The sequence below is a fragment of the Mesorhizobium newzealandense genome (assembly GCF_042682145.1).
Lineage (GTDB): Bacteria > Pseudomonadota > Alphaproteobacteria > Rhizobiales > Rhizobiaceae > Mesorhizobium > Mesorhizobium newzealandense.
The window spans coordinates 109,320-164,636 of the sequence record NZ_JBHUGZ010000006.1 but is presented as its reverse complement, the minus strand read 5'-3'; the positions used below and the strand labels follow the sequence as shown (position 1 = coordinate 164,636).

The 55,317-nt window shown below is 62.2% G+C and carries 43 protein-coding genes, 1 tRNA gene and 3 pseudogenes (1 of these 47 cut by a window edge); 25 read left to right on the top strand and 22 right to left on the bottom strand.

The window, feature by feature from the left end; translation table 11 throughout:
• Positions 1-890: 890 nt before the first annotated feature.
• Both ACFSOZ_RS08760 and ACFSOZ_RS08755 read right to left on the bottom strand, forming a co-directional pair.
• Positions 891-1,534 (bottom strand): annotated as a pseudogene (locus ACFSOZ_RS08760) (TCP-1/cpn60 chaperonin family protein); the annotation flags it as partial.
• A 113-nt stretch (positions 1,535-1,647) separates the two neighbouring features.
• Positions 1,648-1,967: pseudogene (locus tag ACFSOZ_RS08755) on the bottom strand (co-chaperone GroES).
• A 759-nt stretch (positions 1,968-2,726) separates the two neighbouring features.
• Here ACFSOZ_RS08755 and ACFSOZ_RS08750 point away from each other — a divergent pair.
• Positions 2,727-2,942, top strand: a pseudogene (locus ACFSOZ_RS08750) (N-methylproline demethylase); the annotation flags it as partial.
• An 11-nt stretch (positions 2,943-2,953) separates the two neighbouring features.
• Here the strand turns inward: ACFSOZ_RS08750 and ACFSOZ_RS08745 are convergent.
• A complete protein-coding gene (locus ACFSOZ_RS08745; RefSeq protein ID WP_379096066.1) occupies positions 2,954-3,973 on the bottom strand; it encodes a LacI family DNA-binding transcriptional regulator in 1,020 nt (339 codons plus the stop codon).
• A 112-nt stretch (positions 3,974-4,085) separates the two neighbouring features.
• On the opposite strand from ACFSOZ_RS08745, the gene ACFSOZ_RS08740 reads away from it, so the two are divergent.
• On the top strand, positions 4,086-5,279 hold the full coding sequence (locus ACFSOZ_RS08740) for a phytanoyl-CoA dioxygenase family protein (RefSeq protein ID WP_379096063.1): 1,194 nt from the start codon (positions 4,086-4,088) through the stop codon (positions 5,277-5,279).
• A gap of 145 nt (positions 5,280-5,424) precedes the next feature.
• Here ACFSOZ_RS08740 and ACFSOZ_RS08735 read toward each other — a convergent pair whose 3' ends face one another.
• Entirely contained in the window at positions 5,425-5,832 is a 408-nt protein-coding gene (locus tag ACFSOZ_RS08735) for a hypothetical protein (RefSeq protein WP_379096060.1), read from the bottom strand.
• A gap of 116 nt (positions 5,833-5,948) precedes the next feature.
• Between ACFSOZ_RS08735 and ACFSOZ_RS08730 the strand changes: the two genes are divergently transcribed.
• Complete coding sequence (locus ACFSOZ_RS08730; protein WP_379096057.1) at positions 5,949-6,377, top strand: MarR family winged helix-turn-helix transcriptional regulator; 429 nt, start codon at positions 5,949-5,951, stop codon at positions 6,375-6,377.
• Positions 6,378-6,444: 67 nt separating this feature from the next.
• On the opposite strand, the gene ACFSOZ_RS08725 is transcribed toward ACFSOZ_RS08730, so the two are convergent.
• Both ACFSOZ_RS08725 and ACFSOZ_RS08720 read right to left on the bottom strand, forming a co-directional pair.
• Complete coding sequence (locus ACFSOZ_RS08725) at positions 6,445-7,182, bottom strand: polysaccharide deacetylase family protein (RefSeq protein WP_379096054.1); 738 nt, start codon at positions 7,180-7,182, stop codon at positions 6,445-6,447.
• Between the two features lie 74 nt (positions 7,183-7,256).
• A complete protein-coding gene (locus ACFSOZ_RS08720; protein WP_379096051.1) occupies positions 7,257-9,326 on the bottom strand; it encodes a putative bifunctional diguanylate cyclase/phosphodiesterase in 2,070 nt (689 codons plus the stop codon).
• Positions 9,327-9,634: 308 nt separating this feature from the next.
• Here ACFSOZ_RS08720 and ACFSOZ_RS08715 point away from each other — a divergent pair, with 308 nt between their 5' ends.
• On the top strand, positions 9,635-10,822 hold the full coding sequence (locus ACFSOZ_RS08715; RefSeq protein ID WP_379096048.1) for a glycine C-acetyltransferase: 1,188 nt from the start codon (positions 9,635-9,637) through the stop codon (positions 10,820-10,822).
• Between the two features lie 52 nt (positions 10,823-10,874).
• Positions 10,875-11,909: an L-threonine 3-dehydrogenase gene (gene tdh / locus ACFSOZ_RS08710; protein WP_379096045.1), complete on the top strand. Its 1,035-nt coding sequence runs from the start codon at positions 10,875-10,877 to the stop codon at positions 11,907-11,909.
• 62 nt (positions 11,910-11,971) lie between these two features.
• Here the strand turns inward: tdh and ACFSOZ_RS08705 are convergent, their stop codons facing one another.
• Complete coding sequence (locus ACFSOZ_RS08705; RefSeq protein ID WP_379096042.1) at positions 11,972-12,415, bottom strand: MarR family winged helix-turn-helix transcriptional regulator; 444 nt, start codon at positions 12,413-12,415, stop codon at positions 11,972-11,974.
• A 101-nt stretch (positions 12,416-12,516) separates the two neighbouring features.
• Between ACFSOZ_RS08705 and hmgA the strand changes: the two genes are divergently transcribed.
• The 5 genes from hmgA to ACFSOZ_RS08680 are packed head-to-tail and all read left to right on the top strand — an operon-like array spanning position 12,517 to position 16,584.
• Positions 12,517-13,830 carry a homogentisate 1,2-dioxygenase gene (gene hmgA / locus ACFSOZ_RS08700; protein ID WP_379096039.1) on the top strand — a complete coding sequence of 438 codons (1,314 nt, stop codon included), beginning with the start codon at positions 12,517-12,519 and terminating at the stop codon, positions 13,828-13,830.
• An 11-nt stretch (positions 13,831-13,841) separates the two neighbouring features.
• The gene (locus ACFSOZ_RS08695) at positions 13,842-14,729 is read left to right on the top strand and encodes an MBL fold metallo-hydrolase (protein ID WP_379096084.1); all 888 of its coding nucleotides are present in this window, start codon (positions 13,842-13,844) and stop codon (positions 14,727-14,729) included.
• Positions 14,726-15,739 carry a fumarylacetoacetate hydrolase family protein gene (locus tag ACFSOZ_RS08690; RefSeq protein WP_379096036.1) on the top strand — a complete coding sequence of 338 codons (1,014 nt, stop codon included), beginning with the start codon at positions 14,726-14,728 and terminating at the stop codon, positions 15,737-15,739. Before ACFSOZ_RS08695 ends, ACFSOZ_RS08690 begins: the two co-directional genes overlap by 4 nt.
• Before the next feature lie 4 nt (positions 15,740-15,743).
• Entirely contained in the window at positions 15,744-16,037 is a 294-nt protein-coding gene (locus tag ACFSOZ_RS08685; protein WP_379096033.1) for a hypothetical protein, read from the top strand.
• 4 nt (positions 16,038-16,041) lie between these two features.
• Positions 16,042-16,584: a DinB family protein gene (locus ACFSOZ_RS08680; RefSeq protein ID WP_379096030.1), complete on the top strand. Its 543-nt coding sequence runs from the start codon at positions 16,042-16,044 to the stop codon at positions 16,582-16,584.
• A gap of 51 nt (positions 16,585-16,635) precedes the next feature.
• Here ACFSOZ_RS08680 and hppD read toward each other — a convergent pair whose 3' ends face one another.
• Entirely contained in the window at positions 16,636-17,748 is a 1,113-nt protein-coding gene (hppD, locus tag ACFSOZ_RS08675) for a 4-hydroxyphenylpyruvate dioxygenase (RefSeq protein WP_379096027.1), read from the bottom strand.
• Between the two features lie 137 nt (positions 17,749-17,885).
• On the opposite strand from hppD, the gene ACFSOZ_RS08670 reads away from it, so the two are divergent.
• Positions 17,886-18,353: an Lrp/AsnC family transcriptional regulator gene (locus ACFSOZ_RS08670; protein WP_379096024.1), complete on the top strand. Its 468-nt coding sequence runs from the start codon at positions 17,886-17,888 to the stop codon at positions 18,351-18,353.
• Positions 18,354-18,366: 13 nt separating this feature from the next.
• Here the strand turns inward: ACFSOZ_RS08670 and ACFSOZ_RS08665 are convergent, their stop codons facing one another.
• From ACFSOZ_RS08665 to aztA, 4 genes are all read right to left on the bottom strand, one after another.
• On the bottom strand, positions 18,367-18,705 hold the full coding sequence (locus ACFSOZ_RS08665; protein ID WP_379096021.1) for a protein tyrosine phosphatase family protein: 339 nt from the start codon (positions 18,703-18,705) through the stop codon (positions 18,367-18,369).
• Positions 18,706-18,829: 124 nt separating this feature from the next.
• The gene (aztC, locus tag ACFSOZ_RS08660) at positions 18,830-19,771 is read right to left on the bottom strand and encodes a zinc ABC transporter substrate-binding protein AztC (protein ID WP_379096018.1); all 942 of its coding nucleotides are present in this window, start codon (positions 19,769-19,771) and stop codon (positions 18,830-18,832) included.
• Positions 19,772-19,800: 29 nt separating this feature from the next.
• Positions 19,801-20,676, bottom strand: coding sequence for a zinc ABC transporter permease AztB (gene aztB / locus ACFSOZ_RS08655; protein WP_379096015.1), 876 nt, complete (start codon positions 20,674-20,676; stop codon positions 19,801-19,803).
• Positions 20,676-21,500 (bottom strand): zinc ABC transporter ATP-binding protein AztA, encoded by an 825-nt coding sequence (gene aztA, locus ACFSOZ_RS08650; protein ID WP_379096012.1) that lies wholly within the window; start codon positions 21,498-21,500, stop codon positions 20,676-20,678. The genes aztB and aztA overlap by 1 nt, the downstream gene beginning before the upstream one ends.
• Positions 21,501-21,715: 215 nt before the next feature.
• Here aztA and ACFSOZ_RS08645 point away from each other — a divergent pair, with 215 nt between their 5' ends.
• Positions 21,716-22,060, top strand: a complete 345-nt coding sequence (locus ACFSOZ_RS08645; protein WP_379096009.1) for a RidA family protein — start codon at positions 21,716-21,718, stop codon at positions 22,058-22,060.
• Positions 22,061-22,286: 226 nt separating this feature from the next.
• Here ACFSOZ_RS08645 and hutC read toward each other — a convergent pair whose 3' ends face one another.
• Both hutC and ACFSOZ_RS08635 read right to left on the bottom strand, forming a co-directional pair.
• Positions 22,287-23,027 (bottom strand): histidine utilization repressor, encoded by a 741-nt coding sequence (gene hutC / locus ACFSOZ_RS08640; RefSeq protein ID WP_379096006.1) that lies wholly within the window; start codon positions 23,025-23,027, stop codon positions 22,287-22,289.
• The gene (locus tag ACFSOZ_RS08635; RefSeq protein ID WP_379096003.1) at positions 23,024-24,376 is read right to left on the bottom strand and encodes a formimidoylglutamate deiminase; all 1,353 of its coding nucleotides are present in this window, start codon (positions 24,374-24,376) and stop codon (positions 23,024-23,026) included. The genes hutC and ACFSOZ_RS08635 overlap by 4 nt, the downstream gene beginning before the upstream one ends.
• Before the next feature lie 98 nt (positions 24,377-24,474).
• Between ACFSOZ_RS08635 and hutI the strand changes: the two genes are divergently transcribed.
• The 8 genes from hutI to ACFSOZ_RS08595 all read left to right on the top strand — a co-directional run bounded on the left by hutI (position 24,475) and on the right by ACFSOZ_RS08595 (position 42,369).
• Positions 24,475-25,710 (top strand): imidazolonepropionase, encoded by a 1,236-nt coding sequence (hutI, locus tag ACFSOZ_RS08630; protein WP_379096000.1) that lies wholly within the window; start codon positions 24,475-24,477, stop codon positions 25,708-25,710.
• Entirely contained in the window at positions 25,707-27,245 is a 1,539-nt protein-coding gene (gene hutH / locus ACFSOZ_RS08625; protein WP_379095997.1) for a histidine ammonia-lyase, read from the top strand. The genes hutI and hutH overlap by 4 nt, the downstream gene beginning before the upstream one ends.
• A 2-nt stretch (positions 27,246-27,247) precedes the next feature.
• Positions 27,248-28,060 (top strand): N-formylglutamate deformylase, encoded by an 813-nt coding sequence (hutG, locus tag ACFSOZ_RS08620; RefSeq protein WP_379095994.1) that lies wholly within the window; start codon positions 27,248-27,250, stop codon positions 28,058-28,060.
• Positions 28,061-28,087: 27 nt separating this feature from the next.
• The gene (gene hutU / locus ACFSOZ_RS08615; protein ID WP_379095992.1) at positions 28,088-29,758 is read left to right on the top strand and encodes a urocanate hydratase; all 1,671 of its coding nucleotides are present in this window, start codon (positions 28,088-28,090) and stop codon (positions 29,756-29,758) included.
• A gap of 12 nt (positions 29,759-29,770) precedes the next feature.
• On the top strand, positions 29,771-30,358 hold the full coding sequence (locus ACFSOZ_RS08610) for a HutD/Ves family protein (protein ID WP_379095989.1): 588 nt from the start codon (positions 29,771-29,773) through the stop codon (positions 30,356-30,358).
• A gap of 266 nt (positions 30,359-30,624) precedes the next feature.
• Positions 30,625-39,204, top strand: coding sequence for a glycoside hydrolase family 94 protein (locus ACFSOZ_RS08605; RefSeq protein ID WP_379095986.1), 8,580 nt, complete (start codon positions 30,625-30,627; stop codon positions 39,202-39,204).
• Between the two features lie 517 nt (positions 39,205-39,721).
• On the top strand, positions 39,722-41,503 hold the full coding sequence (locus ACFSOZ_RS08600; protein WP_379095983.1) for a glucan ABC transporter ATP-binding protein/ permease: 1,782 nt from the start codon (positions 39,722-39,724) through the stop codon (positions 41,501-41,503).
• Between the two features lie 107 nt (positions 41,504-41,610).
• Positions 41,611-42,369 (top strand): heme ABC transporter permease, encoded by a 759-nt coding sequence (locus tag ACFSOZ_RS08595; protein WP_379095980.1) that lies wholly within the window; start codon positions 41,611-41,613, stop codon positions 42,367-42,369.
• 54 nt (positions 42,370-42,423) lie between these two features.
• On the opposite strand, the gene ACFSOZ_RS08590 is transcribed toward ACFSOZ_RS08595, so the two are convergent.
• Together ACFSOZ_RS08590 and ACFSOZ_RS08585 are read right to left on the bottom strand one after the other, a co-directional pair.
• On the bottom strand, positions 42,424-42,669 hold the full coding sequence (locus ACFSOZ_RS08590) for a hypothetical protein (protein ID WP_379095977.1): 246 nt from the start codon (positions 42,667-42,669) through the stop codon (positions 42,424-42,426).
• A 44-nt stretch (positions 42,670-42,713) separates the two neighbouring features.
• Complete coding sequence (locus tag ACFSOZ_RS08585) at positions 42,714-43,772, bottom strand: D-TA family PLP-dependent enzyme (RefSeq protein ID WP_379095974.1); 1,059 nt, start codon at positions 43,770-43,772, stop codon at positions 42,714-42,716.
• 190 nt (positions 43,773-43,962) lie between these two features.
• Here ACFSOZ_RS08585 and ACFSOZ_RS08580 point away from each other — a divergent pair, with 190 nt between their 5' ends.
• Positions 43,963-44,649 (top strand): D-lyxose/D-mannose family sugar isomerase, encoded by a 687-nt coding sequence (locus tag ACFSOZ_RS08580; protein WP_379095971.1) that lies wholly within the window; start codon positions 43,963-43,965, stop codon positions 44,647-44,649.
• Positions 44,650-44,653: 4 nt separating this feature from the next.
• Here the strand turns inward: ACFSOZ_RS08580 and ACFSOZ_RS08575 are convergent, their stop codons facing one another.
• On the bottom strand, positions 44,654-46,339 hold the full coding sequence (locus ACFSOZ_RS08575) for a tetratricopeptide repeat protein (RefSeq protein WP_379095969.1): 1,686 nt from the start codon (positions 46,337-46,339) through the stop codon (positions 44,654-44,656).
• A 367-nt stretch (positions 46,340-46,706) separates the two neighbouring features.
• Here ACFSOZ_RS08575 and ACFSOZ_RS08570 point away from each other — a divergent pair, with 367 nt between their 5' ends.
• From ACFSOZ_RS08570 to ACFSOZ_RS08560, 3 genes are all read left to right on the top strand, one after another.
• Complete coding sequence (locus ACFSOZ_RS08570) at positions 46,707-47,693, top strand: methyltransferase (RefSeq protein ID WP_379095966.1); 987 nt, start codon at positions 46,707-46,709, stop codon at positions 47,691-47,693.
• 620 nt (positions 47,694-48,313) lie between these two features.
• Positions 48,314-49,141, top strand: coding sequence for a hypothetical protein (locus tag ACFSOZ_RS08565; protein ID WP_379095963.1), 828 nt, complete (start codon positions 48,314-48,316; stop codon positions 49,139-49,141).
• A 40-nt stretch (positions 49,142-49,181) separates the two neighbouring features.
• Positions 49,182-50,639 carry an ATP-binding protein gene (locus ACFSOZ_RS08560; protein ID WP_379095960.1) on the top strand — a complete coding sequence of 486 codons (1,458 nt, stop codon included), beginning with the start codon at positions 49,182-49,184 and terminating at the stop codon, positions 50,637-50,639.
• 240 nt (positions 50,640-50,879) lie between these two features.
• Here ACFSOZ_RS08560 and ACFSOZ_RS08555 read toward each other — a convergent pair whose 3' ends face one another.
• Positions 50,880-51,839 (bottom strand): IS1595 family transposase, encoded by a 960-nt coding sequence (locus tag ACFSOZ_RS08555; RefSeq protein ID WP_379095958.1) that lies wholly within the window; start codon positions 51,837-51,839, stop codon positions 50,880-50,882.
• 175 nt (positions 51,840-52,014) lie between these two features.
• Here ACFSOZ_RS08555 and ACFSOZ_RS08550 point away from each other — a divergent pair, with 175 nt between their 5' ends.
• Complete coding sequence (locus ACFSOZ_RS08550; RefSeq protein ID WP_379095955.1) at positions 52,015-52,233, top strand: hypothetical protein; 219 nt, start codon at positions 52,015-52,017, stop codon at positions 52,231-52,233.
• 1,006 nt (positions 52,234-53,239) lie between these two features.
• Here the strand turns inward: ACFSOZ_RS08550 and ACFSOZ_RS08545 are convergent.
• From ACFSOZ_RS08545 to ACFSOZ_RS08530, 4 genes are all read right to left on the bottom strand, one after another.
• Entirely contained in the window at positions 53,240-53,662 is a 423-nt protein-coding gene (locus ACFSOZ_RS08545; RefSeq protein ID WP_379095952.1) for a CBS domain-containing protein, read from the bottom strand.
• Positions 53,663-54,287: 625 nt separating this feature from the next.
• Entirely contained in the window at positions 54,288-54,479 is a 192-nt protein-coding gene (locus ACFSOZ_RS08540; RefSeq protein ID WP_379095949.1) for a hypothetical protein, read from the bottom strand.
• A 279-nt stretch (positions 54,480-54,758) separates the two neighbouring features.
• Positions 54,759-54,832 (bottom strand) — tRNA-Gln (locus ACFSOZ_RS08535).
• 188 nt (positions 54,833-55,020) lie between these two features.
• Positions 55,021-55,317 carry the end of a lysylphosphatidylglycerol synthase domain-containing protein gene (locus ACFSOZ_RS08530; protein ID WP_379095947.1) on the bottom strand. 636 nt of this gene lie beyond the right edge of the window, so 297 of the gene's 933 nt are visible here — the last part of the coding sequence; its start codon lies beyond the right edge, outside the window; the stop codon is at positions 55,021-55,023.

The window sequence follows — 55,317 nt, the reverse complement described above, 5'->3', positions numbered from 1 at the left end:
GATGCCCGCGGTGACATCCATCTTGGCGGGCACACAGGGGGGGGGGTCAGGCGGCAAGCGCCCGACCTTGCGCGCAGCAGAGCACGCCGCCGCCGGGGCAACGATGCCTTTTCTTCAACCGGGCCGCGCGCGTCGCGTTCAGCGCGTCGTCGATGCGGTCCTTCTTTGTTCCTTGACTTCCCGACTCTGTGACAGCCGCCGACCGCGGATGACGGCACGCCGCCGAGAGCTTGGCCAGCCGCTCCTGCCGCTTTTTCCTTTTCGTTAGTCGCCGCGTCTCCTCGATCTGGCCCCTTGATCTGCGCGACACGCTCCTGGATGGTCGCCTTGGGGGCCGGCGCCGTCGATGAATCGTTGTGGTTGTCCTTCTCGATCCGTCACGCGCCTTGGGCGCGGCCGAGCATCTCGATGTGACGTTTTCGAGCTTGATGCCGAGATCCTCGAGATCATGCTGGCCGGCGTGAGCACGGCGATGTCTTTCCAGCATCGTCTTTGCGGCGATCGCCGAAGCTCGGGCGCCTTGACGGCCGCGACCTTGAGGCCGCCCGCAGCTTGTTTTGACGGCGAGGTGGCGAGCGCTATGTCTGTGCCTTCGACTGAGTGATGCTACCTAGCGTAGATGATATCATACTGGAGCTGAGCACGGCAGGGGGCGCACTGGCTCGCGTGGGCGACTGTGAGCTGTTGGGGGGCACCATAGGTGTGCTGTTTCCGCTATAGGGGGTTTGTACATCGCCTTGCTTGAGGATTAGTCGGGACGGCTGAGTCTCTCAGAGGTGTGTGAGAGGGTCTAGAGGGAGCATATAGTGTAGTGGTGAAGATTCTATGAGAGGTCTCGACTCGTTGTGATAGCTAGAGAGAGAAGGTGGTCAGGCTCACGTCGGCTGAGCGTGGATGAGCACGTAGGGCTCTTCCAGCTCGACGCGCCATCTTGTCCGGCATTGTGACGAAATAGGGTGATAGATACCGCGGTCGAACTGCATGCCCTCGACGACGTCTAGTTCGTCTCGGCGGTCTTGGCTTCCTCGAACGGTGTTGACGCGCGTCATTGCCGACCTTGTCCATCGCCGTGCGATCATGTCGCACGACGCTGGCATCGCCATTGGCGGCGATGTTGCCGACCTGTGCGATCGTCCGGCGAACGACTTGACCTTCTTGGCCCCGCGCCTTGATTTCCCAGAACGACGGCGGTGACCGCCTGGTTCTATGCCGCGCTTCAAGTCCAATCGGGTTCTGCCGCTGCGACCAGCTGGCGCCTTCGCGCAGGTCAGGCGGCCCAGCACGGTTTGGGTGGTGGTGCCGTCACCGGGGGCCCCGGAAAGGGGGGGGGGGTCGTTGGTCTTCGAGGCCACTTCGCCACCATCTGCGCGCCCATGTTCTCGACTGTCCGGCAAGCTCGATTTCTTGGCGACGTGACACCGGTCCTTGGTGATGCGCGGCGCGCCATAAGGGCCTTTCGATGAATGACGTTGCGGCCTTGGGGCCGAGCGTGACCTTCACCGCATTGTTGAGGATCTCGACGCCGCGCAGGCATGCGGTCGCGCGCGTCGGTGGAGAATTGTTTTCCTGTTCAGACATTTTTTTAATCCCGTTCGGGTGGTGGAGTGACCCTCGCCGGAGCCTGGCAAAGGCCGGCTCCTCCTATGGTCAGGCGGCCTTCTTGGCCTCGACGGCCTGTCGATTGACGCCCATGATGTCGGCTTCCTTCATGATCAGCCTGTCCTCGCCGTCGATCTTGACCTGGTGCCCGACCATTTGCCGAACAGGATGAAGTCACCGGCCTTGACGTCGAGTGCGATTCAGCGCACCGCTTTCCGGTGGTCGCGTGCACCCGGCCGACGGCGATGACTTCGCCTTCCTGCGGCTTTTCTTGGGCAATTGTCGGGATGATGATGCCGCCCTTGGATTTGGTATCGCCTTCAGCGCGACGAAGACGACGCGGTCGGGTGGAGTGGCCGAAATTTCATGGAACTTCTTTTCTGGGCGCACAGGCGGCACGCGTCTATATAGACGCGTTGGCACTCGATAGATAGGTGCCAAAAATTATTCGCCGCCGGAATTAAATATTCAAAAGTATTATTTCGGTCCTTTGTTCGTGATATCGCGGGTTGGTCAAATAATTCAAAAAATTGAATTTTGCCGATTGAGTGCCTATTTATCGGACGAAGTTCGTTTTCACGATTTCAGGGACACGGAGATTTTCTTCGATGGCCGAAAGCAATCAGACATCATGGAGAAAAAGCTGAAGCCCGCTTTGTCCGACAAGCAGAAGAAAACGGCGGAAGCGCACAAGGCAACCGCCGAGTACATGTCCGAGGCAAGGGGCCAGGGAGATCAAGACGGCAAAGAAATGCGGGAACTGGCGGCTGGCCCAAGGAAGAGGCCGACCGCGTCGGCCAGAAGCCCTGAATCCGACGCCCAAGATAAGCGCGTGGTCAAGGAAGGCCGCCGCCACGGAGGTGAAGCATTGAGCCTGACATTCCCAACCCGCAGCCGCAGCTATGACGAAGCCCGGCAAACGCATTCCGCTTTTCGTCGGCCGCATGACGGCTGTTCCAGATTTCGTTCTCCCGTCGCCTGCCGTGCAGGGCCAAGATGCAGCCGGGCGCCGGCGGCCCAATGAATCCGGCTACCTCGCCAAGACGTTCGACACCGAGAGCAGCGCCATCCGCGACGTGGCGTCGAGGGCCTACGACCGCACCCGCCGAGCATGTATTTGCTTTGACGGCACGCTGCCGCTCGACGATCTCTATTTGTCCTTGAAGCCGCTGTCGAAGAATGGCGGCGCGGTGGATTACGAGCGGCTGGTGAGTGGTGGTGACATCTTTCCGGCGCGCAATCCAGAAGCGCGCTTCGTGCTGTTCCGCATCGGCGACGCCGTCGCCTCGCGCAACATCCATGCCGCCATCTATGACGGCATCAGGTTCGGTCTGCGGATCTGATGCCCGGGTCGTTAGGTTGGCATGTTGAACGGCGTGATGATCTGGATGTTGGACGCAACCGGCGCGACCGACTTCGGCAATGCGCCCTGTGCCCTCATGATGTGAACGCATGCCGTGCGCATGTCCTGCCTGAGATCGTGATGCAGGACGGCTGAGATCCGTCGGCTTCGCAACAATTCGAGATTGTCGACGTCGAGATCGTGGCCAATGAACACCCGGCAGGGCCGTTTCAGTTCGGCGAATGCCTGCACGATGGACGCGTTTCCACCGCCGATGGAATACACGGCCGCAATGTCGGGATGATGTGTCAGTGCGGTGCGGACCAAATGGCCCGTCGGGCGATCGATGCCGTGCCCTTCGCTGACGTCGACGACCCCAAGGTCAGGAAAGTGCTCGCGCTGGGCTCGGCGGAAGCCAATTTCGCGCTCTTCCTCGCCCCGGAACCGGCTGCTGCTCAGGGTGACAAGGACATCGGCGCGCCGTTCACCAAGCCATGCGCCGATCAGGTAGGCCGCCGTTTCGCCAGCGGCGCGGTTGTCGACGCCGACATAGGCCAGCCGGCGGCTGTTCGGCAGATCGGTGACAAGTGTGACGACAGGTATCCCCGACTGGACAACCCGGTCCACAGCGGCCGCTATCTCGGGCACGTCAGGCGCCTTGAGAAAAATGCCGTTGCTGCCGCGGCGGGCAATCGCGTCAAGCAGCGAGACGGTGTTTGCCGCCGCCCGTACCTCTGCGAGATGATAGCGCGCTCGAAACACAGCCGGGTGCAGGCCAGGCATCTCGGCTTCCAGCGCCGCTCGCACCGCTTCGGTAAAGCGCACCGGAGCCTCCATGACGAGATCGAGAATGAACTTGCGCCCGGACAAGCCGACCTGGGAGCGTTGCGTTTCCAGTTCGCGGATCGCCTGCTCGATCCGGCGAATGGTGTGCTGACGCACGCCGCTGCGTCCATGCAAAACACGGTCGACAGTGGCGATGCTGACGCCGGCCTGCAGTGCAATGTCCTTCACCAGAAATGGATGCGACATCAGTGGACCTGATCAGCCGTGAGGTGTTTTTGAGGTGTTTCAGCCGTGTTCCTCATGTCAGGAAAGCTATACTTCCACCATCCAGTCGAGACAAGACCAGAGGGAGGATGCCATGAAAACCGACAATTCCGCCAAGCTCAGATCCGATCGCGTTTGGCTCACCGCCGAAATGTGCAGCATCGACGACTTCGCCGCGTTGACGCAGCGGGCGACACATCTGGCGGATTATCCTTTCGCGTCCGAGGTCCAAAAAAATGTGCTGATCTACGACGGAGCCTCGGTACGGGCCGCTGCTGCCGATCCGGACAAGCGCAAGGTTCTTCTCGCCGAGTGGGTCGAGGCGATGACAGATGGCCCGGGTGTGGTCGTCTTCCGTGGCGCCTTCGAGAATGTGGCTCCCATCGAAGCCGCAACGGAAGCGTTCAACGCCACTATCGCTGAAGAGCGTGCGGCCGGGGCAGGTGGTGGCGACCATTTTGCCAAGCCCGGCGCCAACGACCGGATATGGAATGCCCTGGAGAAGCTTTGCCTGCGCGACCCGGTAACCTTTGCCGCCTACTACGGCAACGACATTGTCGCGTTGATATCGGAAGCATGGCTTGGTCCGGCCTACCAGGTGACGTCTCAGGTGAACAATGTCAGGCCGGGCGGCGCGTCGCAGTCCGCGCACCGGGATTATCATCTTGGCTTCCAGACCGCGTCGGTCATCGAACGCTATCCGGTGCATGTCCATCGGATTTCGCCCGTCTTGACGCTGCAGGGTGCCGTCGCCCATTGCGACATGCCGGTGGAAAGCGGGCCCACGCTCTATCTGCCTTACTCGCAGACCTATCTTCCCGGATACCTTGCGATGAACCGCCCCGAATTCCAGGCCTATTTCGCCGAGCATCACGTTCAGCTGCCCCTGGAGAAGGGTGATGCGGCGTTCTTCAATCCGGCCCTGTTCCATGCCGCCGGCACCAACCGGTCCGCTGATATCCAGCGCATGGCGAACCTGCTGCAGGTGTCATCAGCCTATGGCCGCGCCATGGAGAGCGTGGATCGCACCCGGATGAGCGCGGTCCTCTATCCGGCGCTGAAACGGATGTTGGAAGAGGGCAGCCTGACCAGGGACGCGGCGGACAATGTCATAGCGAGTTCGGCGGAGGGGTATTCCTTCCCGACCAATCTGGATCGCGACCCGCCGCTCGGCGGCCTTGCACCGGAAACCCAACAGGCACTTTTCCGCCGAGCGCTAGATGCGAAATGGGAGCCTGCCGCCTTCTTGGACGCACTCGAAAACCAGGCCCGTAAGAAGCTGACCTGAGAAGGTCTGCTACTGCAATTGGCAGCGATGGTGGCGCGCGGCCGGACATGCGTACGAGAGCCCGTGTACGCTGGCCTGACCGCGCGCCCGCACGTCGCTGGCTCGTCGCCAGACAACGTACGATTCTGTGAGATTGTGCTGCGTCTCAAACCATCCTGGCGACAGCCATGCACAGCACCGTGATGGCCAGCAGCCGCGCGGCAATGCGTTCGCCCGTTGCCATTCTGGCGCGCAATTGCGTCTCGGATTCCTCATTCGCGCCGGCAAGTCGCCTGCTGGGCGCCCTGACCATGGCGCCGAGTACGCCGGCGGCGGCGAAAGCGGTCAGGATGCCAAGCGCCAGCACTATTTCCGTCGAGCCAAAATAGGCGCCGTGGAAGAAATACCAGAGCAGCGCTCCAGTCAGGAATACTATGCCGGCCGCGCCCATCTGCGGCTGGATGAAGCGCTCGGCCCGGATATCGGGATCTCGCGCCAGGGTGATCGTGGTGCCTGCCCAGAAAACACCGGCCATGACGTGAAGGCCGATAACGACGATATAGACATACTGCATGACCGGATCTCCTCTTTCGTCCGCCATTACCATACAGTTAGATATCTAACGGTTAGGTGTCAATGTATAAACCGGTGCCAGTTCCATCGGCCGTTCCCTTGTTCTAGTGTCTGACGATGACGCCTTTCGACCGCCCGCCAGTCGGCATGAATCTCGGCCGCACCGCCAAGCTTGTCGCCCAGGCTTTTGACGCTGCCTTGGTCGAAGCCGGCGGTACGCTGCCGGTCTGGCTCACTCTGCTGTCGGTCAAGTCGAGCAAGCTTGCCAATCAGCGCGAGCTCGCCGGCATGATCGGCATCCAGGGCGCGACGTTGACCCATCATCTCAACGCGATGGAGACACAGGGCCTGCTGACGCGCCGCCGCGATCCCGTCAACCGCCGGGTTCATCTCGTCGAACTGACCGAGGCGGGAGAAGCGATGTTCGAGACATTGCGCAAGGCAGCACTTGTCTTCGACAAGCGGCTGCGGGTGGGGTTGCCCGACGAGCGGCTGGCGGAGTTCGCACAGGTGCTGGCTGTGTTGCGGGCCAATGTGGAAAGCTAATGCATGTCGCCCAAAAGTGGTCCCGGTTTTGGGGCAACGACATGCATAGAAACAAAAAGGACGAGGCTCAGTCGTCGTAGCCCTTGATGGCCCCAAAGGTAGGGCGCAGCTTCAGCGCGGCGATCAGATTGGTCAGCTTCGTCTTGCCATCAAAACTGTCCTGGAACATCTCGTCATGCATCAACAGGATCAGCTTGCCGGGTTTGACGAAGCGGCCGTAGCCGAACAGGTGGTCGATCTCGCTGACCAGATGGTCGACGCTTTGCACCGGCTCGCCGCTGTCCTTGTGCACCCATTCGTGGTCCCAGCCGTAGAGATAGAAGCCTGAGGCGGCGACAAACTCGTAGTCGGGCTCCTCGCGGCCCTCCTGGGCGAGGCCAAGCGAGGTGTCGTTCTTCAACATCGAGGGCAGCCTGAACACGTCGCGCCCCGGTAGCCGTGCATGCACCACGGGCTTCAGGCCGAGCACCGCATTTGCCCGCACCATGTCGGCGACGACGCCTTCGGTGTCGGCATAATAATGCTGGTAGCGGTTGTTGGCGTGGCTGTAGCTGTGGTTGCCGAGCGTCACCAGCGCAAGCTGCTTGGCGCGTTGGACGAGCGCCCTGTTGGCGGCACTCGCCTGCGCATGCATGCCGACCATGAACAGGGTCGCTGGAACCTGCTCGGCTTCCAGCACGTCGAGGATATTGCTGGTGCCGTTCAGCGGGCCATCGTCGAAGGTGAGGTAGATGGTGCGATTCGCCCCATGGGCGGGGAACGCAAGGATCGACAGTGCCGCCAGGACAAACCGAAACGGTGTCATCACCCGCAATATCCGGTTGCGATCACGACAGGCCGCCATGTCCACAACGGCCTGTCAAGGTGGCCGGGCAGGACTTACGCCAGGCTTCCTTGCAGCACCGTCAGCTTGGCCTTCTTCGGCATGCGGGCCGTCAGCCATTCCAGCGCCTTGTCCTGCGGCATCGGGAAGGCGATGGAATAGCCCTGGACCTGGTCGCAGCCGATCGCCATCAGCGAATCGAGCTCGGCCTCGGTTTCAGCACCTTCGGCAACGATCGAGATGCCGAGGCCACGCGCCAGCTCGGTGATGGCGCGCACGATCTTCGAGTTGTCGCCATTCTCATGGATGTTCTGGACGAAGCGGCGGTCGATCTTCAGCCGGTCGATCTCGTTCGGGTTGACATGGCTGAGCGAGGCATAGCCGGTGCCGAAATCATCGAGTTCAAGATGGACGCCGGCTGCCCTGATGTGGCGAAGCTTGGCGGCGATGCCGGTCTTCTCGTCGTCGAGAATGACGGATTCGACGATTTCCAGCGACAGTTTCTGAGGCGGCAATCCGGCCTTTTCCAGCGTCGAGAACAGAAACGCATCGAAATCATGCTCGCGCAGTTCGGTGCCGGAGACATTGACGGCAAGCCGCCCGAAGGCAATGCCGGCCCGGTTCCATTCGGCGGCTTCGTTGATCGCCTTGGTGATGACGATGCGGCCGATCTCGGGCATGAAGCCGCATTTCTCGGCGACCGGAATGAATTCGCCAGGTGGGATCATGCCGCGCTCGGCATGGTTCCAGCGCACCAGCGCCTCGATGCCGCTGATCGTGCCGTTGGTCAGCGAAACCTGCGGCTGGAAATAGACCTGGAACGCCCGGTCCGCGATGGCGACCTTGATGTCGTGCTCGAGCTGCTTGCGATAGTCGAGCTCGCGGCGCAACTCCTCGGAGAAGAAGGAGAAGTTGCCGCCTCCCAGCTTCTTGGCGGAGTAGAGCGCCAGATCGGCGTGGACCAGCAGATCCTGCGCATTGTCGGCGTCGATCGGGTAGACGGCGATGCCGGCGCTGGCGCCCGGAAGAATGGTCGTGCCCTGGAAAATGATCGGCTCGTTGATGTGGGCCAGGATGCGCCGCGCCAGCATGTTGATGTCTTCGGTGCCGCCCGCACCGCCAAGGATCATGACGAACTCGTCGCCGCCCAGGCGTACGCACAGGTCAGATGCCCGGCAGGAATCGCGCATGCGCTGCGCCGTGATGACCAGCACATAGTCGCCGGCGGCGTGGCCGAGCGTATCGTTGATCTGCTTGAACCGGTCGAGGTCGAGCTGGACGACGGCAAGGCGCTCGCGACGCCGGTGCGTGCCCTTGATCAGCGTATCGAAATGATCGGTGAGGAACGTGCGGTTGTGCAGGCCGGTGAGGCCGTCATGCACCGCGATGAAGGCCATCGAATTGCGCGCGTCGACCAGCTCATGGGTCTTGCGCAGGATGGCGTTCGACATCGGCCTAAAGATGAAGAGTGCCACCAGCACGATGACGCCGAGGGTGGCGTAGAACAGAGTGCGGTGGAGCGCCAGCAGCTTCTCTGAACGCTCGTCGGCATCGGCGGTAATGCGCTGACCAAGTGCTGCGTAGCCCGACAAAGTCGCGTTGGCGACAGACGCGTCGAGATTGACGCGCTCGCCGCTGCCCTTGTAGCCGTCAATGGCGCCCGTCAGCTGGGATTCGAAGGATGAAATCAGCCGCTTGCCATTGGCGACAAGGCCCACCGAGAAATAATCGAGATGGAACGGCTTGGCGAACAGCACGCTCTCGATCGATTTCGCGTCCAAGCGGGCCGGTGACATCGGGTCTGCATTCGTCTGTTCGAGCAGCAGATCGTAGTTCGTCTCGAACTCCGCCGTCGCCTGCTTGAGCGCACTGACCAGTGCCGGCTGCTTGTCGCGCGACGAAGCACCCGTTGCACCGGCAAGGAAGACGATGCGCTGCGACAGCGTCTTTTGCGTTCCGACGATGTCGAGCAAGGTGTGGTTGTGCTGTTGCGTGGCCATCATCTGCTGCAGCAGGATGAAGGAGGCTATCACCATGGCGGCAATGATCAGCAGGGCCAGCCAGTAGCCAGCCTTGATCAGCAAAGTGAGCTTGCCTGAAATGGTTTGCACCGGCTGCTGCGACATTTTCGGGGGCGGCCCTCTCGCCAACGGGTTCCTGCTGCGAGGACCATTGGCTTGCAAACGTTAACAGGTGTGGAAATCGACAGCCGGCCGGCAAGGAGGAAACGCTGAAAGATCGCGAAATGGTTATCGCCTCGTTTAGCGCCGTGTCGGCATTTGAGCGGTCGTCGGTCACCGCCATTGTCGTGGCGTCGCTCCTGCGCCGCATGACGACCCACATCAGGACTGCTTGCCACCGATCCGGTCGTTTTTGCGATGGATTTTTCGCTCGGGCCGGACGACAGTCGACCCACATCAAACGAGGCCCGATCATGACCGCAGCATTTCTCTCTCACATCGACAGCGAGCTCGCGGGGCTTAAATCGGCCGGCCTCTACAAAACCGAGCGGGTGATCACTTCCACCCAGTCGGCCGAGATCGAGGTCGGCGGGCAGAAGGTGCTCAATTTCTGCGCCAACAACTATCTCGGCCTCGCCGACAGCGCCGAGCTGCGCGCGGCGGCCAGCCAGGCGCTCGACCGCTATGGCTACGGCATGGCGTCGGTGCGCTTCATCTGCGGCACGCAAGAGGAGCACAAGCAGCTCGAGGCGACGATTTCATCCTTCCTCGGCTTGGAAGACACCATCCTCTATGGCTCCTGCTTCGACGCCAATGGCGGCCTGTTCGAGACGTTGCTGGGGGAGGACGATGCGATCATTTCCGATGCGCTGAACCACGCCTCGATCATCGACGGGGTGCGGCTGTCGAAGGCAAAACGCTTCCGCTATGCCAACAACGACATGGCCGACCTCGAAGCGCGGCTGAAGGAGGCGAAGGACTGCCGCTTCCGGCTGATCGCCACCGACGGCGTGTTTTCCATGGATGGCATCATCGCCAATCTGAGGGGTGTCTGCGACCTCGCCGAGAAGTACGATGCCATGGTGATGGTCGACGACAGCCATGCCGTCGGCTTCGTCGGCCGGAACGGCCGTGGCTCGGCCGAGCATTGCGGCGTCGAAGGCAGGGTCGACATCATCACCGGCACGCTCGGCAAGGCGCTCGGCGGTGCATCCGGCGGCTACACATCAGGCAGGAAGCAGGTGGTCGACTGGCTGCGCCAGCGCTCGCGGCCTTATCTGTTTTCCAACACGCTGATGCCGGCGATTGCCGGCGCCTCGATCAAGGTGTTCGACCTGATCCGCAATGGCGACGCCTTGCGCGAGCGCCTCTATGCCAATGCGGCGCGGTTCAGGTCACAGATGGGCAAGCTTGGCTTCACGCTGGCCGGGGCCGACCATCCGATCATTCCGGTGATGCTGGGCGATGCGACGCTGGCGCAGGAGATGGCCGCGCGCATGCTGAAGCGCGGCATCTATGTCATCGGTTTTTCCTTCCCGGTGGTGCCGAAGGGCCAGGCGCGCATCCGCACGCAGATGTCGGCAGCGCATTCCAGCGCCGAAATCGACCGCGCGGTGGAAGCGTTCGGCGCCGTCGGGCGCGAACTCGGGGTGATTTCCTGAAAGGCCGAAATCGCAAAGCGATTCCGGAACAAGAGCTTCAAGGGACAAAAGCATGTCGAACATGATGAAGGCGCTGGTGAAGGCCAAGGCCGAACCTGGCATCTGGATGGAAGAGGTGCCGGTGCCGGAAATCGGCCCCAACGACGTGCTGATCAAGATCAAGAAAACCGCGATCTGCGGCACCGACGTCCACATCTACAATTGGGACCAGTGGGCGCAGAAGACGGTGCCGGTGCCGATGGTGACCGGCCATGAATTCGTCGGCACCGTCGCCGACTTCGGCGCGGCAGTGACCGAATACAAGGTCGGCCAGCGAGTGTCGGGCGAAGGCCACATCGTCTGCGGCCATTGCCGCAACTGCCGCGCGGGCAGGGGGCACCTGTGCCGCAACACGCTCGGTGTCGGTGTCAACCGGCCGGGTGCCTTCGGCGAGTATCTGGCGATCCCGCAGCACAATGTCGTGCCGATCCCCGATGACGTGCCGGACGAGATCGCCGCGATCTTCGATCCCCTTGGCAATGCGGTCCACACGGCTCTGTCCTTCGACCTGGTCGGCGAGGACGTGCTGGTCACCGGCGCCGGGCCGATCGGCATCATGGGTGCGCTGGTGGCGCAATGCGTCGGCGCGCGAAAGGTGGTCATCACCGACATCAATCCGGTGCGGCTGGCGCTGGCGAAAAAGCTCGGCGTCCAGCATGTCGTCGACGCCTCGAAGGAAAAGCTGCGTGACGTCATGCCGGCGCTCGGCATGACCGAGGGTTTCGACGTCGGCCTCGAAATGTCGGGGGCGGCCCCCGCCTTCCGCGACATGATCGACACCATGAACAATGGCGGCAAGATCGCCATTCTCGGCATAGCGTCCACCGGCTTCGAGATCGACTGGAACAAGGTCATCTTCAAGATGCTGCATCTCAAGGGCATCTACGGCCGCGAGATGTTCGAGACCTGGTACAAGATGATCGCGCTGGTGCAGGGTCCACTCGATGTTTCGGGTCTGATCACGCACCGCATCGGCATCGACGATTTCCAGACCGGCTTCGACGCGATGCGCAGCGGCAGCTCCGGCAAGGTGGTGATGGACTGGTAGCGCCGAAATAAGAGGCGTCGCGATCCTTCGCGCCTCCCTCTTTCCTGCCGACCGCTGACGATCTAGTTCCTGTCCAGCGCTTCCTCCAGCGCGGCCACTCCACTGACGACGGCCACCCGCTCGGCGAGATTCAGTCTTGCCAGCAACTCCCGCTCGAACGCTATCGCCAGCGGCACCATCTCGCGATAGGCAGCAAGGCCCGCTTTGGTCAGCGTCAGATGCTCGACGCGGCGGTCGTTTTCGTCAGGGGTTCGGGTGAGCCAGCGCCGCCGTTCGAGTTCGGCGACGGCGCGCGACACCTTGGTCTTGTGCATCGCCGATTGCTCGCCGAGTGCTGTCGCGGTCATCGTGCCGTGCTGGCCGAGCCCGGAAAGGGTGCGCCATTCCGGCCGGGTCAGGCCGTGACTGTCCTTGTAAATCCCTGCGAATTCCCGGCTGACCGCGTCGGCCAGGCGATAGAGGCGGTAGGGCAGGAAGTTTTCCAGGTCGAGGATTTCCGGTTCCATGGTTGCATATCCCGGCGGCGGCATTGGCATTGATAGTTACATTTTCGATGGTTACAAATGAAACCAGTTTGGTCAATTGAGATCCATTCCGGGAGGAAGCAATGGCCTTTTCCTACATGCCGGGCTTCGGCAACGACTTCGAAACCGAAACCTTGCCCGGCTCGCTGCCGCAGGGGCGGAACTCGCCGCAGCGGCCGGCCTATGGCCTCTATGCCGAGCAGCTTTCGGGCTCGCCCTTCACCGCCCCGCGCGGCACCAACGAGCGCTCCTGGCTCTATCGGATCAGGCCGAGCGTGAAGCACACCGGCCGCTTCAAGCCGGCGCACTATCCCTTGTGGAAGAGCGCGCCCAATGTCGGCGACCACGAGCTGGCGCTCGGTCAGTACCGCTGGAACCCGGTGCCGATGCCGAAAGAACCGACTGATTTCATCGCCGGCATGCGCAGCATAACCACCGCCGGCGACGTGCTCGGACAGACCGGCATGGCGGCCCATGTCTATGTCGCCAACCGCTCGATGGTTGACGATCATTTCTTCAACGCTGACGGCGAGTTGCTCATCGTGCCGCAGGTCGGCGCCCTGCGCTTTGTCACCGAAATGGGCGTCATCGAGCTTCGGCCCGGCGAGATCGCCGTGCTGCCGCGCGGTCTTGTCTTCAAGGTCGAACTGGTCGATGCCGAAGTGCGCGGCTATGTCTGTGAGAACTACGGTGCCAAGCTGACGCTGCCGGACCGTGGCCCGATCGGCGCCAATTGCCTCGCCAACCCGCGCGATTTCAAGACGCCTTGCGCCTGGTTCGAGGAGAAGGAAACGCCGTGCCGGCTGACGGTGAAATGGTGCGGAAATTTCCACGTTACCGAGATCGGCCATTCGCCGCTCGACGTCGTTGCCTGGCACGGCAACTACGCGCCCTACAAATATGATCTGGCGACCTTTTCACCGGTTGGAGCGCTGCTGTTCGACCATCCCGATCCGTCGATCTTCACCGTGCTCACAGCCCCGAGCGGCGAGGAAGGCACCGCCAACATCGACTTCGTCATCTTCCCGCCGCGCTGGCTGGTGGCCGAAGATACATTCCGGCCGCCCTGGTACCACCGCAACATCATGAGCGAGTTCATGGGGTTGATCCACGGCCAGTACGACGCCAAGGAGGAGGGTTTCGTGCCCGGCGGCATCAGCCTGCACAATCTGATGCTGGCCCATGGGCCGGATGCGCCTGGCTTCGAAAAGGCCTCGCGCGCGGACTTGAAACCGGTCAAGCTCGACAACACCATGGCTTTCATGTTCGAGACCCGTTTTCCGCAGATGCTGACCCGCTACGGTGCCGAACTGGAAACCCGGCAGGACAATTACATCGACTGCTGGGCCGATCTGAAGAAGCGCTTCAACGGCACGCCCGAGGGCGACTGGTCTTGAGCAGCGAGCCAATGCCGGACCTGCTGGTGCTTTTGGGCTCGAAGGGCGGTCCGGCACTTCGGACGGGTGGACCGTGGCCGAGCTCGTCGCTGCTGCAGATCGGCGGCCGCAGCATTGTCGTCGACTGCGGACTTGGCGTGACGCGCGGTCTGGTCGATGCCGGCATCGGCTTGAAGGCACTCGACCTGATCTTCGTCACGCATCTGCATTCCGACCATGTGCTGGAACTCGGGCCGCTGATCCACACCGCCTGGACGGCCGGTCTGGCCGCGCCGGTCAGCGTGTTCGGCCCGCCCGGCACCGGCCATTACTGGCGGCGCTTTTGTCAGGCGATGGAATTCGACATCGAGATCCGCGTCGTAGACGAGGGCCGGCCGGATATTCGCGAGCTGGTTTCGATCAGCGAATTCGCCGAAGGCTTGGTTGTCGAGCAACGCGGCTTCAAGGTTTCGGCGCTACGCGTCGACCATCCGCCGGTGACCGATTGCTTTGCCCTGCGCTTCGAACATGGCGGGAAAAGCGTGGTGTTTTCCGCCGATACGGCTTTCTATCCACCACTCGCCGATTTCGCCCAGGGCGCCGACATCCTCGTCCACGAAGCCATGCTGGAGCAAGGCATCGAGCGGCTGGTGGCGAAGACCGGCAATGGTGCGCGGCTACGAGCGCATCTGCTTGCCAGCCACAGTTTTGCCGAGGAGGCCGGGCGCATCGCCAGCGATGCCGGCGTGAAGAGGCTGGTGCTCAACCACCTCATTCCGGCCGACGACCCCGGGATCGTCGAAGCCGACTGGATCGCCGCTGTCAGGAAAACATGGGCCGGCGACTTGACGATCGCCCGCGACGGCCTTGTTGTGGGGTTAAGCAGCGAGAAAGCTGCACAAGGAGAGGAAACCGCATGAAGCTTGCCACATTGAAGGACGGGACGCGTGACGGAAAACTCGTCGTCGTCTCGCGCGACCTGACACGCTTCACCGACGCCTCGTTCCTGGTGCGCACGCTGCAGGCAGCGCTCGACGATTGGCGACGCATCGCCCCGCATCTCGCGACAATAGCGGAATCGCTGGAGAACAATGCGGTGCCGTCGGAGCGCTTCCACGAGCATGACGCCCATTCGCCGCTGCCGCGCGCCTATCAATGGGCCGATGGCTCGGCCTATGTGAACCATGTCGAACTGGTGCGGAAAGCGCGCGGCGTCGACATGCCGGCGAGCTTCTGGACCGACCCGCTGATCTACCAGGGCGGCTCGGATTCCTTCATCGCACCACGCGATCCGATCCGCATGGCTGACGAAGCCCTCGGCATCGACATGGAGGCGGAAGTCGCCGTTGTCGTCGACGATGTGCCGATGGGTGTCGGCCTCGATGAGGCGCGCGCCGCGATCCGGTTGGTCATGCTGGTCAATGACGTGACGCTGCGTGCGCTGACCGGACCGGAGCTGGCCAAGGGTTTTGGTTTTTTCCAATCGAAGCCGTCCTCGGCGTTTTCGCCTGTGGCGGTCACGCCGGACGAACTGGGCGACGCCTGGGATGGCGGCAAGGTGAACCTGCCGCTGCTCGCCGATCTCAACGGCAAGCCGTTCGGGCGGGCCAATGCGGGCGTCGACATGACTTTCGATTTTCCGGCACTGATCGTCCACGCCGCCACAACAAGGCCGCTGGCTGCCGGCACGATCATCGGCTCCGGCACTGTGTCCAACAAGCTCGACGGCGGGCCGGGCAAGCCTGTGTCGGCCGGCGGCGCCGGCTACTCCTGCATCGCCGAACTGCGCATGATCGAGACCATTGTATCAGGCGCACCCAAAACGCCTTTCCTGCGCTTCGGCGACACGGTACGCATCGAGATGAAGCACAGGACCGGACATTCGATCTTCGGCGCCATCGAGCAGAAGGTCGAGAAATACGAGAGGTGAGGGAATGACGGGGGAGGCATTCTATCTGCTGGCGGGCGTCTGGGCGCTAGCCATACTGGCGGTCTTCGTCGTGGCGATCCGGCTGAGCTACCGCATCGAGGCGCGCTCGCCCGACCTGACCAACCGCAGCGGCTTTCCGCGCAATGCGATGATGTTCCACACCATCACCAACATGAGCGTCGCTCGGGACGAGGAAACGCAGGGCATGCGGCGGCGCATGAACCGGCTTCTGCTGCTCGTTCTCGCCGGATTTGTGGTTATGTGGGCGGGTCTGTATCTGGTCCGGTCCGCGGGATGACGTCATGAACCTGCTGGACCATCTGCGCCGCATGGCGCGCAACAATCTCTGGTCGAACGACCGGCTTTATCGCGCTGTATTGTCGCTTGCGCCTGGCGAATTCGAGGCCGAACGCACCAGCTTCTTTCCGTCGATCAAGGCGACGCTCAACCACATTCTTGCGGTCGATCTTCTCTATCTCGATTTTCTCGAAGAGGGCGGAGTCGGCGCTGCCGCCCATGACGATTTCGTGCCGATCGAGGAGCCGCAGGCGTTGTTTGTAGCCCAGGTCGCAGCCGACCGACGCCTGACCGCGTTTTGCGATCGGCTGTCGGCAGCCGATCTCGATCGGCAGGTTGTCACCGACCGGCGCGAGGACGGCATGATCCCGGAGCGTATCGGCGACATCCTCGCCCATGTCTTCCTGCACGACATCCATCATCGTGGCCAGGTGCACGCAATGCTCTCCGGCACCTCGGTCAAGCCGCCGCAACTCGACGAATTCCTGCTCGATTACGATGTGAAGCTGAGGAGGGAAGAGGTCGAGCGGTTGGGGCTCGAGATTTGATTTCGAGCATGACCCGAAGATCGGTCATGCGCTATCCGCTCAACATGAAACCTACTCCGCCGCCTGCACCTTGATCACGCCGCGCTTGATCTGGTCCTGCTCGATCGATTCGAACAGCGCGCGGAAATTGCCCTCGCCAAAACCTTCGTCGCCCTTGCGCTGGATGAACTCGAAGAAGATCGGCCCGATCACGGTTTTCGAAAAAATCTGCAGCAGGATCTTGGTCATGCCGCCATCGACGACGCCTTCGCCGTCGATCAGGATGCCGTGCTTCTTCATCCGCTCGATCGGCTCGTCATGGCCGTTCACGCGGTCATAGGACATGTCGTAATAGGTTTCCGGCGGGCCGGGCATGAACTTCAGTCCGTTTTCGGCCAGCCTGTCGGTGGCGGCGTAGATCTCGTCGGTGCCCACCGCAATGTGCTGGATGCCTTCGCCATTGTACTTCTTCAGATATTCGGCAATCTGGCTGGTCTCGTCCTTGGACTCGTTCAGCGGAATGCGGATCTTGCCGCAAGGCGAGGTAATGGCGCGGCTGACCAGCCCGGTGATCTTGCCATCAATGTCGAAGAAATGGATCTGCTTGAAGCCGAACAGGTTGCGGTAGAAATCCCACCATTTGTCCATCTGGCCGCGATAGACATTGTGGGTGAGGTGATCGAGGAAATAGAAGCCGACGCCTTGCGGCCGCGGGTCGCGCGCGCCCAGCCACTCGAACTCGGCATCATAGGCCGAGCCCTTCTTGCCATAGGTTTCGATGAAATAAAGCAGCGAGCCGCCGATGCCGAGGATGGCTGGCACGTCGAGCGCCTTGTCGGTGCCTTCGTAAGGGGTAGCGCCGTTGGCAACAGCGTGGTCGAAGGCGTGTTTGGCATCGACCACCCGCCATGCCATCGAGGCAGCGCAGGGACCGTGCTTGTCGACGAATTTCATCGCATGCGAGCCGGGCTCGGCATTGACGACATAATTGATGTCGCCCTGGCGCCAGACGGTGATGTTCTTCGTGCGGTGCCAGGCCACCGCGACATAGCCCATGCGGGTGAACAGTTCGGCGAGCTTTTCCGGCTCCGCATGCGCGAACTCGACAAACTCGAATCCATCCGTGCCGGCGGGGTTGTCCTTGCTGATCTTGGCGGGTGGGGCGTCGTGCGGGAAGGGGCCCATGATATTCCTCCGGATATGGCTTGGCCTGAAAGGCTCATCTGGCGCCATCATAGCGCGGAGCCGGCGCATGGTGCTTGCATTCAAACGCTTGAAATGATCAGTTCATGCGTGAAGCGTGCACTATGAGGGGTAAATCCATGGATGAGACGCGTATTGATCAGTTTGACCGCAAGATAATGGCGCTGTTACAGGTCGATGCGCGGCTGACCAACAACGATTTGTCGGAGCGGGTGAACCTGTCCGCGTCACAGTGCTCGCGCCGCCGCCAGCGGCTCGAGGAAGACGGCTTTATCAAGGGCTACCGCGCAGTGCTCGACCGCGACAAGCTCGGCTTCTCGCTGGTCAACGTCATCTCGGTCACGCTCGCCACCCACAACCGCGACAATGCCAGGCGCTTCGGCGAACTGGTTGCGCGGCTGCCGGAAGTGCAGGAAGCGCACGCGCTGACCGGCGAGATGGACTACATCCTGAAGGTGGTGACGCCCGACCTGAAGTCGCTGTCGGAATTCGTCAACGGCGTGCTCCTGCCGCACGAATCCGTTCAGCATGTGAAGACGGCGATCGTGCTTGAGACGCTGAAGGAAACCGGCGCCCTGCCGATTTGAACTTGGGGCCGATTTAACCCTTCGACTGCTGGATCAATCCATAGAGGTTGGTGCAGCGCGCGCCGGAACGGCAATAGGCGAAGACCGGGCCGTCGAGTTCGTCGAGCGCCTCGGCCTGATCCTCGACATTCTCGGCCGTGATCTGGCCGCTGATGACGGGGATGTAGCGGAAGGCTAGGCCTGCGGCTTCGACCGCCGCCTTGACGGTATCGGCTGAAGGCTGGCCGGGCTGCTCATCATCCGGCCGGTTGCAGATGACGCTCTTGAAGCCGGCCTCCTTGATGGCGGTGACGTCTTCGGGCTGGATCTGGCCCGAGACTGAATAGTCGTCGCTGATTTCGCGGTATTCCATGGCAGCATCCTCGCAATCTGATTTGGCGAGAAGTCTTGCCACTCTCCGGCGGAACCGGCAACACCCGTCAGGTAGAATCCGGCCGGGCTTGTCTCTGCCCGACCGGATGGAATGACGAGCCGCGTCAGCTGCCGAGAATGGCGCCTTTGATCTGGCTGATGTTGTTATGCATCATGTCGATATAGGTCGAGGCCGGACCGTCGGGCTGCGACAGTGCGTCCGAATAGAGCGTGCCACCCACCTTGATGCCGGTTTCGCTGGCGATCTGCTCGATCAGGCGCGGGTTGGTGATGTTCTCGACGAAGATCGCCGCCGCCTTGTCCTGCTTCACCTGGGTGACCAGCTTGGCGACATCGGCGGCCGACGGTTCGGAGTCCGTCGAGATGCCTTGCGGGGCGAGGAAGGTCAGGCCGTATTCGTGCTCGAAATAGCCGAAGGCGTCATGCGAGGTGATGACGACGCGCTTCGCTTCAGGGATCGAGGCGATCGCCGCTTTCACTTCGCCTTCGACCGCGTCGAGCTTCTTGGTGTAGGCGGCGGCATTGGTCTGGTAGCTGACGCAGCCGTCCGAGTCGGCCGCGCAGAAGGCTTCGGCGATGTTCTTCACATAGATCTTGGCATTGGCGATCGACTGGAAGGCGTGCGGATCGGTGACCGTCTTGCCGCCGCCTGTGCCGGCACCCTCAGCTGCGTCGGCGTCGGCGAATTCAGGTTTGAAGTCGATCGGCGTCACGCCCTTGGTCAAGGTGACGATCGAGGCCTTGGTGGCGCTGGCATCGACCAGCCGCTGCAGAAAGCCTTCGAAATGCAGGCCGTTGACCAGCACGATGTCGGCCTTGGCCATTGCCACCGCATCGGCCGGGCTCGGCTCGTAGACATGGGCGTCTCCGTCCGGACCGACAATGGTGGTGACATCGATGCGGTCGCCACCGACATTTTTCGCAAAATCGGCAATGACGGTGAAGCTGGCGACCACTTTCAGCGGTGCCGCGAAGGCCGACGATGCGCCAAAGGCGGTTAATGTTATAACGCTCATCACAAGGGCGGCGCGGATCGATTTCAGCATTTGCGGGTCTCCTTTTAGGGGGGTGGGGATCAGGCCGTTCTGTGACGGTGATGGATGATGCGGGCGCGCAGAATGCCGCGCGTGCCGAACAGGATCGAGGCGAAATAGACGACGCCGGCGGACAGGATGATGGCCGGGCCGGATGGCAGCGACGCGTGATAGGACAGAAGCAGCCCGGCGATGCAGGAAGCAAAGCCGATCAGCACGGCCAGCACGCACATCGGCTCGACGCGCACGGTCCAGAAACGGGCGGCTGCGGCCGGCAGCATCATCAGTCCGACCGAAAGCAACGTGCCGAGTGCCTGGAAGCCGCCGACGAGGTTGAGCACGACGAGGCCGAGAAAGATGAAATGCACCGGACTGCCGAGCCGGCTGACCGAGCGCAGGAACAGCGGATCGAGGCATTCGGCGACCAGCGCCCGCCAGAAGACGGCGAGGCTGACCAAGGTCACTGCGACAATGCCGCCGATCAGCGTCAGCGCTTCGTTGTTGAGCGCCAGCACCGTGCCGAACAGCACATGCATGAGATCGACGCTGGAGCCGCGGATCGACACCATCAAGACGCCGATGGCGAGCGAAATCAGATAGAAGGCCGCCATCGAGGCGTCTTCGCGCTGGATAGTGAAGCGCGAGACGGCGCCGGCGCCGAGTGCCACGATGATGCCGGCGATCAGCCCGCCGATGGTCATCGGCAAAATCTCCAGCCCATAGAACAGGAAACCGGCGGCGGCACCCGGCAGGATAGCATGCGCCATCGCGTCGCCGGACAGGCTCATGCGCCGCAGCATCAGGAAGACGCCAACCGGGCAGGCGCCGAGCGATAGCATCAGCGAACCGATCAGCGCCCGCTGCATGAAGCCGAAATCGGCGAAAGGCGCGATGAAAAGACCGTAAAGCGTGTCCATCAGGCAGCCCTCGGTCCGACACCATGGTCATGGTCATGGTCATGCCCGTGAGCATGGCCATGATGGTCGTGATCGTGGCCATGGGCGTGCTCTTCTGGCTCGCACCAGGGCGCATTCTCTTCCCAGGCTTCGTGGAAGCGGCGGGCGCGCAACAGGTTCTCCGGCTTCAGCGTCTCCCTGGTCTCGCCCCAGGCAATCGGCTGGCGGGCAAGCAGCAGCGTTTCGGGGAAATTCTCGCGCACCAGATCCAGGTCGTGGACGACCACCATGATCGTGCGCTCCTCGCCATGCCAGCGCTTGATCAATGCGATGAGGTCGCCGACCGTCTTGGCGTCGACAGCGTTGAACGGTTCGTCGAGCAGGATGAGGTCGGCGTCCTGCAGCAAGACACGCGCAAACAGCGTGCGCTGCAACTGGCCGCCTGACAGCGTGTCGATCGGCCGCTTCTCGAAGCCGCCGAGGCCGACGGCCATCAGCGCCTGGCTGACGGAATCGCGATCTTCCCTGGTATGGCGGCCGAGCAGGCCGCGCCGTGGCCACAGGCCGAGCGAGACCAGGTCAACCACCCGCGCCGGAAAGGAGCGATCGAGCTCCGATTGCTGCGGCAGATAGGCGGCACGCACGCCGGGCGCGCGGACGACCTCACCGGCCATCGGTTTCAGGACGCCGACAATGCCTTTCATCAGCGTCGATTTGCCGGAGCCGTTGGCGCCGACCACGGCGGTCAGGGAGCCTTTGCGAATGGTGCCGTCGAGGTGATGGATCGCCGGGTGGCTGCCGTAGCCAAGCGTCAGGTCGCGGAAGGTCAGGCAGGTATTTGTCATTCTGCGATCCGTGGGGCAGCGAAATCCGGCTGCTGGCAGCGTCCGATTGGATATGTGATGTTATTACATTAGTCAACAAGCCAATCGGGCGGAATTGCGGCTGCCGGGTCAACTTGCCGTGTGGTGGTTGGCCCAAGGGGATTCGACCGGGCGACCTTGCCCGAAGCCGGCGGCAACTCTAAAGAGGCGCAACCGACACAGGAAGGAACCATCCAATGAGCATTCGTCGCATCGATGTTGGCCCGCGCATGAGCCAGATCGTCATTCACGGAAATACTGTCTATCTGGCCGGTCAGGTCGGCGAGCCCGGCGGGAACGTCGCTGCGCAGACCAGGGACATCCTGGCGGCTATCGACGAACTGCTGGCCAAGGCCGGTTCGGACAAGACCAAGATCCTGCAGGCGATCATCTGGCTGGCCGACATGGGCACCTTTGCCGAGATGAACGCGGAATGGGACAAGTGGGTGCCGCAAGGCAACACGCCCGCCCGCGCTACCGGCGAAGCAAAACTCGCCGGACCGGAATATCTGGTCGAGATCATTATTACGGCGGCGATTTGAGCCGACGGGGATGCTGCCAATCTCCCCCACGAGTGGGGGGTGAGCAGCCGGTTCGCGTCAGCGAATTCAGCGCGCCAGTGGCGCGCTGAAAGGCTGGCGAACGCCGGGACGCTGCCGTAGGCCGCGGGGACCCGGCAAGCGCGGCTGCCCTTCGCTATGGCTCCGGGCGTTCGGCGTTCGAAAAGCCAAATCGTTGGCTTTTCGCCAGCCTTCGGCTGGAGACGCCTCACCCCTGCGACGGCCTGAAACGCGCCACCAGCGTGTGGCTCTCCGCCGCGTAGGTGAAGCGTACATGGGTGACCGGATGTTCGGCGCTCCATGTCCGTCGCTCGACCACCAGACAAGGCGCGCCGGCCGCGATGTCGAGTGCCGCCGCGATCTGCCTGTCGGCGGCGACCGCGCGAATACGGTGTTCGGCTTCGCTCCACGGCACGCGGCCGATCAGCCACGGGCTGGGCGCGATGGCCAGGAATTCCTCGTCGGCTGCTTCAGGCACCGCGGTCAGATTGATCAGCCGCTGCTCATGCGCGAACGGCCGCTGGCCGGCGAAATGCCGGCATTCCAGCGCCAGCACCGGCCCGGCGGTACCGACCTCCAGCAAAGAGCGGTCCTCTGCGTCGCTGCGCCTTTTGTGCCGCGTCACGCGCTCGTAGCGATAAAGCAGGCCGAGTGCTTCGACCTCGACCCTTATATCGTGGATCTCCAGCACCGCCGCTTGTGACTGCGGCCGGCGGACAAAGCTGCCTGAGCGGCGGCGGCGCTCGATCAGCCCCGCCTTGGCCAACTGCGACAGCGCCTTGTTCACCGTCATGCGCGAACAATTGTATTGCGCGCTCAACTCGTGCTCGAACGGGATGCGATGGCCGGGCGCCCAGGCGCCGGACAGGATCTTTTCGCTGATGTCGGACAGGATGCGCTGGTGCAGCGAGACGCCACCTTCCACATCCGCTGTCTCGATCATGCTCATGCCGAAAGCGCCGTCATCACGCTGCGAAACCGCTCGGCGATGGCCTCGCGCCTTGCATGCCGGCCGCCGCTAACCTGTTTGTTGCCATGAACCCAGACGCAGTCGACCTTGCTGCCATTGGCGAAGATCCAGGCGTCGAGGATCGCATCGCCGGTCTTGCCGGCCAGCGAGGGATTGCTCGAGTCGAGCGAGACGAGATCAGCCGATGCGCCGGCGGCAATCGCGGAGGCGCCTGCACCAAGGGCGACTCTGCCGCCGTCGAGCGCGGCATCGAACAGCGCGCGCCCGGTGGAGCCGCCGGCCACCGCCAGCACATTGCGGGCGCGATGGGCGAGGCGCTGCGAATATTCGAGCTGGCGCAACTCGTCGGGCAGGCCGATCAGCACGTTGGAATCGGAGCCGACGCCGAAGCGGCCTCCATGTTCCCTGAACAGCGGCGCTGAAAAAGTGCCGTCACCGAGATTGGCCTCGGTGATCGGACAAAGGCCGGCGATCGCCCCACTCTTCGCCATCCCGACGGTTTCCGCATCGGTCATGTGCGTGGCGTGGATCAGGCACCAGCGTTGGTCTACTTTCGCGTTGGCCAGCAGGAATTCGACCGGCCGCGCGCCCGACCAGGCAAGGCAGTCCTCGACTTCCTTCACCTGCTCGGCCACATGGATGTGGATCGGCCCATCCGGCGCCATGGCCGCCACCTCAGTCAATTCCTCCGGTGTCGCCGCGCGCAAACTGTGTGGAGCAACGCCGACAACAGCCTGATTCAAGGCCCGAACCGATTCGCGGCTTTTCTCAACCAGCCTGGAGAACCGGTTCACATCGTTGATGAAACGCCGCTGGCCTTCGTTCGGCGCAGCGCCTGCGAAAGAGGAGTGTGCGTAGAACACTGGCAGCAGCGTCAGGCCGATGCCCGTCTCGCCGGCCGCGGCCGCGATGCGTTCGGCCATCTCGGCAAGGTTGGCGTAGGGTTTTCCGTCGCGGTCGTGATGCAGGTAATGAAATTCGCCGACGCGGGAAAAGCCGGCCTCCAGCATCTCGACATAGAGCTGCGCCGCAACTGCCTCGACCTGGTCGGGCGTCATCGACAGGGCGAAGCGGTACATCACCTCGCGCCAGCTCCAGAAACTGTCGGCGGAAGGGCCGCGAAGCTCGGCCAATCCGGCCATACCGCGCTGGAAGGCATGGCTGTGCAGATTGGGCATGCCGGGCAGCAGGATCGCGTGGCGTTCGTCGCCAGCCACGGCGGTGGCTCCCGGCTCGACAGTTGTTATGCGTCCATTGGCCAAGGTGATCCGCACATTGCTGTGCCAGCCATTGGGAAGGAGCGCCTGTTCCGCGAAGATATCAGTCACTTTTCTCTCCGGTTCCCTGTCTCATATGCGATGATGGCACTTGCAGTGCGTTTCAATATGTATATACATAATCGCCACCGATTGAAACGGAAAAGATGATGGCTGCAGAGAGCAAAAGCCGGGTAGGGGGTCTTCGTCTGTGGCGCAATGCGCGCCTGGCGACCATGGCCGAGGGTGCTGCCGGACTTGGTGTCGTCGAACACGGCGCGATCGCCGCGCGTGACGGCCGCATTGTCTATGCCGGCCCTGAATCGGGGATGCCCGCAGCGCTTGCCCAAGGCGCCGATACGATCGATTGCGAGGGGCGCTGGATCACGCCCGGCCTGATCGACTGCCACACCCATCTGGTCCATGCCGGCAACCGCGCCAACGAGTTCGAGATGCGATTGGCCGGCGCCACCTATGAAGAGGTCGCCAGGGCCGGCGGCGGCATTGTCTCCTCGGTCAAATCCTTGCGGGCCGCCAGCGAAGGCGATCTGGTCGCGCAGTCGCTGCCGCGCCTCGATGCGCTGATCGCCGAGGGCGTCACCACCGTGGAAGTAAAGTCGGGCTATGGGCTCGATCTCGAAAACGAAAAGAAGTCGCTGCGTGCTGCCCGTCAGCTGGGTGAACAGCGGCCAGTGACGATCCGCACGACCTTTCTCGGCGCCCATGCGTTGCCGCCGGAAGCCATGGGCGACAAGGACGCCTTCATCGATCTGGTCGCAAAGGAAATTCTTCCGGCGGTTGCCGCCGAGAGGCTGGCCGATGCCGTCGACGGGTTTTGCGAGGGCATCGCCTTTTCGCCGGAGCAGATGGCGCGCGTCTTCGATGCCGCCAAGGTGGCAGGCTTGCCGGTCAAGCTTCATGCCGACCAACTGTCCAATTTGCATGGCGCCGAGCTTGCCGCGCACTATGGTGCGCTGTCGGCCGATCATCTCGAATACACCGATGAGGCGGGCGCCGTGGCGATGGCGAAGGTCGGAACCGTGGCGACAATCCTGCCTGGCGCCTACTACTATATTCGTGAAACCAAGAAGCCGCCGATTGGCCTGTTCCGTCAGCACGGCGTCAGAATGGCTGTCGCCACCGACAACAATCCCGGCACCTCGCCGCTGACGTCGCTGCTTCTAACCATGAACATGGCGGCGACCTTGTTCGGCCTGACCGTCGACGAATGCCTTGCCGGTGTCACCCGCGAGGCCGCCCGCGCGCTCGGCCTGCTGGGACAAACGGGTACGCTGGAAGCCGGCAAATCCGCCGATCTGGCGATCTGGAACATCGAGCGCCCCGCCGAACTCGTCTACCGCATGGGCTTCAACCCGCTGCATGCCCGCATCTGGAGAGGACAATGACCGAACTGACCCTGAAGCCCGGCAATGCGACGCTGGCCGACTGGCGCGCCATCTACCGTGGCGCCGTGCCGAAGCTTGACGACGCCTGCCGGCCAAAGATCAAGGCGAGCGCCGAGGCCGTTGCAAGGATCGTCGCCAAGGGCGAGCCGGTCTACGGTATCAACACCGGCTTCGGCAAACTGGCCAGCGTCCGCATCCCCGCCGGCGACCTTGAGACCTTGCAGCGCAACATCGTGCTGTCGCATGCCGCCGGCGTCGGCGAGCCGATGCCGGTCGCTGTTTGCAGGCTGATGATGGCGCTGAAGCTGGCCAGCCTGGCGCAGGGCGCGTCCGGCGTGCGGCCGCAGACCATCGAATTGCTGGAGGCGATGCTGGCCAATGACGTCATCCCGGTGGTGCCGGCGCAAGGCTCAGTCGGCGCCTCCGGCGACCTTGCCCCGCTGTCGCACATGACGGCGGTGATGATCGGCGTCGGCGAATGCTTCACCCCGCATGGCCGCTTCCCGGCCAAGGTCGCCTTCGTTTCGCACGGGCTGGAGCCGGTGACATTGGGCGCCAAGGAAGGCCTGGCACTGCTCAACGGCACGCAGTTTTCCACCGCCTATGCGCTCGCCGCTCTGTTCGAGTCCGAAGTGCTCTACCAGTCGGCGCTGGTTGCCGGTGCATTGTCGACCGACGCTGCAAAAGGCTCCGACGCCCCCTTCGATCCCCGCATTCATGCGCTGAGAAAGCATCGCGGCCAGATCGAGACGGCGGACGCGCTGCGCAATTTGATGGCCGGCAGCGCCATCCGTGAATCGCACCGGGTTGGCGACGAGCGCGTGCAGGATCCGTATTGCCTGCGTTGCCAGCCGCAGGTCATGGGTGCAGCACTCACCGTTCTGCGTCAGGCAGCCGACACGCTTGGCACCGAGGCCAATGGCGTCACCGACAATCCGCTGATCTTTGCCGAGGATGATACCGCACTTTCCGGCGGCAATTTCCACGCCGAGCCGGTGGCCTTCGCCGCCGACATGATTGCGCTCGCCGTCTGCGAGATCGGCTCGCTGTCGGAGCGGCGCATCGCCATGCTGGTCGATCCGGCGCTGTCGGGCATGCCGGCCTTCCTGACGCCGAAGCCCGGCCTGAACTCCGGTTTCATGATCCCGCAGGTGACGGCGGCGGCCCTCGTTTCCGAGAACAAGCAGAAAGCCTATCCGGCCAGCGTCGATTCCATACCGACCTCGGCCAACCAGGAAGACCATGTTTCGATGGCAGCGCATGGCGCGCGCCGGCTGATCGGCATGGTCGAGAACGCAACCGCGGTTATCGGCATCGAATTGTTGGCCGCTACCCAAGGCTGCGATTTCCATGCACCGCTCACTTCGAGCGCGGCACTTGAAGCCGTGCGCAAGTTGGTCAGGGCGGAAGTGCCGCATCTCGACAATGACCGGCATTTCCATCCTGATATGGAGAAAGCCATCGCCATGGTGCGCAGTGGTGCGACCATCAAGGCAGCCGGTGCGGTAACACTGCCGTCGATCTCGGGAGCCTGAACATGACCGACTGGCTTACAGTGACGGAAGGCACGGCACCTCTAGTGGTGTCGATCCCGCATACCGGTATCGATCTCGCCGGCATCGACAACCGGCTGGTCTCGCCCTGGCTTGGCCGTCGCGACTGCGACTGGTGGATCGACCAGCTCTACGATTTCGCCGCCGGCCTTGGTGCGACGATTGTGCATACGTCGATCTCGCGCACGGTCATCGACGTCAACCGCGATCCCTCCGGCGCCTCGCTCTATCCGGGGCAGACGACGACGACGCTTTGCCCGACTGAGACTTTCGACGGTGATCCGCTTTACCTGCTCGGCGAGGAACCGATGCCGGCGGAAATCAGCCAGCGCTATCAGTCATATTTCCTGCCCTACCATGAAATGTTGGGGTACCAAGCCACCAGGCTGCGCGGCCTGCATCAGAAGGTCGTCATCTATGACTGCCACTCGATCCGTTCGGTTCTGCCCCGCCTGTTCGAGGGCACGCTGCCTGTGTTCAATCTCGGCACCAATGACGGCCAGACCGCCGACCCGGCACTGCAGAACCTGGTCGGCCAGATCATGGCTGAAACCGGCGACAGCTACGTCATCAACGGCCGTTTCAAGGGTGGCTGGATCACGCGCTACTTCGGCAACCCGCAAGGCGGCTTCCATGCGCTGCAGATGGAACTTGCCGATCGCGGCTACATGCATGAGCCCGAGGGCAAGGGGGAGCCGGACAATTGGCCGGTGCCCTATGATGCCGCGTTCGCGGCACCCATGGCCGCGAAGCTGAAGAAGATTCTCGAGGCCGCGATCACCTGGGCGCAGAGCTGACATTCGATCCTTTTCTGGAGTGACGACATGAACAATCCTCGCCACAACATCCGCGAAGTCCGCAGCCCGCGCGGCACGGAAATCAGCGCCCGCTCCTGGCTGACAGAAGCGCCGCTACGCATGCTGATGAACAATCTCGATCCGGACGTCGCAGAAAACCCCAACGAACTGGTCGTCTATGGCGGCATCGGCCGGGCCGCGCGGACCTGGAACGACTTTGACCGCATCGTCGCCTCGTTGAGGACGCTGGCCGATGACGAGACCTTGCTGGTGCAGTCGGGCAAGCCGGTCGGCGTCTTCCGCACCCATCCGGACGCGCCGCGCGTGCTGATCGCCAATTCCAACCTGGTGCCGCACTGGGCGACATGGGAAAAATTCAACGAGCTCGATAAGAAGGGCCTGATGATGTACGGCCAGATGACGGCCGGTTCATGGATCTACATCGGCACGCAAGGCATCGTGCAGGGTACCTACGAGACCTTCGTCGAGGCCGGGCGCCAGCACTATGGCGGTAATCTCAGGGGTAAATGGATCCTGACCGGCGGTCTCGGCGGCATGGGTGGCGCCCAGCCGCTCGCCGCCGTCATGGCCGGTGCCTGCTGCCTGGCCATCGAATGCAACCCGGATTCGATCGATTTCCGCCTGCGCACCCGCTATGTCGACGAGAAGGCCGAGACACTCGACGAGGCGATGGCGATGATCGAGCGCTGGACCAAGGCAGGCGAGGCGAAGTCGGTAGGCCTGCTCGGCAATACGGCCGAGATCGTTCCGGAAATGTTCAGGCGCGGCATTCGCCCCGATATGGTCACCGACCAGACCTCGGCCCACGACCCCATCAACGGCTATCTGCCCAAGGGCTGGACGATGGCTGAGTGGCGTGAGAAGCGCGTCAGCGATCCAAAGGCAGTTGAAAAAGCGGCCCGCGCTTCGATGCGCGAACATGTCGAGGCGATGGTGGCGTTCTGGAACGCCGGCGTGCCGACGCTCGACTATGGCAACAACATCCGCCAGGTAGCCAAGGAGGAGGGTTTCGAGAACGCTTTCGCCTTCCCCGGCTTCGTGCCGGCCTATATCCGTCCGCTGTTTTGCCGCGGCATCGGCCCGTTCCGCTGGGCAGCCCTGTCGGGCGATCCCGAGGACATCTACAAGACCGACGCCAAGGTGCGTGAGCTGACGCCCGGCAACACCCACTTACACAACTGGCTCGACATGGCGCGCGAGCGCATCGCCTTCCAGGGCCTGCCGGCGCGCATCTGCTGGGTGGGCCTCGGCGACCGGCATAGGCTCGGCCTCGCCTTCAACGAGATGGTGGCCAGGGGCGAACTCAAGGCGCCCGTCGTTATCGGCCGCGATCACCTCGATTCCGGCTCGGTCGCTTCGCCGAACCGCGAGACGGAATCCATGAAAGACGGCTCTGACGCGGTGTCCGACTGGCCGCTGCTCAACGCGCTGCTCAACACCGCATCGGGCGCTACCTGGGTGTCGTTGCACCATGGCGGCGGTGTCGGCATGGGCTTCTCGCAGCATGCCGGCATGGTCATTGTCGCCGACGGCACGCGCGAGGCGGCCAGGCGTCTGGAGCGGGTGTTGTGGAACGATCCAGCGACCGGTGTCATGCGCCACGCCGATGCCGGCTACGAGATCGCCATCGAGTGCGCCAAGGAACATCAGCTCAACCTGCCCGGCATTCTCGGCTGATTGGCTGAGATAATGCGCGTCCTGCGGGCAGCCGAATACAAGTCCATGCCGTGGAAGAACGGCGGCGGGGTGACGACGCAAATCGTCGTCTCGCCTGCCGGAGCCGAGCTCGACGACTTCGACTGGCGCGTCTCGATGGCGCGTGTCGAAGGCAGCGGTCCGTTCTCGCAATTTGCCGGTATCGATCGCACGCTTGCGGTGCTTGAAGGCGAGGGCGTCGTCCTCGATATTGCCGGCTGGCCGCAGGCCACCATAACCCCTGCGACCATCCCGTTTTCCTTCCCGGCCGATGTGGCGACTGCAGCCACCCTGATTGGCGGAACGATCACCGACCTCAATGTCATGACCCGCCGCGGCATGATAGCGCATTCGGTCGAGCGGCTCGTGACTTCCGCTCCGGTAGTGATTCAGGCCGAGATGGGGACCACTCTCGTCCTGTGCCTGAGCGGTGAGATTCTTGTGTCGGCTGCCGAACCGGTCCGCCTTGGGCCGCTGGACGCGCTGCTGGACAGTCCGAACATCGCTGACATTCGTGTCCAGCCTACCCAGCAGACGACGCTGTTCGTCATCCGGATCCGGAACGCCTCCGGCAACGATTAACGCTTGTTTCCAAACATGATCGCGATGCCGGCGAAATATAGCGTAAGCTGCTGGCGGCACCACGAAAAAGCCTGAATCCTCTCCGTCGATCGGACCTGACGGGAAGAGGGGCGCTCGTCTTTGAATTTTGCTGAGAGATGACGCCCTGTCGTGGTGCGGAAACAAACTTTCGGCAAGTGGGATTATGCAACCAATTGCATTTGAATCGGTTTTAGGGCCATTGCCGTGGCGGTGACGCCGCTCAGTGTCCGCATACGGAATTTTCAATGAATATTCAGACGACCCCTGCCCAAATCGAGAAGACAAGCGCGAGCTTCCCGGCCATCACGGAAGAGCCGATTCGATCCAATTTCCTGCCCGAAGAGCGTCTTCGCCTGCTTGGCGAAAGCCTGGCAAAGGGCGATCTCACCGATTTGTTCGGCCTCACGCCGTTCGACTTTCAGGCCCGCATCCGCGACAGCGCCAAGAAGATTTTGGAAGTCTACCGCTCGACCAATGCCGCGCAGGCGAGGGGCGAGACGATCACGCCGGCGGCGCAGTGGCTGCTCGACAACAATTATCTGGTCGAAGAAACCATTTTCCAGGTCAAGCGCGATCTGCCGCGCCGCTTCTACCGCCAGTTGCCCATCCTGAAACTGCCCGATGGCGGCACCGTGCCACGCGCGCTGGCACTGGCCTGGACATATGTGGCGCATTCGGACAGTTCCGTCTCGGCGACGATGTTCAAGTCCATCGTCCAGGGCTTTCAGTCGCTCGAGCCGCTGAAGATCGGCGAACTCTGGGCGCTGCCGTCACTTCTGCGCTTCGTCCTGATCGAAAATCTCCGCCGGTTGGCGGTCAGGGTCAACCGCACCCGCCAGATGCGCCAGATCGCCAACGATGTTGCCGACAAGGTTCTGGCGACCGACGACAGCCCGGACCGGCAGGCTATCCTGTCCAACTTCAGCGCTCACGCGCAGGACACCACCTTTGCCACCCAGCTGCTCTACCGCTTGCGCGATGGATCGCAGAATGCCGGCAAGGCCTTGGAATGGCTCGAAGGCGAGCTCGAAAAAACCGGCTCCGACGCCGAGGAAATCATCATTTCCGAACATCACACGCTGTCCAGCGGCAATGTGACGACCGGCAACATCATCCGCGGCCTGCGCCTCATCAACGACGTCGACTGGACGGTGTGGTTCGAAGGCGTCAGCCGCATCGACACCGTGCTGCGCGAACGCACCGATTTCGCCGCGCTCGACTTCTTCTCGCGTGACCAGTACCGGACTGCGATCGAGGAACTGGCGCGTCGCTCCGACCTTTCGGAATATCGCGTCGCCGAGAGAGCCATCGAACTGGCCGGCCCCGCCGCCAGCGAGACCACCTCTGGCGACAATGAAGGCGATGCCGCTCCGGCTGCATCCGCGCACACCGATGTCGGTTTCTTTCTCGTCGGCCCACGCCGGCTGGAACTGGAGAAATCGATCGGCTATCGGCCGACCATCAGCCAGACGGTCAAGCGTGCCTTCCGCAAGACCGGATGGCTTGGCATCGTCGTACCGGTGTTTGCGCTGACGGCGCTGCTTCTCGTCCTCTCCGGCAACGCGCTCGCCAATCTTGGCCTGTCGGTGCCGTCGATCGTCTTGATGCTGGCGCTGTTCGCCGTGCCGGCCAGCGAGGGCGCGCTCGCCTTCTTCAACACTGTCGTATCGCTGTTCCTGAAACCGACGCGCCTCGTCGGCTATGATTACAGGCACGGCGTGCCGCCGGAGGCGCGCACGCTGGTGGTGGTGCCGTCGCTGATCGGCTCACGCGACGACGTCGAGGAAAACATCCGCAATATCGAGGTGCATCATCTCGCCAACACGGCGGATGAAATCCATTTTGCGCTGCTGTCGGACTGGCCCGACAGCAAGACCGAGATCGATGCAGCGGATACCGAAATCCTCGAATTCGCCCGCGCCGAGATCGCTCGCCTCAACGCCCGCTATCCCTCCGAAGGCGCGCCGCGTTTCTACATCCTGCACCGGCGCCGGCTGTTCAATGCGGCGCAAGGGTCCTGGATGGGCTGGGAGCGCAAGCGCGGCAAGCTGCACGAACTCGACCTTCTGCTGCGCGGCGACAGCGACACCACGTTCCTGCCGCTCGACGTGCCGCTGCCGGAAAACGTCGTCCATGTGATGACGCTCGATGCCGACACGCGCACCACCCGCGACGCGGTCGCGACCCTGGTCGGCAAGCTGTGCCATCCGCTCAACCGTCCGCATTTCGATGCCACCAGGCGTGTCGTCACGGCCGGCTACGCGATCCTGCAGCCGCGCATCACCGCGTCGCTGACCAGCGGCGACGATGCGTCGTTCTTCCAGCGGGTCTTCTCGGCCAATCGCGGCCTCGACCCATACGTCTTTGCCGTGTCCGATCTCTATCAGGACGTCTTCGGCGACGGGTCCTTCACCGGCAAGGGCCTCTATCATGTCGACGCTTTCGAGGCCGCGCTGCAGGGCCGCATCGAGGAAAACACCATCCTCAGCCACGATTTGCTGGAAGGCTCGCTGGCGCGCTCGGCGCTGGTCACCGACGTCGAACTGGTCGAGGACTATCCGACCCGCTACTCGGTCGACGCCTCGCGCCACCATCGTTGGGCACGCGGCGACTGGCAGCTTCTCGGCTTCATGCTCGATCCGCGCTCCGGCGTGCCGGCTCTGTCGCGCTGGAAGATGATCGACAATCTGCGTCGCTCGCTGACGCCGATCTTCTGGGTCATGGCCGCGATCGCCGGCTGGACGCTGCTGCCCTTCACCCAGGCCGCGCAGTGGCAGGCCCTGTTGATCCTCAGCCTGTTCATGGCGCCGACATTCGACATCGTCAACGCCATCCTGCCCAAGAGCGGCGACCAGACGCCGCGCGGCCATTTCTCGGCCCTGGCGCGCGACGTTGCCTTCGGCACCGCCATGGTGGCGCTCAAGATCGTGCTGATGGCGCACAACGCCTGGATGATGGGCGATGCCATCATCCGCACGCTCTACCGGCTGTTCGTCAGCCGCCAGAACCTGCTGGAATGGCGCACCGCCTCGCAGGCGCACAAGAGCGGCGACAACGATCTCGGCTCCTATTACGGCATGATGTATGGCGCCGTGATCATCGGCTTCGTCGGCCTTGCCATTCCGGTGCTGGCCGATTCCACCGGCGCCTTCGTCGCCTTCTTCTTCGCCCTGTTTTGGATCGCTTCGCCGGCTATCGCCGCCTGGATCAGCCGCTCGGCCGAAACCGAAGACCGGCTGCGCATCTCGGCTGCCGACATCCATGCACTGCGCACGGTGGCGCGGCGCACATGGCATTATTTCGAAAGCTTCGTGACGGCCGAACACCACAATCTGCCGCCGGACAATTTCCAGGAAAGCCCGGCGCCCGTCGTGGCGCCGCGCACCTCGCCGACCAACATCGGCGTCTACCTGCTGTCCGTCGTGTCGGCACGCGACTTCGGCTGGATCAGCCTGTCCGACGCCATCACCCGCATCGACGCCACCATGACGACCATCGAGGGCATGCCGCGTGATCGCGGCCACCTCTTCAACTGGTATGATACGACGACGCTGAAGCCGCTCTATCCGCTCTACATCTCGGCTGTCGACAGCGGCAATCTTGCCGGCCATCTGGTGGCAGTGGCGGCAGCTTGCGCCGAATGGGCGGAAGCGCCCTCCGTCCATCTCCAGGGCGATTTCGAAGGCATTCTCGACACGGTGACCATCCTTAGCGAGAGCCTCGACGAGTTGCCCGACGACCGCCGCCAACTGCGGCCATTGCGCCAGCGCCTCGTCGATCGTCTCGACGGCATGCGGCGCGCGGTCGACACCATCAAGGCGCAGCCGGAAATGGCGTCGATCCGCACCATCAATCTGGCCGTGCTGGCCGGCGAGATCCGCAAGCTCGCCACCGCCATCCACACCGAGGCCGCGTCGCCGCAGAGCGACGTCATCGTCGACTGGGCGGCCAGGCTCGAGGCCACCTGCGAGGCACATGTCCATGACGCGCACAGCGATGACAACGCCGTCGAGGCGCTGCGCGCCAAGCTCCTGACCTTGCGCGAGCGCACGCGCCGCTTCGCCTTCGAGATGGATTTCTCCTTCCTGATGCGGCCCGAACGCAAGCTGCTGTCGATTGGTTACCGGGTCGAGGAGCACCAGCTCGATGAAAGCTGCTACGACCTGCTGGCGTCCGAGGCGCGGCTGACCAGCCTGTTCGCCATTGCCAAGGGGGATCTGCCGACCGAGCACTGGTTCCGGCTTGGCCGGCCGATCGTCGAGATCGGTTTCCAGGGTGCGCTGATGTCCTGGTCCGGCTCGATGTTCGAATATCTGATGCCGCCATTGGTGATGAAGGAAGCGCAAGGCAGCATTCTCAACCAGACCAGCAAGCTGATCATCAAGCGCCAGATCCAGTACGGCCGACAGAAGAACGTGCCGTGGGGCATTTCGGAAGCGGCCTACAACGCCCGCGACCGGGAACTGACCTACCAGTACACCAATTTCGGCGTGCCCGGGCTCGGCCTGAAGCGCGGCCTTGGCCAGAACACAGTGATCGCGCCCTACGCCACTGTGCTCGCGGCACAGTTCAACCCGCGCGAAGCCGTGCAGAATCTCGTCCGGCTGCGGGAGATCGGCGCGCTTGGCCGCCACGGTTACTACGATGCCGTCGACTTCACGCCGCAGCGCGTGCCGGAAGGCACCGATCATGTCGTCGTGCAGAACTACATGGCCCACCATTCGGGCATGTCGATCGTGGCGGTCGCCGACGCCATCTTCGAAGGCCGCATGCGCGACCGCTTCCACAGCGATCCGGTCATCGAATCGGCCGAACTGCTGCTGCAGGAGAGGGCGCCGCGCGACATCCCGACCGCGACCGTCAGGACCGAGGCCGACGAACGCGCCAAGGACGAGACCGAAGCCGAGAGCCCCGACACCCGCATCGTGCTCAACCCCGTACAGGCACTGCGCTCGACCAACGTGATGTCCAACGGCCGCTATTCGGTGATGGTTACGGCGACCGGCTCGGGTTACAGCCGCTGGGGCGATCTCTCCGTCACCCGCTGGCAGCCGGATCCGACCGAAGATCGGCTCGGCTCCTACATCTTCCTGCGCGACGCCGGCACCGGCGACTGGTGGTCGGCGACATCTGAGCCGAAGCGCGCGGCCGAGGAAAGGGCGCAGACCTTGTTCTCCGACGACAAGGCGAGCTTCGTCAAATCGGTGGGCACGTTGCGCTCCGAGGTCGAATGTATCGTCATCTCGGAAGGCAACGGCGAGGGTCGCCGGGTCACGCTCTACAATGACGGGCCGTCCGACCGTCACATCGAAGTGACTTCCTTTGCCGAACTTGTGCTCGGCCTGGAGGCATCCGACAACGCGCATCCGGCCTTCTCGAAGATGTTCGTGGAAACCGAAATCGCGTCCAACAACGCGCAGATCTTCGCCACGCGGCGCAAGCGGGAGACCAGCGAGCCCGATATCGCCATGGTGCATTTCGTCACCGACCCGTCCGGATCCGCGCGCGATGCCGAAGCCGAGACCGACCGGCGCGCCTTCATCGGCCGTGGCCGCACCATCGTCGACGCGGCCGCTTTCGATCCTGGCGCCAGGCTAGGCGGCCATTCGGGCTTCACACTCGATCCCGTCGCCGCGCTGCGCCGCCAGGTGCGCGTGCCCGCCAACAAGAAGATATCGCTGACCTTCTGGACGGTCGTCGGCGCCAGCCGCACGGAACTGGACGAAGCCGTCGCCCGGCTCGACCATCCGGAGAGTTTTGCCCGCCAGGCCATGCTCGCCTGGACGCGCAGCCAGGTGCAGACCCGCCATATGGGCCTCAGCCTGACCGACGCCGCCAATGTGCAGAAACTGGCCCGCTACCTGATCTATCCCGATCCGTTCCTGCGTCTTCCCGCCGAATCCATCGCCTCGGGGCTGGGCAAGCAGTCAAGCCTGTGGCCGACCAGCATTTCGGGCGATTTCCCGATCTTCCTGGTCAGGATCGGCGACGTTGCCGATCTCGAAATCGTCGCCCAGGCGCTGCGTTTCCAGGAGTACATGCGCACCCGCGGCATGATGATCGACTTCGTCGTCGTCAACGAGCAGGCGTCCTCCTATGTCCAGGACCTGCAGCGGGCGGTCGAGACGCTATGCGAAAACAGCCGCTTGCGCGGCAAGGAACTCGGGCCCCGCCAGCACATTTTCGCGGTGCGCCGCGACCTGATGGACGAGACCACCTACAAGACGCTGCTCGCTGTCGCCAGGGTGGTCCTGCACACGCGCAACGGCACCATCTTCGACCAGATCGAACGAGCCGAGGCGGCGGCCCTGCAGGCGCGCGACGCGCTGCAGCCGGCAGCATTGGTTCCGCGCGAATTGCCCTCGCTGGCGCCCATGGCGCATGCCTCGCAAGCGGTGGCGAATGTCAGCGCCGATGGCGCCGGGCTTGGCCAGTGGAACGGCTTTGGCGGTTTCGACGGCGACGGGCGGCACTATGTCGTGCGCCTGGCTGGCCGGCGCACCACGCCACAGCCGTGGATCAACGTCGTCTCCAATGCTTCGTTCGGCTTCCACACCTCTGCCGAGGGTGCTGCCTTCACCTGGAGCCGCAACAGCCGCGACTACCAGCTGACGCCGTGGTCGAACGACCCGGTCTCGAACCGGCCGGGCGAGGGCCTCTACATCTACGATCAGGCCAGCGGCAAGGCGTTCTCTCCGCTCGCCGCCGTGGTACGCGATCCCTCGATGACCTACGAGGCCTGGCACGGTCAGGGCTTCTCGACCTTCCGCTCGAAGCGCGGGCCGTTGTCGATGGACCTCACCCATGTCGTCGACCCGGTCGACCCGGTGAAGATCTCGCGGCTGCGCATCCAGAATTCCGGCTCGGTGCCGGCGCGGCTGCGGGTCTATGCCTATGCCGAATGGGTGCTCGGCGGGCATCGGTCGCGCACGGCGGCAAGCATCGTCCCGTCGCGGGACGCCGCCACCGGTGCGTTGCTGGCGCAAAACCCCTACGGGCTCGATTTCAGCGAGCGGGTGGCATTCCTTGCCACCGATGGCGGCGTACATTCGGTGACGACCGACCGCTCGGAGTTCCTCGGCCGGCATGGCTCCAGCGAGCTTCCACAGGCGGTGCTGAGCGGCGCGGCGTTGTCGGGCCGTGTCGAGGCCGGCGACGATCCTTGCGCGGCGCTCGCCCGCGACATCGAGATCCCGGCCGGTGGCGACGTGACGCTGCTCTGGCTGCTTGGTGATGCCGAGTCCGTCGAGGAGGCCAGCGCCCTGGTGCAGGAACACCGGGCTAGGGATTTCGACCAGCGGCTGGCCGACAACGAGCGCGAATGGCGTGGTTTCCTCGACACCATCCAGATCGAGACGCCGGACAAGGCGCTCGACGCCATGGTCAATCACTGGCTGCCCTATCAGAGCCTGGCCTGCCGTATCCGCGCCCGCTCGGCCTTCTACCAGGCAAGCGGTGCGTTCGGCTTCCGCGACCAGTTGCAGGACACGCTGGCATTGCTGGCGCATGACCCGCAACTGGCACGCGACCAGATCCTCAACGCGGCGCGGCGGCAGTTCCCCGAAGGCGATGTGCAGCATTGGTGGCTGCCGCGAACCGGGGCCGGCGTGCGCACCATGATCTCCGACGACGTGGTCTGGCTGGCCCATGCCACGGCGCGCTACCTGCTGGTCACCGGCGATGCCACCATCCTGAAGGAGCACCTGCCCTTCATCGATGGGCAGGCGCTGGGCGAGGGTGAGCACGATGCATTCTTCACCCCGGAAATTTCGAAGAAGACGGCGTCGCTCTACGACCATTGCGCGCGGGCGCTCGACCTTGCCATCAAGCGCAGCAGTCCCGCCGGGCTGCCACTGATCCTCGGCGGCGACTGGAACGACGGCATGAACCGCGTCGGCGAGCACGGCAAGGGCGAGAGCGTCTGGCTCGGCTGGTTCCTGCTGAAGACGCTGGGCGACTTTGGCGCCGTTGCCAAGACCGAAGGCGATGCCAAGCGCGCGCAAGCCTGGGCAAAGCATGCCGATGCGCTGAAGCGGGCGCTTGAAAGCACGGCATGGGACGGCGAATGGTACCGGCGCGGCAGCTTCGACGACGGCACGCCACTGGGGTCGCACAACTCGGAAGAGTGCAAGATCGACTCGATCGCCCAGTCATGGAGCGTGCTTTCGGGCGAGGGCGATCCGGCACGGTCGACGACGGCGATGGAGCAGGCGACCAAACTGCTGGTCGACGACAAGCTCAAGATCGTCAAGCTGTTCACGCCGCCTTTCTCGAAGACTGACAAGGACCCCGGCTATATTAAGAGCTATCCGCCCGGTGTTCGCGAAAATGGCGGCCAGTACACCCATGCCGCCACATGGTTCGTCATCGCGCTTGCCGAGATGGGGCGGACCGACGAGGCCTATCGCTGTTTTTCGATGCTGAACCCGGTCAACCACGCGACCGACGAGGCCTCGGCCGAGCACTATCGCGTCGAGCCCTATGTGGTGGCGGCCGATATCTATGCCGGGGACGACAAGGGCGGCCGTGGCGGCTGGACCTGGTACACCGGCTCGGCCGGCTGGCTCTACAGGGCGGCGGTCGAAGGTATCCTGGGCATCGAGCGGCGCGGCAAGCGCGTTCAGTTCAATCCGAGGCTCCCCAGCCATTGGGACGGGTACTCGGCAATCCTCAAGATGCTGGGGGCGGAACTCAGGGTTCGTGTCACCCGCGACAATAAGGCCAAGGCGGTTTCGCTGGAGCTGAATGGGGCAAAGACCAAGGGCTCGACCGTCGAACTGAAGAGCGGCGAGGTTGCCGAAATCGTCATCAGGATCCCTGCCTGAGGCAAGTCGCCCGGCAGCATTCCCTCGGGCTCGAGCCCGGGGGAGGGCGCGGTTTTCGGAACCACGGCTGGATGAAAGGCGCCATGCCGTCCAGCGTTGCCATCGGCCTGGCCGAAGGGCGTGTCGCTGAGATGCCTATAAAATCAAAGGCTTGATCCGTACCGTATGAACCGCCCCAAGCGGCGAGGCTTGGCATCCCGTTGCCTTGGCGCGCGCCCAAGGCCGCTTAGTTTCGCTCTATACTACGCAGAAGGCGATTTGAGCCTCGGTCATCCGCCCGACATTGTTGCTGATTAAAATTGTGGCAGCGCGTTCCAGCTGCCATGATTTCGCCGCATGCCTGACATTTTACCTGTCTTCTCAAACCGTTAGATGATCACGGCAGATTTCGGAACGTCGCCATCTTTTGTTCGCTCTGAGGGAACTGAAGAGGTACACGGCCATTGTTTTGCGACGTATCAACCGGTACGAGTCAAATGATGCAGTGCACAATAAACAGCATGGCGGAGTAACTGGGGTGACCCTTCTGCAAATCTACTGGCGAGCGCTCGGTTATCTGGCCGCGGACAGGAAACGCGTCGCGTTGATCTGTTCGGCCAACGTAGCCCTTGCCATCGTGGCGCTTCTCGAGCCGATCATGTTCGGTCGCGTCATCGGCGCCATCTCCGAGCGCGGCTCTGTCTTCACCACGCTGGTCATGTGGGCTGGTCTCGGCGCCTTCAACATCGTTGCCTTCGTCATGGTGGCGCGCGGCGCTGACCGCTTTGCCCATGCGCGGCGCAGCGAAGTTCTGTGCCAGTCCTTCGAGCGCGTCATCACCATGCCGCTCGCCTGGCACCATCAGCACGGCACCTCCAATGCGTTGCACACGATGCTGCGCGCCGTCGAAACCCTGTTCAGCCTTTGGCTTGAATTCATGCGCCAGCATCTGTCCACGGCTGTCGCCCTCGTATTGCTGGTCCCAACCGCGATCAGCATGGACCTGCGCATGTCGCTGGTGCTGCTTGGCCTCGGACTGCTCTATGTCGGCATCGGTCGGATGGTAATGCGCCGCACCAAGGCGGGCCAGGCCGCGGTCGAGCGGCACTACCACAAGGTGTTCGCGCATGTGACCGACTCGGTCTCCAACGTTGCCGTGCTGCAGAGCTACAATCGCCTCGGTCACGAGGCTGATACTCTGCGCCGCTACGTCAAGAACCTGCTCGACGCGCAGAACCCTGTGCTCGACTGGTGGGCGCTGGCCAATGCCTTGCACCGTCTGTCATCGGCAATCTCGATGCTGATCGTGTTGTCGATCGGCGCCTATCTCGTGACTCATGGTCAGTTGGGCATCGGCGATGTCATTGCCTTCACAGGTTTTGCCACGATGCTGATTGCTCGCCTCGACCAGATGTCGGCTTTCGCTAACCAGATTTCCGAGGCGCGCGCCAAGCTTGAAGATTTCTACCAACTCGAGGACTCCGCGGCCGATGCCGCCGAGCCGGATGGACTGCGCGATCTCGCCAACATCACCGGTCATGTCCGCTTCGAGAATGTCGGCTTCGAATTCGCCAATTCGGGCCAGGGCATCGACGACGTGTCGTTCGAAGTCCAGGCCGGTCAGACCGTTGCCATCGTCGGACCGACCGGCGCCGGCAAGACCACGCTCATCAATCTGCTGCAGCGCGTCTTCTCGCCGTCCCATGGCCGTATCCTGATCGACGGCGTCGACACCCGCAGCGTGACCCGCAAGTCGCTGCGCCATTCGATCGCCACCGTGTTCCAGGATGCCGGCCTGCTCAACCGCTCGATCGAGGACAACATCCGTGTCGGCCGCGCCGAGGCGACCAATGATGAAATCCATGCCGCCGCCAACGCGGCTGCCGCGCAGGACTTCATCCTGGCCAAGAGCAATGGCTATGACACGGTGGTCGGCGAACGTGGCGGCCAGCTGTCGGGTGGCGAGCGTCAGCGCATCGCTATTGCCCGCGCCGTGCTGAAGGATGCCCCGATCCTCGTGCTCGACGAGGCGACCAGCGCGCTCGACGTCGAGACCGAAGACCGCGTCAAGGACGCGATCGACGAATTGCGGCGCGACCGCACCACCTTCATCATCGCCCACCGCCTGACCACCGTTCGCGACGCCGATCTGGTCGTGTTCATGGACAAGGGCAGGGTGGTCGAAATGGGTGGCTTCGCCGAACTGTCGCTGCGCAACGGCCGCTTCGCCAGCTTGCTGCGCGCCGGCGGCCTGCTCAACGACGAGGAGGTTCGCCGCCTCAGCCGCAGCGTGCAGCAACAGCAGGAAGCAGCCGCCTGAGCAGGTAGCTCTGCCTTCTCCCACAAGGGGAGAAGGCAAGACGCTGTCTCGCCTGCGACACCACCGCTCGATTGCCCCAAACGCGCCGGCGGTCTATGTAGAGCCGCATGAGCGACACGACTTCACGCCTGACCGGCTGGCTGGATCTTGCCAACCCGACGCGCTTCGTCTGGCTGGCGGACAGGGTCGTGCCATGGTTGGCGTCCATTGCCGTACTTATTCTTGCCGTCGGGCTTTATATGAGCTTCGCCGCGCCTGAGGATTTCCAGCAAGGCATCACCGTTCGCATCATGTACATCCACGTGCCTTTCGCCTGGCTCGCCATGATGTGCTACACGCTGATGGCGATCTCGGCGCTCGGCACGCTGGTCTGGCGGCATCCGCTGGCCGATGTCGCGCTGAAATCGGCGGCCCCCATAGGTGCTGTTTTCACGGCGCTGGCGCTGATCACCGGCTCGATCTGGGGCAAGCCGATGTGGGGCACCTGGTGGGTCTGGGATGCGCGGCTGACCTCGGTCTTCGTGCTGTTCCTGATGTATCTCGGCATCATCGCGCTGACCCGCGCGCTCGACGATGCCAGCCGCGCCGCCTGGGCCGCCGCCATCATCACGCTGGTCGGCTTCATCAACATCCCGATCATCAAATTCTCGGTCGACTGGTGGAACACGCTGCACCAGCCGGCCTCGGTGTTCAGGCTCGGCGGACCGACCATCGATCCCAGCCTGCTGTGGCCGCTGCTGGTCATGGCCGTCGGCTTCACGGTGCTGTTCTTCGCTTTGCACCTGATGGCGATGCGCACGGAAATTCGCCGCCGCCGGGTTATCGCAATGCGGCGTGTGGCGGCACGACAGGCCGAGCGGCAATAACGACATCTATCGTATCAAGAATGTGCTTGCTCCGCCTGTGCAGCGAGCAATTTGTCAATTGATCGCCCTGTCGAAGTACCCAGATGCCTCCAATTTGGCGAGGGTCTTTATGATTTCGTCATAAGAGAAATCGTCTATTACAAAGGTATCTTTGTCTATTTCATAGTATCCAAATTCAAGTATGGCGGCAGACGCTTCTTGTTCCAAGCGATTCTTCGAAATGAACTCGAATCTGTAAATGCGACCTTTGCAAACGACGTAGGCGTCGCCACACCATTCTTTCTGAAGAAGCTCAGCCATTCTGATGTCATCAATTCCATAATCCCAATGGATCGTAAAATTACTCATCCCATCCGTCCGCGCGCTGCCACCGGCAGCGTTTCCAGCACATTGTCGCCGTCGATCAGATTGACCTCGTTGAAGAGGTTCGTGACGACGCAGCAATGATCGGGTACGACGCGGACGCGTTCGCCGATCCGCAGCTTGCCATCGCCCGATAGCGTGACGTTGCCGTGCTCCTCGCTCAGGCCCGTCACCCGCGCTCCCGAAACGCCGAGCAACTCGCCGAAATCGGCGAGCCCCAGCGTGTCGCTGGATAGCGCCTTGCTGCCGGCGTCGAGGATGGCGCGTGTCGCTGTCGGATGGCTGACCACCGTCGACAGCACCGTCAGCGCGCAATCGTCGAGGCTGCCGACGCCTTTGGCGACCTGGTAGCGGTCGAGATAGATGTAGGTGCCCGGGCGATATTCGGTGACGACCGATGCCTCGCTGGATCGCCACATGTCCGGCGTGCCGCCGCTGGAGATGCGTTCGCAGGCGAGGCCCGAGGCGGCCAGCGTCTGCCTGGCGTCGGCGAGCCAGGCTTCGGCCTCCGCCGCGCGGCCGGCGGCCGGGTAGGTCATCAGCCCGCCGAAAGCGAGGCCGCCGGCCGCGTCGATCTGTCGTGCCAGCGCAACCGCTTCACCCGCCGTCTGTACCCCGCAGCGGCCCATGCCGGTGTCGCATTCGACCAGCACCGGCAGAGGATGGCCGGCATCGGTGAAGGTGGCGGCCAGCCCTTCGATGGTCTCCATGCTGTCTGCCGTCACCGACAGGGTGACACGGCGATGCAGCGCCAGAAGCCGCTCCAGCTTGGCGCGCCCGAGGATGTTGTAGGGGAGAAAAATATCGGCAAGGCCAGCGTCGGCCATCACCTCGGCCTCACCGATCTTCTGGCAGGTGATGCCGACGGCGCCGGCCGCCACCTGCTTCTTCGCCCAATAGGGCAATTTGTGGGTCTTGATATGCGGCCGCAGCTTCAGCCCGTTCCTGTCGGCATGGGCCTGGGCGCGGGCAATGTTGGCTTCGGCTCGCGCGGCGTCGATCAGGATCGATGGCGTATCGAGGTCGTGGATGGTCGGCATCGTCTGTCACCCCATGGAAATCCGCAGGGTTTATGACCCTGAAAGCACGCGATGTCACGCGGCCAGCAAACCCGATCTGTGGTCCATGCAGGCAAAGCCCGAGGCAGGGCCTGGCGGCAAGATGGATCGACACCGCATCGGCGTTCGGCTATGCGATTTGTCGGAAAAATCGACACGAAGGACCATGATCATGAAACGCTCCGCCATCAACGATATCATCCGCGAAGCCGACGCTTTCATCCGTTCGTTCGGCTACATCATGCCGCCCTTCGCCTATTGGTCGCCGCAAGAGGCGAAGGCGCGCCAGGTCGACTCCTCGGCCGTGTTCACCTCGCGGCTCGGCTGGGACATCACCGATTACGGCCAGGAGAAGTTCGACGAACTCGGCCTGTTCCTGTTCACCGTTCGCAACGGCCGCTACGAAGACATGAAGAAGGGCATGGGCATGCTCTATGCCGAGAAGATCATGATCTCCCGCAAGGACCAGCTGTCGCCGATGCATCGCCACAACATCAAGGCCGAGGACATCATCAACCGCGGTGGCGGCAAGCTGGTGCTGGAACTGTTCATGCACGACCGCGACGGTGGCATCGATCCCAAGGCCGAGGTATCGGTGCCTGTCGACGGAACCATCCACAGGCTGCCGGCGGGCGGGCTCCTGAAGCTCGACCCGGGCCAGAGCGTCACGCTGCTGCCCGGCGTCTGGCATGCCTTCTGGGCCGAGGGCAAGGATGTGCTGATCGGCGAGGTGTCGACCGTCAACGACGATCTCACCGACAATGTGTTTCGCGAACAGATCGGCCGTTTTTCCAACATCGACGAGGATGTCGCCCCGGTGCACCTGCTGGTGTCCGACTATGAGAAGTGGCTGGGGTAGGGTCTCAATGACAGCAGTCTGGTGCTAATTGCACGCTCGTCCTGCACAGGCAGGACGAGGTGATCGGCACATCTGCCTTGGCCAGTACAGTGGCGAGGCTTGCCTGCAGCGCCGGCAGTTCTTCGGTTTCGCCGCGCCGTTTCAGGCACTCCACCAGCCCGTGCAGCGCCCAGACATTGTTCGGGTGCTGGGCGCAGCGCTGCACCTTGCCGCTCAAGCCCAGATCGTCGCGATAGACCTGTTCGGCCTCTTGCGCGTGGCCCTGGTCCAGAAGCAGTGCTGCCAGCGCATGGCGCGGCGGGTGCATCCATGCCCACGGCTCGGTGTAGGACAGATTGTCGTCAAGCTCGACCGCTTGCCGCAGATGGCCATACGCCTCCTCATGCCGTCTCTGGTGATAGGCAAGCTCGCCATCGAGGAGGGCCGCGCCGACGCCAAGCGAGGCGCGGGTCGGGTTGCTGAGGAAGCGCCGCTCGGCTGGAATGCCTTCCAGATGCCGGTGGAACCGCTCGCGTTCGCGCTCCGCCTCGACAAAATTCCTCAGCGTCGCATGCGCCACAGCCTTGGCGTAGTGCTGCATGGCCGCCGTCAGCACATAGAGGCCGGGCTCTTCGGTCTCCGGCTCGTCAATGATCTCCTGCCAGCGGCCGAAGCGCACCAACACATGTGATTTCATGGCGTGGTAGCCCTCCACCGTCTGGGTGAGCTTGGGCCGGTCGGGAAGGCTGACCACGTCGCGCGTCACCAGGCTGCGCACCTTGTCGGCCGCCCACAGGGCCGGCCTGGACTGGCCGAGGAACATGCAGGTGAACATCATCAGGTGCAAATCGTGGCAGCAGCCGAGCAGATAGTAGGTCGGCTTGTCGGCATAGGCGAGATAGAGGTCGTTGGCGCGCACCGCCTTCTCGCTGGCGAGCCTGGCCTTCTCATAGTCGCCGCACAGCACATAGATGTGCCCCGGCATGTGGTTCATGTGCCCGGCATCGGGGCACATTTCGCCGAGCAGGTCCGCCGAGCGCATGCCGCGTTCCGGCATGGTGGACATTTCCAGCAGATGGATGTGCAGGTGAACGATCGCCGGATGCTGCGCAATACCGGCCTCGTCGGCAAGCCGGATCGACCGCTCGCAAACCGCGAGCGCCTCGACGACATCCGAGTTCGGCGCCGGCGCACCGGTCTTGAGGTTCCACAGACGCCGCACGGTGCGCATCATCAGCGCCTCGACCAGCAGCGCCATCACATCATGGTCGTCGGGAAAGTCCTGGTAGACCAGCCGCATCGCGGCGGCGTAGGCGTCATCCCACTGCTCGAATTCCTGAGGCGTCACCCGGTGCGGCTTCTGGAAGCGGCTGGCGAGTGCCTCGATCAATCGCCTTTCGACCTTGCTGCCGCCAGCCGCATTGGCACGCGCCAGCCGGACATGCTCGAAGCAACGCTTCGTCGCGCTGTTCGCCTCGGCCTCGCCATGCTCCTTCCAGGTCAGATTGTAAAAAGGCCCGGCGGCATAGGCGATGCCCCAATGCACCATCGGGCAGTCGGGATCCGTTTCGAGTGCCTTCTCGAAACACTTGATGCCTTCTTCATGGTTGAAGCCGTAGCACCAGTTCAGGCCGATATCGAACCAGCGCTGCGTTTCTGCAGAGCGGGTTGAGATAGGGCGGCGATAGGTGCCGAGGTTGAAGTGGTCCATGTAATCTCATTCAAATTGCTGTCGGCTGTGAGCCAGGCTCTGGCCAGATTCCTTCAGCATCAATGTGTGCCGAAATCTGTTGGCATGGCAAACACCACGACTGCGATTGCTGCAGTTTGAGAGGGATGAGGCGATGCACATAACAACATTGAACATGATCGTAAGGGATGCCGTTTTCGCTGGCGTCGACGTCCTGTCTAACGAGCATGTTGCATAAGACTTCGCTGGCTTGCAGCGACCTCGTCAACATCAGCCAGCCGTGATAGACGAGCCACGATGCCTCAGAGGTGAGGAAAGCGCCACCCCGGTCGAATCCGATCTTCCGAGCTGCTTCAAAGTCGGTCCTGGATCGCGGAAGGGATGTGAAGTGGTGGATTCTGATCGGATCGACAAGCTGATCAAAGCGGTGCCCCCTGCCTTGGCGCTTCGCGCCGGGCTGGACCTTGGCATCTTCACCCGGCTCGGTGACAGCGCCGTGACCGCTGACGGCCTAGGGGCCGCGCTCAAAGTCGAGCCCGATCGCCTGTCGCGCCTCCTCTACGCGCTCGCCAGCATTGGTCTCCTTGAAGTCAAGGATGGTCAATTTCGAAACGGAGCCGAAGCGTCGGCTTTCCTCGACGCGTCCAAGCCGACCTATCGCGGCGGCGACCATGCGCTCCTGCGCGAGCTCTGGGGAGCCGACCTGCTGACCGCAGAGTCGCTGCGGCAGAACCGGCCGGCTGCGCTGCACGATTTTTCCGAAGCGGGGCCCGAGGCCGCGGCGGCCTTCAGCCGCATGCTCGCACCGGGCGGGGTGATTTTCGGCCGACATCTGGCCCGGGAGATGGACCTCTCGGCGATCGGTTCGGTGATCGACATCGGCGGGGGCGCCGGGACCATTCTCGTCGGACTTCGCGAGCGGCGGCCGCAGATTGCGGCGACGCTGATGGAACTCCCAACGGTCGCAGCGGTCGCGCCGGATATCCTGTCAGAATACGGTGCCGACGACGTGGTTGTCGAAGAGGGGGACATAACTGTCGCGCCATCGAAAAATCGGCACGATCTGGCGATCCTGAAGGCCGTCGTCCAGGTCCTTCCGCCGGACCAGGCGCGCAGTTCGATCCTGAACGCGGCGCGTTGCCTCACACCCGGAGGCGAGATCGCAATTGCGGGGTGGGGTGTCGTCGATGACGACCGCCTCGGCCCGTCTGAGGGTGTCTTCCTGAATCTCACCTTCTTGAACCTCTATCGCCACGGCGAATCGTACACTGAAGGTCAGTATCGCGCGTGGATGACCGAGGCTGGATTCCGGGATATCTCCAGGTCGCGCCTGACGGACGGCTGCACCTTGTTTCGTGCGCGCCTCAAAGGCTGATCGTGGCTGAACGGTTGGTTTCGGACGCAAGGCCCTCCGAGGCGCCCCGCCGTTGCGGGCGAGAGTCTAGAGCGGAACATTAGGGCTCTCTAACGGGTTCTAGATGTTGGCGATTTTCGAATCCATCATGGGCACAGCAATGGCAGTATTGGCGTTTGAGACGGTCTATCTTTTCGGCCTGACGGGGGGACGACTTGTTAGGCGGGGTCGTGTCGATGGTGGCGTGCTTGCTGCTTTTCAACGTTATGACGAAGGATTGCTCAAACCCATAGGCGCGCGTGAAGCTCCTGCGCGGCGAGCCCAAGCTACGCCATGCGTTGGTGCAGGATTTTCGGGAAGAATAAGGGCCAACGCCTGCTCCCGCCGTCGCTGGTACATCCGCAGTCGACGGCGGGTGCCGGATTCAAAGCTTGCACCGGCCACTGCGGGAGGTCCCGCGCTAGTGAATTTACATCCAACATCAGCCGTCACTCAATTAAGGCTAAGTGCGGTGGTCATCATCCTTTCAGGGGGCTTTACCGGTCCCGTGCCATCGAATGAACAGCCCTTGCCGACGCCATCGAGATCAGGAATATAATCAGCATGTTATACTTTGCGTACCCAAGCCGGGAGTGCTATGAATGCGCTCTGACCGGGATGGAGCTTTCGCACCCGGCAAGCTGTGGAGCTTGTTGGAAATGCTTCAGATAGATACCAACCTTCTTGTGAAGGGCGTACATCGACTTCGAGAAAACATGGAGGTCGCAAAAAACGACCCGTCGCAGTTCAGCGACAAATCGGCGGATATGGGTTTACGATTCTGGATCGGGCAGCTTGCCCCGGAACTTGAACGGCTTGACCTTCGCCAATCAGCAAAGAAACTTTCGTACGTAGACAGGTCGCTGACATCGGCGGTTGCAGTGCCAACGGATGTCTATGCGAGGTTCATATCTCAGCAGATAGAGGATTTTCGCGAACGTCTTTTTGATGAGCTGGAGGACCGCAAAATCTATTGCATGTCCGGAAAGCAGTCGGACTATCTTACTAACGCCGTGCATGGATTCGGCCCGGAAGTTGCGGCTGCGTTTCCCAATGTTGAGTATGACCTTGAGGAAGCTGCCAAGACGCTTTCGTTCGAGCGCGGGACCGCGACCGTATTCCACCTCATGAGAGCAATGGATCTCGCCCTCACCGCGTTGGGAGAGAAGCTGTCGGCAACCGTTCGGGACAAGGATGGAAAGCCCCTGGTCTGGGGCAAGATCATAGCGAACTGTCGTGGGAAGATTGAAGGCATGCCGGACGACGACGCGAAGGATGCGTGGGATTCGGCGATGAGCCTTCTCTTTCATGTCAAAGAGGTCTGGCGAAATACCACCATGCATCCGATGCAAAAATATACGGTGGAGGAGGCTACCGAGGTATTCGAGGCGTGCCGTGCATTCATGAGGCGGCTAGCTCCACTCGTATGAGCGGTTGTGTCTTCACGTGCCGATCTGGTAAATCGGATGGATGGGGCTCGCTAATCCACAAGCTTTGGTTTCTACGCTGATCGGCTACGACACCGAACAGGAGTGGTTTGAATTCAAGAAAGACAACGTAAGTCCAGACGATGTTGGCGAGTATATATCTGCCCTAGCCAATTCGGCCATGCTGCACAACAAAAACAAAGCTTACATGCTCTATGGGATTAGGGACAGCGATCATGCAGTGATTGGAACCAAAGTCCGCCTTGAGACGGAGAAGGTCGGAAACGAGGTGCTTCTCAATTGGCTGCACAAGATGCTTACGCCTACCATCCACATCGGCTTCAGCCATTGCGAAGTCGACGGTAAGCGTGTCGAGATCATTGAAATAGGACCAACTTACGATAGGCCTGTTCTATTCAAGAACGTCGAGTATATAAGGGTAAAATCGTCGACTAGAAAGCTGAAGGATTACCCTGAGAAAGAGCGAACACTCTGGCAGCTGACCTCCAGGTTCTCGTTTGAGGATGGTCTTGCGGCATCTAATTATACGAGGGACCAGATATTTGCTGAATTCTATTGTCAGCGTTTGGCAAGGGCCATCTACTCATCAACAGCCTTGACTGACATAAACATCCTAGAAAATCTGCTGTCCGATGGGCTTATCATTGATAATCTTCAGGGCGGATATGACATAACAAACCTGATGGTTATCGCAGCAGCCAAGGACTTGAGTCGCTTTCGTACGGTGGCGCATAAGTCGCCTAGAGTAATTATCTACAAAGGAACAAACAAGTTAGTTGGGCTGGATGACGTAACCGGGAAGTACGGGTATGTCATTTCGTTCCCTAAGATACTACAATACATAAATGAAAAGATATCCGGGAAGGAGATATTCTTACACGGTATACGGAAGAGGGAAACGTTCTATCCCGAGATATCTATCCGAGAGTTTGTAGCGAATGCCCTAATCCACCAAGATTTCATCGATGCCGGCTCCGGCCCTAAGATTGAGATCTACGACGACAAGATCGAGATAACCAATGTGGGCGAGTCTTTGGTAACTCCGATCAGGATGATTGATGCGCCTTCAAAATCTCGAAACGAGAAACTGGCAGGATTGATGCGCAAAGCAGGGTTCTGCGAAGATCGCGGGAGTGGGGTTGACCGCGCCTGCTGGGCGATTGAGCAGGCCATGCAAGCGCCTCCGATGTTTCAAATTATCGAGGGCTCGACAATCGTCACGATGTATAAGCGCACGGATTTCGGATCGATGACAAAAGAGGACCGGGTGCGCGCTTGCTATCAACATTCGGTGCTATGCAAACTGGACGGTTCGCCAATGACGAATAGCAGTCTACGGCGACGGCTAGGGCTGAATTCAAACCAATCGTCGGCGGTGACCAACGTCATAAACGACACGATTGCAGCTGGCTTTATCAGGCCGCTGGACGAAGATCAGGGCAAAAAGTTTGCGAAGTACCTGCCCATCTGGGCGACATAAATCTTATTTCACGCGAAAATCACGAAAACTGGAAACCTGTTATTTTTCAATCGGTTGTCTTTTTTCTGGCTAGCAAACGGGCCATCGCGCGCTCAAAGTCAGCGCCTGTTTCGTCCGCCTCTAGCTCCCGAGCGGCTTCCTTAAACCGCTCGGATTGCTCTTTCTGACTAAGCTTTCCGGTCTTTTTTCCGGGCGGCTTTCGGGCGGTATTTGGACGGTCGCCAGACGCCATAGGGTGCCTCACCTTGCACTAGTCGTTTCATAGGTCAGGCGCTTGCCGACGACACCATCAAGGATGCGAGCGGCCCGCGCTTCGTCGTTCACGCCAAGGGCTACGCGCTGATTGTGGCGGAAGTCAAATTCGGCGAGGTAGCGGTGCAGGTGCTTCTCGGCACAATGCTGGTAGGTGCCGCGCATGCCACGCTTGAACACCGAGAAATAGCTTTCGATGGTGTTCGAGTGGATGACAGCGCCGCCTTCGTAGCGGACGTACTCGCCGCCAGTGTGCTTGACGCTATCGTGAGCGGCGAAGTGGTCCTTCATGCCGTGATAGAGGTTGCTCTCGTCGGTGTAGAGGGTGCTTTCGTGGTGGACGTTCTCAGTCACCAGCGCCGCGACATTGACTTTGGTCGCCTGCACAACATGGAAGGTACGGACGTTGCCGCCGCGCTCGACTAGGCCAAGGATAGCGCGCTTGTTTGACGGGCCAGTCTTGCCGCTCTTGGTGAAGGGCCGGCCCTTGGTAGTCATGGTGCGCTTCTCTTTGGTCGGCCCGTAGTAGGTCTCGTCGGCCTCTACGATCATGCCGTTCCCGCCAAGCGGGCCAAGCTGGCCGTCCCGCATGGCTTCCCGGATGCGATGCGAGATGAACCAAGCGGTTTTCAGGGTCACGCCAAGGGTGCGGTGAAGCTGATTGCTCGAAATGCCCTTCTTGGACGAAGCGATAAGGAAGATCGCCTGTAGCCAATGGTTGAGCTTGACGTGGCTGGCTTCGAAGATGGTGCCGATCTTCACGGTAAAGGGCTTGCGGCACTGGTAGCACTTGTAGGTGCCAATGCGGGTGCTCTTGCCTTCCATCTTGGAAATGCGTTCCACGCCACCGCAATGCGGGCAAGTCGGGCCGTTCGGCCAAATCCTGGCCTCTACGAACTTGTAGGCGGCGGCTTCGTCGTGAAAGTGGCGGTCTGAAAGCACGGACATCGGTCTAACTCCTTATGGAATCAACCTATTCCGATTGCGTGGGTACGTCAAGTATAATATGCGGAATATAATCCTTCGTTGCGGCGACCCCTTCAACGGAGATCGCCATGCCTCAAAAGACCCTTTCCGACACCCTGGCAACCCGCGAGACCATGTATGTCAATTGCGGGCACCGATGTGCTGCAAGTCGACAAAGCTCGATATCCAGGCACTGATCGACAGGCTGGGGCCGGATCACGGCTCGATGCATTGGGATCTCGTCAGTCTCTTCGGCTGCTCGGATTGCAATGCTGCCGGCTGCGGTCGGCGCCGGGTGTTCTTCACCGTCATTCCTGACTATGAGGGTATCCAGGCGAAGAGCAATCACGACTGGAAACCGACTTTCGAACGATAGACGACGGCATCGGCCGTTGGAACGCCCCATCCGGCTCAGCGAGAGGCGCCAAGACGCGCGCGGGACGCTTTGCCGGTATTAGGACAGCGGCCCGCAGAAACGCTCGCTTTGCGAGGCTCTAAATGGAAACATTAAGGCGAGCGGCCCAGCGGCCAGGGCGGGGGTGGGATTTTTGACCGCCGGGCCTAACCAGCAAACAGGGTTCGCCGGCTGGCGAATTATAGGCGATTTCATGCATCCTTGAAATCTAGCGATGCGGCTCGGACCTACTTCCATTGCGGGTGCCGCCTACCCCCAATCTCCAAGTTGATCAAACGACACTTGCTTCTTAGCCTACCAAAATGCTGGGGCTCGCCGCTTCGCAAATGGAGCAGCGAGGCTTTTTGTGCTTGGGCCCGTGGAGATCACGCCGAAGGTGAAGAGGCGCTAGGGTTGCCCTCGACGCTAACGTTCAGGTGACATGCCCGCGGGTGCGGGGTTGCAACCCGCGATGAGCATCCCAACATTGTGCGGCGGACCTACTGTCCGAGAGATTTTGCTGGGAATATCGCGCTGCTTTGTTGAGTGAAGATAGTGAGAAGTCTAGCCCGCACCACCACCGTGATTGCATCGATAGCTGTGGCTATCGTGCTGACCTTTATGGCAGCAAAAGGATTTGAGCTATCGGCGCCAGATCCGATCGTGGCTCATACCTTCGAGAGGAACATTTGAGGGGCCGAGGCGCTACTCTAGGTCGCTGACGTCCTCAGCCTCAGCCCGGCGCAGCCGCCATTCTCAGCGACGGACTCGACGCGGCGGGCATGACGCCGGCCACAGGGGCGGACACCAGGACGCGCGACGCGCGCCTTTGCAGAGGATTTCTGACGCGCCTCCCGTGTCCCGCCAGCGCGCGTTTCGGTGAAGCGATGGCGGGACCGCGTAGCATGAAGTGTCGGCGTCGGCCCGGTTGACCGGACATCTCTGCCGCCGCTCTGGCCGCAGCGCGCCGGCACGGGCGTGCCGCCCTTCAGTGGTGATGGGCGGAAACGCTCTTGACGTATTCGGACACCATTTCCCTCGGTGCCGACTGACTGACGTCGCCGACGCTAAGGATGCCGACCATCCGCATATTCTTGTTGATCACAGGCAACCTGCGGATTTTCAGTTCTTCCATGTGCCGTACGGCCTTAGCCAGATCGTCGTCTTCGCGGCAGCAGTGAATGCCGGTCGTCATGACATCGCGCGCCGTTGCCGTGCGGCCGTCGAAACCATCGTCCGCCAGTCCTTTGCAGACAATATCGCGGTCGGTCACCATTCCGATCAGTCGGTCGTTCTCTCCAATGGGAATCGACCCGATATCCTGGGCTCGCATCATTTTCGCCAGTTCGGTGACATCGGTTTCGGGGCTGACCCAATCGACACCCTTATGCATAGCGTCTTTGACTTTCATGGCGGACCTCCCTTGCTGGGTTGGTGAATGTCCCCCTGTCCCATTTTAACGCGGGCGGGGTTTGACTGCCAGAGGCCATCATCCAGACCCGCGTTTTAAGATGGTCATCGGTGTCGCCGATGACCATTTTTTGCGGTTTGGTTGTCATGCGTCCATTTCCAGCCAACAGAGCCGCTTAGTGAGATCATGGCGTGGCGAGGAAGACCTCCGCCATCTAACGCACCAGCGGTCGGCAAACCCGGCTGGCTCTATTCGGTATTCCATCGTCTTAGTTCCTTGCTCTCAGCAGAACCTTGGCCGCTTCGAATCGTACACTGAAGGTCAGTATCGCGCGTGGGTGACCGAGGCTGGATTCCGGGATATCTCCAGGTCGCGCCTGGCGGACGCTGCACGTTGTTTCGGGCACGCCTCACGGGCTGATCGTGGCTGAGTGATTGGTTTCGGACGCAAGGCCTGCAGGAGATTAGCCTGATCTTGTGGGGCGGCCTATGGCAACACAATGTCGGTCTCACTGACGCGCGCTGCATACAACGCCACTGCCGCCACAGAGTGCATAGGCGCAGGACTGGTCGGTGCGCCTGGCAGAGGCCGCACACAAGCTGCGTGGGATCGGGGTAGCGTGCCGCTATTCGGTCTTGGCCGGCACTTCTTTCTTTATGGTTTGAGTGTCCGCAGCCTTCGACATATCGGCCTTCTCGACGCTCGCTGTTTTCTGCGTGTCGACCGCTGCCTGTACCTTCATATGCGCCGGGCAATCCGCAGAGGCGGCGGATACGGACAGGGTCAGCGCGGCGGCTATTGCGAGGAATGTTTTCATCGTCTCCTCCTCAATCGTTGAAGACGTAGCGTAACCTGTCTGGTGCCGACCACAAAATCACATTTGCCCCGGGGTGGGAAAATAGGTCAGGCCGCCACAGCGCATACCGCCTGACAATCCAATGTGCACGCAGCGAGACTCCCCGAGGTGAAGCATTGCTGAAAAAGCCCAGAAGCCGTCCTGCGCATTTGTCGCCGAAGATCGGCCCTCCGATCGGCGCATTTCGAGGCTAGCAACATGGTTTTTAGCGGTTTTGGCAGCTAAGTGTTTGATTTTGTTTGGCTGGGGAACCTGGATTCGAACCAGGACTAACGGAGTCAGAGTCCGTGGGTCTACCGTTAACCTATTCCCCAGCAGGCGCGGTCATGAACCGCGAGGGCCGAGCGGCTGAGCCGCTTGAGCGCTGCCTTGTAGCCGCCAGCGGAAAATAGTCAAGCCTGCTCGGCAGTTCAATTGGGGCAATCGCAGAAGTTTCTGCTGCCCCTCATCCGCCTGCTGGAACCTTCTCCACGTGAACGGGGAGATGCCCGGTGGCCACGCCTCAGCTCTCGGTCCGGCTGAACTGCGAGCGTTCGAAGAACAGCACGATACCGAGGCCGAGGAAGAGCGGGATGATCAAATAGAACAGCCGGAACACCAGCAGCGCCGCCAGCACGCCGACCGGATCCATGTCGGACAGCCCCGCCAAGAACACCACTTCGAACACGCCGAGCCCACCCGGCGCGTGTGAGATCTGCGCGATCGAGAAGGAGACAAGGAAGACGCCGAGCACAACGAAATAGCCGGGATTGTGGGCCACGGGCAGGGCGAAGAAGATGATCGCGGTGGCGGCCAGCAG

What these genes read in the sequence shown, in the direction of transcription:
- ACFSOZ_RS08745 (WP_379096066.1), bottom strand. Translation starts at nt 3,973, where the DNA reads ATGTCGCATCCATTTCTGGTGAAGGACATTGCACTGCAGGCCGGCGTC.
- ACFSOZ_RS08740 (WP_379096063.1), top strand. Translation starts at nt 4,086, where the DNA reads ATGAAAACCGACAATTCCGCCAAGCTCAGATCCGATCGCGTTTGGCTC.
- ACFSOZ_RS08735 (WP_379096060.1), bottom strand. Translation starts at nt 5,832, where the DNA reads ATGCAGTATGTCTATATCGTCGTTATCGGCCTTCACGTCATGGCCGGT.
- ACFSOZ_RS08730 (WP_379096057.1), top strand. Translation starts at nt 5,949, where the DNA reads ATGACGCCTTTCGACCGCCCGCCAGTCGGCATGAATCTCGGCCGCACC.
- ACFSOZ_RS08725 (WP_379096054.1), bottom strand. Translation starts at nt 7,182, where the DNA reads ATGACACCGTTTCGGTTTGTCCTGGCGGCACTGTCGATCCTTGCGTTC.
- ACFSOZ_RS08720 (WP_379096051.1), bottom strand. Translation starts at nt 9,326, where the DNA reads ATGTCGCAGCAGCCGGTGCAAACCATTTCAGGCAAGCTCACTTTGCTG.
- ACFSOZ_RS08715 (WP_379096048.1), top strand. Translation starts at nt 9,635, where the DNA reads ATGACCGCAGCATTTCTCTCTCACATCGACAGCGAGCTCGCGGGGCTT.
- tdh (WP_379096045.1), top strand. Translation starts at nt 10,875, where the DNA reads ATGTCGAACATGATGAAGGCGCTGGTGAAGGCCAAGGCCGAACCTGGC.
- ACFSOZ_RS08705 (WP_379096042.1), bottom strand. Translation starts at nt 12,415, where the DNA reads ATGGAACCGGAAATCCTCGACCTGGAAAACTTCCTGCCCTACCGCCTC.
- hmgA (WP_379096039.1), top strand. Translation starts at nt 12,517, where the DNA reads ATGGCCTTTTCCTACATGCCGGGCTTCGGCAACGACTTCGAAACCGAA.
- ACFSOZ_RS08695 (WP_379096084.1), top strand. Translation starts at nt 13,842, where the DNA reads ATGCCGGACCTGCTGGTGCTTTTGGGCTCGAAGGGCGGTCCGGCACTT.
- ACFSOZ_RS08690 (WP_379096036.1), top strand. Translation starts at nt 14,726, where the DNA reads ATGAAGCTTGCCACATTGAAGGACGGGACGCGTGACGGAAAACTCGTC.
- ACFSOZ_RS08685 (WP_379096033.1), top strand. Translation starts at nt 15,744, where the DNA reads ATGACGGGGGAGGCATTCTATCTGCTGGCGGGCGTCTGGGCGCTAGCC.
- ACFSOZ_RS08680 (WP_379096030.1), top strand. Translation starts at nt 16,042, where the DNA reads ATGAACCTGCTGGACCATCTGCGCCGCATGGCGCGCAACAATCTCTGG.
- hppD (WP_379096027.1), bottom strand. Translation starts at nt 17,748, where the DNA reads ATGGGCCCCTTCCCGCACGACGCCCCACCCGCCAAGATCAGCAAGGAC.
- ACFSOZ_RS08670 (WP_379096024.1), top strand. Translation starts at nt 17,886, where the DNA reads ATGGATGAGACGCGTATTGATCAGTTTGACCGCAAGATAATGGCGCTG.
- ACFSOZ_RS08665 (WP_379096021.1), bottom strand. Translation starts at nt 18,705, where the DNA reads ATGGAATACCGCGAAATCAGCGACGACTATTCAGTCTCGGGCCAGATC.
- aztC (WP_379096018.1), bottom strand. Translation starts at nt 19,771, where the DNA reads ATGCTGAAATCGATCCGCGCCGCCCTTGTGATGAGCGTTATAACATTA.
- aztB (WP_379096015.1), bottom strand. Translation starts at nt 20,676, where the DNA reads ATGGACACGCTTTACGGTCTTTTCATCGCGCCTTTCGCCGATTTCGGC.
- aztA (WP_379096012.1), bottom strand. Translation starts at nt 21,500, where the DNA reads ATGACAAATACCTGCCTGACCTTCCGCGACCTGACGCTTGGCTACGGC.
- ACFSOZ_RS08645 (WP_379096009.1), top strand. Translation starts at nt 21,716, where the DNA reads ATGAGCATTCGTCGCATCGATGTTGGCCCGCGCATGAGCCAGATCGTC.
- hutC (WP_379096006.1), bottom strand. Translation starts at nt 23,027, where the DNA reads ATGAGCATGATCGAGACAGCGGATGTGGAAGGTGGCGTCTCGCTGCAC.
- hutI (WP_379096000.1), top strand. Translation starts at nt 24,475, where the DNA reads ATGGCTGCAGAGAGCAAAAGCCGGGTAGGGGGTCTTCGTCTGTGGCGC.
- hutH (WP_379095997.1), top strand. Translation starts at nt 25,707, where the DNA reads ATGACCGAACTGACCCTGAAGCCCGGCAATGCGACGCTGGCCGACTGG.
- hutG (WP_379095994.1), top strand. Translation starts at nt 27,248, where the DNA reads ATGACCGACTGGCTTACAGTGACGGAAGGCACGGCACCTCTAGTGGTG.
- hutU (WP_379095992.1), top strand. Translation starts at nt 28,088, where the DNA reads ATGAACAATCCTCGCCACAACATCCGCGAAGTCCGCAGCCCGCGCGGC.
- ACFSOZ_RS08610 (WP_379095989.1), top strand. Translation starts at nt 29,771, where the DNA reads ATGCGCGTCCTGCGGGCAGCCGAATACAAGTCCATGCCGTGGAAGAAC.
- ACFSOZ_RS08605 (WP_379095986.1), top strand. Translation starts at nt 30,625, where the DNA reads ATGAATATTCAGACGACCCCTGCCCAAATCGAGAAGACAAGCGCGAGC.
- ACFSOZ_RS08595 (WP_379095980.1), top strand. Translation starts at nt 41,611, where the DNA reads ATGAGCGACACGACTTCACGCCTGACCGGCTGGCTGGATCTTGCCAAC.
- ACFSOZ_RS08590 (WP_379095977.1), bottom strand. Translation starts at nt 42,669, where the DNA reads ATGGCTGAGCTTCTTCAGAAAGAATGGTGTGGCGACGCCTACGTCGTT.
- ACFSOZ_RS08585 (WP_379095974.1), bottom strand. Translation starts at nt 43,772, where the DNA reads ATGCCGACCATCCACGACCTCGATACGCCATCGATCCTGATCGACGCC.
- ACFSOZ_RS08580 (WP_379095971.1), top strand. Translation starts at nt 43,963, where the DNA reads ATGAAACGCTCCGCCATCAACGATATCATCCGCGAAGCCGACGCTTTC.
- ACFSOZ_RS08575 (WP_379095969.1), bottom strand. Translation starts at nt 46,339, where the DNA reads ATGGACCACTTCAACCTCGGCACCTATCGCCGCCCTATCTCAACCCGC.
- ACFSOZ_RS08565 (WP_379095963.1), top strand. Translation starts at nt 48,314, where the DNA reads ATGCGCTCTGACCGGGATGGAGCTTTCGCACCCGGCAAGCTGTGGAGC.
- ACFSOZ_RS08560 (WP_379095960.1), top strand. Translation starts at nt 49,182, where the DNA reads ATGGGGCTCGCTAATCCACAAGCTTTGGTTTCTACGCTGATCGGCTAC.
- ACFSOZ_RS08555 (WP_379095958.1), bottom strand. Translation starts at nt 51,839, where the DNA reads ATGTCCGTGCTTTCAGACCGCCACTTTCACGACGAAGCCGCCGCCTAC.
- ACFSOZ_RS08550 (WP_379095955.1), top strand. Translation starts at nt 52,015, where the DNA reads ATGTGCTGCAAGTCGACAAAGCTCGATATCCAGGCACTGATCGACAGG.
- ACFSOZ_RS08545 (WP_379095952.1), bottom strand. Translation starts at nt 53,662, where the DNA reads ATGAAAGTCAAAGACGCTATGCATAAGGGTGTCGATTGGGTCAGCCCC.
- ACFSOZ_RS08540 (WP_379095949.1), bottom strand. Translation starts at nt 54,479, where the DNA reads ATGAAAACATTCCTCGCAATAGCCGCCGCGCTGACCCTGTCCGTATCC.